Source organism: Mitsuaria chitosanitabida ATCC BAA-476 = NBRC 102408, from assembly GCF_001598255.1.
GTDB lineage: Bacteria > Pseudomonadota > Gammaproteobacteria > Burkholderiales > Burkholderiaceae_C > Roseateles > Roseateles chitosanitabidus.
Genome location: NZ_BCYP01000018.1, coordinates 56,143 through 112,781, shown reverse-complemented (window position 1 = coordinate 112,781; position 56,639 = coordinate 56,143). Strand labels below are relative to the sequence as shown.

The 56,639-nt window shown below is 69.8% G+C and carries 50 protein-coding genes (1 of these 50 running past the window's edge); 24 read left to right on the top strand and 26 right to left on the bottom strand.

The window, feature by feature from the left end:
• Positions 1–1,527: the 5' portion of an OFA family MFS transporter gene (locus MCHT01_RS11385; RefSeq protein ID WP_067065457.1), read on the bottom strand. It extends 144 nt beyond the left edge of the window; 1,527 of the gene's 1,671 nt are visible here — the first part of the coding sequence; the start codon lies at positions 1,525–1,527; its stop codon lies beyond the left edge, outside the window.
• A gap of 544 nt (positions 1,528–2,071) precedes the next feature.
• On the opposite strand from MCHT01_RS11385, the gene MCHT01_RS11380 reads away from it, so the two are divergent.
• From MCHT01_RS11380 to MCHT01_RS11360, 5 genes are all read left to right on the top strand, one after another.
• Entirely contained in the window at positions 2,072–2,431 is a 360-nt protein-coding gene (locus MCHT01_RS11380; protein WP_067065456.1) for a DUF4148 domain-containing protein, read from the top strand.
• Between the two features lie 328 nt (positions 2,432–2,759).
• Complete coding sequence (locus MCHT01_RS11375) at positions 2,760–3,134, top strand: hypothetical protein (protein WP_067065455.1); 375 nt, start codon at positions 2,760–2,762, stop codon at positions 3,132–3,134.
• A 95-nt stretch (positions 3,135–3,229) separates the two neighbouring features.
• Positions 3,230–4,081, top strand: a complete 852-nt coding sequence (locus tag MCHT01_RS27035; protein WP_067065454.1) for a hypothetical protein — start codon at positions 3,230–3,232, stop codon at positions 4,079–4,081.
• The gene (locus MCHT01_RS11365; protein WP_084452414.1) at positions 4,078–7,071 is read left to right on the top strand and encodes a TonB-dependent receptor; all 2,994 of its coding nucleotides are present in this window, start codon (positions 4,078–4,080) and stop codon (positions 7,069–7,071) included. The genes MCHT01_RS27035 and MCHT01_RS11365 overlap by 4 nt, the downstream gene beginning before the upstream one ends.
• 160 nt (positions 7,072–7,231) lie before the next feature.
• Entirely contained in the window at positions 7,232–7,777 is a 546-nt protein-coding gene (locus tag MCHT01_RS11360) for a cysteine hydrolase family protein (RefSeq protein ID WP_067065789.1), read from the top strand.
• A 96-nt stretch (positions 7,778–7,873) separates the two neighbouring features.
• Here MCHT01_RS11360 and MCHT01_RS11355 read toward each other — a convergent pair whose 3' ends face one another.
• The 4 genes from MCHT01_RS11355 to MCHT01_RS11340 all read right to left on the bottom strand — a co-directional run bounded on the left by MCHT01_RS11355 (position 7,874) and on the right by MCHT01_RS11340 (position 11,600).
• Complete coding sequence (locus MCHT01_RS11355) at positions 7,874–8,785, bottom strand: AraC family transcriptional regulator (RefSeq protein ID WP_067065452.1); 912 nt, start codon at positions 8,783–8,785, stop codon at positions 7,874–7,876.
• 14 nt (positions 8,786–8,799) lie between these two features.
• Complete coding sequence (gene yqhD / locus MCHT01_RS11350) at positions 8,800–9,960, bottom strand: alcohol dehydrogenase (RefSeq protein ID WP_067065788.1); 1,161 nt, start codon at positions 9,958–9,960, stop codon at positions 8,800–8,802.
• Positions 9,961–10,153: 193 nt separating this feature from the next.
• Positions 10,154–10,924 carry an MOSC domain-containing protein gene (locus MCHT01_RS11345; protein WP_067065451.1) on the bottom strand — a complete coding sequence of 257 codons (771 nt, stop codon included), beginning with the start codon at positions 10,922–10,924 and terminating at the stop codon, positions 10,154–10,156.
• A gap of 118 nt (positions 10,925–11,042) precedes the next feature.
• Positions 11,043–11,600, bottom strand: a complete 558-nt coding sequence (locus MCHT01_RS11340; protein WP_067065450.1) for a cytochrome P460 family protein — start codon at positions 11,598–11,600, stop codon at positions 11,043–11,045.
• 398 nt (positions 11,601–11,998) lie between these two features.
• Here MCHT01_RS11340 and MCHT01_RS11335 point away from each other — a divergent pair, with 398 nt between their 5' ends.
• Positions 11,999–12,649 (top strand): hypothetical protein, encoded by a 651-nt coding sequence (locus MCHT01_RS11335; protein WP_067065449.1) that lies wholly within the window; start codon positions 11,999–12,001, stop codon positions 12,647–12,649.
• Between the two features lie 94 nt (positions 12,650–12,743).
• Here the strand turns inward: MCHT01_RS11335 and MCHT01_RS11330 are convergent, their stop codons facing one another.
• Positions 12,744–13,040, bottom strand: coding sequence for a hypothetical protein (locus MCHT01_RS11330; RefSeq protein WP_148661497.1), 297 nt, complete (start codon positions 13,038–13,040; stop codon positions 12,744–12,746).
• A 126-nt stretch (positions 13,041–13,166) separates the two neighbouring features.
• On the opposite strand from MCHT01_RS11330, the gene MCHT01_RS11325 reads away from it, so the two are divergent.
• The 4 genes from MCHT01_RS11325 to MCHT01_RS27030 all read left to right on the top strand — a co-directional run bounded on the left by MCHT01_RS11325 (position 13,167) and on the right by MCHT01_RS27030 (position 19,668).
• Positions 13,167–13,409, top strand: coding sequence for a hypothetical protein (locus MCHT01_RS11325; protein ID WP_067065447.1), 243 nt, complete (start codon positions 13,167–13,169; stop codon positions 13,407–13,409).
• A gap of 153 nt (positions 13,410–13,562) precedes the next feature.
• Positions 13,563–16,784, top strand: coding sequence for a sensor histidine kinase (locus tag MCHT01_RS11320; protein ID WP_148661496.1), 3,222 nt, complete (start codon positions 13,563–13,565; stop codon positions 16,782–16,784).
• 133 nt (positions 16,785–16,917) lie between these two features.
• A complete protein-coding gene (locus MCHT01_RS11315) occupies positions 16,918–19,062 on the top strand; it encodes an acyl-CoA dehydrogenase (RefSeq protein WP_067065445.1) in 2,145 nt (714 codons plus the stop codon).
• A 3-nt stretch (positions 19,063–19,065) separates the two neighbouring features.
• Entirely contained in the window at positions 19,066–19,668 is a 603-nt protein-coding gene (locus MCHT01_RS27030) for a flavin reductase family protein (protein WP_067065444.1), read from the top strand.
• 6 nt (positions 19,669–19,674) lie between these two features.
• Here the strand turns inward: MCHT01_RS27030 and MCHT01_RS11305 are convergent, their stop codons facing one another.
• Positions 19,675–21,021 carry an MFS transporter gene (locus MCHT01_RS11305; RefSeq protein ID WP_169806125.1) on the bottom strand — a complete coding sequence of 449 codons (1,347 nt, stop codon included), beginning with the start codon at positions 21,019–21,021 and terminating at the stop codon, positions 19,675–19,677.
• Between the two features lie 168 nt (positions 21,022–21,189).
• Between MCHT01_RS11305 and MCHT01_RS11300 the strand changes: the two genes are divergently transcribed.
• From MCHT01_RS11300 to MCHT01_RS26215, 3 genes are all read left to right on the top strand, one after another.
• On the top strand, positions 21,190–22,611 hold the full coding sequence (locus MCHT01_RS11300) for an aminotransferase-like domain-containing protein (protein WP_067065787.1): 1,422 nt from the start codon (positions 21,190–21,192) through the stop codon (positions 22,609–22,611).
• 61 nt (positions 22,612–22,672) lie between these two features.
• A complete protein-coding gene (locus MCHT01_RS11295) occupies positions 22,673–23,251 on the top strand; it encodes a GNAT family N-acetyltransferase (protein ID WP_067065442.1) in 579 nt (192 codons plus the stop codon).
• A gap of 1,219 nt (positions 23,252–24,470) precedes the next feature.
• Entirely contained in the window at positions 24,471–24,758 is a 288-nt protein-coding gene (locus tag MCHT01_RS26215) for a hypothetical protein (RefSeq protein WP_148661494.1), read from the top strand.
• A gap of 612 nt (positions 24,759–25,370) precedes the next feature.
• Here MCHT01_RS26215 and MCHT01_RS11290 read toward each other — a convergent pair.
• Positions 25,371–26,267, bottom strand: a complete 897-nt coding sequence (locus MCHT01_RS11290) for a hypothetical protein (RefSeq protein WP_148661493.1) — start codon at positions 26,265–26,267, stop codon at positions 25,371–25,373.
• A 94-nt stretch (positions 26,268–26,361) separates the two neighbouring features.
• Here MCHT01_RS11290 and MCHT01_RS27380 point away from each other — a divergent pair, with 94 nt between their 5' ends.
• The 4 genes from MCHT01_RS27380 (at position 26,362) to MCHT01_RS11275 (ending at position 28,455) form a co-directional block, all read left to right on the top strand.
• Positions 26,362–26,637, top strand: coding sequence for a helix-turn-helix transcriptional regulator (locus MCHT01_RS27380; RefSeq protein ID WP_084452408.1), 276 nt, complete (start codon positions 26,362–26,364; stop codon positions 26,635–26,637).
• 135 nt (positions 26,638–26,772) lie between these two features.
• On the top strand, positions 26,773–27,285 hold the full coding sequence (locus tag MCHT01_RS11285) for a DUF2199 domain-containing protein (protein ID WP_067065440.1): 513 nt from the start codon (positions 26,773–26,775) through the stop codon (positions 27,283–27,285).
• A gap of 84 nt (positions 27,286–27,369) precedes the next feature.
• Positions 27,370–27,966, top strand: coding sequence for a DUF2939 domain-containing protein (locus MCHT01_RS11280; RefSeq protein ID WP_067065439.1), 597 nt, complete (start codon positions 27,370–27,372; stop codon positions 27,964–27,966).
• Between the two features lie 84 nt (positions 27,967–28,050).
• The gene (locus tag MCHT01_RS11275; protein WP_067065438.1) at positions 28,051–28,455 is read left to right on the top strand and encodes a response regulator; all 405 of its coding nucleotides are present in this window, start codon (positions 28,051–28,053) and stop codon (positions 28,453–28,455) included.
• 12 nt (positions 28,456–28,467) lie between these two features.
• Here MCHT01_RS11275 and MCHT01_RS11270 read toward each other — a convergent pair whose 3' ends face one another.
• On the bottom strand, positions 28,468–31,170 hold the full coding sequence (locus MCHT01_RS11270; RefSeq protein WP_067065437.1) for a GAF domain-containing protein: 2,703 nt from the start codon (positions 31,168–31,170) through the stop codon (positions 28,468–28,470).
• 136 nt (positions 31,171–31,306) lie between these two features.
• Between MCHT01_RS11270 and MCHT01_RS11265 the strand changes: the two genes are divergently transcribed.
• The 3 genes from MCHT01_RS11265 to MCHT01_RS11255 all read left to right on the top strand — a co-directional run bounded on the left by MCHT01_RS11265 (position 31,307) and on the right by MCHT01_RS11255 (position 32,751).
• A complete protein-coding gene (locus tag MCHT01_RS11265; protein ID WP_067065436.1) occupies positions 31,307–31,564 on the top strand; it encodes a hypothetical protein in 258 nt (85 codons plus the stop codon).
• A 4-nt stretch (positions 31,565–31,568) separates the two neighbouring features.
• Positions 31,569–32,078: a hypothetical protein gene (locus tag MCHT01_RS11260; protein ID WP_067065435.1), complete on the top strand. Its 510-nt coding sequence runs from the start codon at positions 31,569–31,571 to the stop codon at positions 32,076–32,078.
• Positions 32,079–32,178: 100 nt separating this feature from the next.
• Positions 32,179–32,751, top strand: coding sequence for a YceI family protein (locus tag MCHT01_RS11255; RefSeq protein WP_067065434.1), 573 nt, complete (start codon positions 32,179–32,181; stop codon positions 32,749–32,751).
• Between the two features lie 24 nt (positions 32,752–32,775).
• Here MCHT01_RS11255 and MCHT01_RS11250 read toward each other — a convergent pair whose 3' ends face one another.
• The 11 genes from MCHT01_RS11250 to MCHT01_RS26745 form a co-directional block, all read right to left on the bottom strand.
• Positions 32,776–33,633, bottom strand: a complete 858-nt coding sequence (locus MCHT01_RS11250) for an NmrA family NAD(P)-binding protein (protein ID WP_067065433.1) — start codon at positions 33,631–33,633, stop codon at positions 32,776–32,778.
• A gap of 59 nt (positions 33,634–33,692) precedes the next feature.
• Positions 33,693–34,370 carry a dihydrofolate reductase family protein gene (locus tag MCHT01_RS11245; protein ID WP_067065432.1) on the bottom strand — a complete coding sequence of 226 codons (678 nt, stop codon included), beginning with the start codon at positions 34,368–34,370 and terminating at the stop codon, positions 33,693–33,695.
• A gap of 227 nt (positions 34,371–34,597) precedes the next feature.
• Positions 34,598–35,023: a type II toxin-antitoxin system HicB family antitoxin gene (locus MCHT01_RS11240; protein WP_084452539.1), complete on the bottom strand. Its 426-nt coding sequence runs from the start codon at positions 35,021–35,023 to the stop codon at positions 34,598–34,600.
• A 4-nt stretch (positions 35,024–35,027) separates the two neighbouring features.
• Positions 35,028–35,330 carry a type II toxin-antitoxin system HicA family toxin gene (locus MCHT01_RS27940; RefSeq protein ID WP_369688619.1) on the bottom strand — a complete coding sequence of 101 codons (303 nt, stop codon included), beginning with the start codon at positions 35,328–35,330 and terminating at the stop codon, positions 35,028–35,030.
• Positions 35,331–35,384: 54 nt separating this feature from the next.
• Positions 35,385–36,122, bottom strand: coding sequence for a Crp/Fnr family transcriptional regulator (locus MCHT01_RS11230; RefSeq protein ID WP_067065430.1), 738 nt, complete (start codon positions 36,120–36,122; stop codon positions 35,385–35,387).
• 200 nt (positions 36,123–36,322) lie between these two features.
• The gene (locus MCHT01_RS11225) at positions 36,323–37,066 is read right to left on the bottom strand and encodes a flagellar basal body L-ring protein FlgH (protein ID WP_245643228.1); all 744 of its coding nucleotides are present in this window, start codon (positions 37,064–37,066) and stop codon (positions 36,323–36,325) included.
• A gap of 95 nt (positions 37,067–37,161) precedes the next feature.
• Positions 37,162–37,734, bottom strand: a complete 573-nt coding sequence (locus MCHT01_RS11220) for a hypothetical protein (protein WP_067065428.1) — start codon at positions 37,732–37,734, stop codon at positions 37,162–37,164.
• A 10-nt stretch (positions 37,735–37,744) separates the two neighbouring features.
• Positions 37,745–38,167, bottom strand: a complete 423-nt coding sequence (locus MCHT01_RS11215) for a hypothetical protein (RefSeq protein ID WP_067065427.1) — start codon at positions 38,165–38,167, stop codon at positions 37,745–37,747.
• Between the two features lie 17 nt (positions 38,168–38,184).
• Positions 38,185–38,436, bottom strand: coding sequence for a hypothetical protein (locus tag MCHT01_RS11210; protein WP_067065426.1), 252 nt, complete (start codon positions 38,434–38,436; stop codon positions 38,185–38,187).
• A gap of 310 nt (positions 38,437–38,746) precedes the next feature.
• On the bottom strand, positions 38,747–38,986 hold the full coding sequence (locus tag MCHT01_RS11205) for a hypothetical protein (protein WP_067065425.1): 240 nt from the start codon (positions 38,984–38,986) through the stop codon (positions 38,747–38,749).
• Positions 38,987–39,180: 194 nt separating this feature from the next.
• A complete protein-coding gene (locus MCHT01_RS26745) occupies positions 39,181–39,321 on the bottom strand; it encodes a hypothetical protein (RefSeq protein ID WP_169806124.1) in 141 nt (46 codons plus the stop codon).
• 112 nt (positions 39,322–39,433) lie between these two features.
• Here MCHT01_RS26745 and MCHT01_RS25630 point away from each other — a divergent pair, with 112 nt between their 5' ends.
• Positions 39,434–43,114 carry a CheR family methyltransferase gene (locus MCHT01_RS25630; protein WP_084452401.1) on the top strand — a complete coding sequence of 1,227 codons (3,681 nt, stop codon included), beginning with the start codon at positions 39,434–39,436 and terminating at the stop codon, positions 43,112–43,114.
• On the opposite strand, the gene MCHT01_RS11195 is transcribed toward MCHT01_RS25630, so the two are convergent.
• Positions 43,115–44,194: a sensor domain-containing diguanylate cyclase gene (locus MCHT01_RS11195; protein WP_067065784.1), complete on the bottom strand. Its 1,080-nt coding sequence runs from the start codon at positions 44,192–44,194 to the stop codon at positions 43,115–43,117.
• Positions 44,195–44,430: 236 nt separating this feature from the next.
• Between MCHT01_RS11195 and MCHT01_RS11190 the strand changes: the two genes are divergently transcribed.
• Positions 44,431–44,748, top strand: coding sequence for a hypothetical protein (locus tag MCHT01_RS11190; protein ID WP_067065424.1), 318 nt, complete (start codon positions 44,431–44,433; stop codon positions 44,746–44,748).
• Positions 44,749–44,993: 245 nt separating this feature from the next.
• Here MCHT01_RS11190 and MCHT01_RS11185 read toward each other — a convergent pair whose 3' ends face one another.
• The 5 genes from MCHT01_RS11185 to rtcR form a co-directional block, all read right to left on the bottom strand.
• On the bottom strand, positions 44,994–47,690 hold the full coding sequence (locus tag MCHT01_RS11185) for a 2-oxoglutarate dehydrogenase E1 component (protein WP_067065423.1): 2,697 nt from the start codon (positions 47,688–47,690) through the stop codon (positions 44,994–44,996).
• 34 nt (positions 47,691–47,724) lie between these two features.
• A complete protein-coding gene (locus tag MCHT01_RS27820) occupies positions 47,725–49,269 on the bottom strand; it encodes a methyl-accepting chemotaxis protein (protein WP_067065422.1) in 1,545 nt (514 codons plus the stop codon).
• A gap of 166 nt (positions 49,270–49,435) precedes the next feature.
• Entirely contained in the window at positions 49,436–49,666 is a 231-nt protein-coding gene (locus MCHT01_RS11175; RefSeq protein WP_148661492.1) for a hypothetical protein, read from the bottom strand.
• 241 nt (positions 49,667–49,907) lie between these two features.
• On the bottom strand, positions 49,908–52,973 hold the full coding sequence (locus MCHT01_RS11170) for a two-component regulator propeller domain-containing protein (RefSeq protein ID WP_067065420.1): 3,066 nt from the start codon (positions 52,971–52,973) through the stop codon (positions 49,908–49,910).
• A gap of 95 nt (positions 52,974–53,068) precedes the next feature.
• Complete coding sequence (gene rtcR, locus MCHT01_RS11165; protein ID WP_067065419.1) at positions 53,069–54,712, bottom strand: RNA repair transcriptional activator RtcR; 1,644 nt, start codon at positions 54,710–54,712, stop codon at positions 53,069–53,071.
• A 260-nt stretch (positions 54,713–54,972) separates the two neighbouring features.
• Between rtcR and MCHT01_RS27365 the strand changes: the two genes are divergently transcribed.
• Complete coding sequence (locus tag MCHT01_RS27365; RefSeq protein ID WP_245643227.1) at positions 54,973–55,161, top strand: hypothetical protein; 189 nt, start codon at positions 54,973–54,975, stop codon at positions 55,159–55,161.
• Positions 55,155–56,561, top strand: a complete 1,407-nt coding sequence (locus MCHT01_RS11160; protein ID WP_245643226.1) for a vWA domain-containing protein — start codon at positions 55,155–55,157, stop codon at positions 56,559–56,561. The genes MCHT01_RS27365 and MCHT01_RS11160 overlap by 7 nt, the downstream gene beginning before the upstream one ends.
• Positions 56,562–56,639: the final 78 nt, after the last annotated feature.

The window sequence follows — 56,639 nt, the reverse complement described above, 5'->3', positions numbered from 1 at the left end:
GGCCTTCTCGTGGGCCAGCTTCTTCTCGACGGCCAGTTCGGCGTCGGTCATGAAGTGCTTGTCGGCCACCGGACGCACCAGCAGGTTGGCGATGAAGCCGATCGCCAGGATGCCCACCAGGATGTACATGGTCTGGTTGTAGACCTGGTCGCGCGGGATGCCCTGGCTCAGCTGGTAGTCGCGCATGTAGTTCACGACGACCGGGCCCAGGATGCCGGCGGTGGCCCAGGCGGTCAGCAGGCGGCCGTGGATCGCGCCCACGAACTGCGTGCCGAAGAGGTCACCCAGATAGGCCGGCACGGTGGCGAAGCCGCCGCCGTACATCGACAGGATCAGGCACACCGCACCGACGAAAGCCAGCTTGTGGCCCGCGGCCGCGCTGCTCGGCAGGCTGGCGTACAGCAGGCCGCCCAGCACGAAGAACACGGTGTAGGTGAGCTTGCGACCCAGCTTGTCCGACAGCGAGGCCCACACGAAGCGGCCACCGATGTTGAACAGGCTCAGCAGGGCGGTGAAGCCGCCGGCGATCGCGGCGATCGCGGCCAGCTGCGTCTTGTCCAGCTCGGCGTACTTGGCCTGCACGCCGATCAGCGCGCCGCCGAAGATCTCCTGCAGCATCGGGCTGGCCATGCCGATCACGCCGATGCCGGCGGTCACGTTCATGCACAGGACGACCCACACCAGCCAGAACTGGGGGATGCCCCAGATCTTCTTCACGTGCACGTGGCGCTGCGTGATCATGGCGTTGTTGGCCTGGGCGGCCGGCGGGGTCCAGCCCTCGGGCTTCCAGCCGGTCGGGGGCACGCGGTAGCCCAGCGCGCCGGCGACCATGAACACGAAGTAGATCAGCGCCATCACGACGAAGGTCTGCATCACGCCCGGGTCGGTCGGGGTGGCGAAGCGCTTCATCAGTTCCACCGCCAGCGGGGAGCCGATCATCGCGCCGCCACCGAAGCCCATGATGGCCATGCCCGTCGCCATGCCGCGACGGTCCGGGAACCACTTGATCAGCGTGGAGACGGGCGAGATGTAGCCCAGCCCCAGGCCGATGCCACCGATCACGCCCGAGCCCAGGATCATCATCCAGAACTGGTGGGTGTGGATGCCGAACGCGGAGATCAGCATGCCGCCGCACCAGCACAGCGCCGACACCAGGCCCGCCTTGCGAGGACCGGCGCGTTCCAGCCAGCCGCCCCAGATCGCGGCGGCGCAGCCCAGGAACACGAAGAACAGCGTGTACATCCAGCCCAGCGTGGCGACGCTCCAGTCGCAGCTGGTGGTGGTCAGCTGCTCGAGGAAGCCCACGTCCTTGGCGCACGCGGCGCCGGCGCCCGCGGTCTGCAGCATCTTGGACAGCGGCAGCCAGAACACCGAGAAGCCGTAGGCCATGCCGATGCACAGGTGGATGGCGAGCGCGCTCGGCGGCACCAGCCAGCGGTTGAAGCCGGGAGCGGCGATGGTGCGCTCCTTGTCCAGCCAGCTCGAGCCGGCGGATCCGACGCTGGGGTCGGTCAGCACAGTAGACATTCAGTCCTCCAGAAGAATTTGAACGGGCCGCCCGCAGGCGGCCCGGTGTCCTTCGATCGCGGGACGGAACCCTCCTCCCGTCTCGCGATCGGCCGACGTCCCCCTGTCATGTCCCTCTGGTAGCGCAACCGTGAACAAGCCGTTAGGGCTCGCTTACGCGTGACGCTTTGCAATAGATGGTTCAGGAGGCTGTCAGCGGGCGCGATATTGACGCAAATCAAAGACGTTTCCTGACAAACCCGTTGGGAAAGCGGACGTCATTCGCACGAAACCGACAGCCGGTCGTCATGGCAAGCCGGGCGGCAGGCGACCCAACACCGAGGGTTTTGTGCGATTGACGGATCTCGACCCCTTGCGCGCGGGGGCCTGGGGCGAGGGTCGGAGATTGTTGCGAGGCCCACAACGATGCGTTGCCCGGACCGCCATTTATGCGATTCGGGTCAATGCCTATTGTTCAGCCATCGGCAAACGAAGCCGCTGAACGAAACCCCCGGACACCCCCGAACACCGAGCCGAACGCTCGACACCGCTGAAAGGAAACGCCATGAACACCGCCAAGACCCTGATCGCCACCGCCCTGGTTGCCCTGACCGCCGTCGCCGCCCCGGCCTTCGCCCAGAGCTACAGCCACCTGGACCCGATCACGGCCAGCCAGAAGACCCGAGCCGAAGTGCTGGCCGATCTGGAGATCTACCGTGAGTCCGGCCTGGCCGCGGTGGACCGCACCGAGGACTTCTCGCTGAACGCCGCCCAGCGCGCCAAGGCCGAGAGCCGCTACGCCGAGCTGAAGGCCTCGCCGAAGTACGCCGCCCTGATCCAGCGCTTCGCCGCGCAGGAAGCCGCCAAGACCGCCAAGGCCACGTCCGCCGGCGAGGGCGACGCGGCCGCCGTCTCGGCCCGCTGAGCACAGGCGCCCCGCGGGGCGCCAATCTCTCCGATCTCTCCTGTCTCCTGAAGTCTCCGAAGGCGTCCATCAGCGCCTTCGTTTCGCCGGACCACCCGCCAGGGTCGTCCGGCTTTTTGTTGCCCGCGGGATCGCCGTTTGCCCCGATGAACACGGCGTTTCCGGGCGTTTTATCGGCAACGGGAAGCGGTTTTGTATCGAGCTGCAAGCTGCCGGTTGTCCTACAAACGCATGCGACCTCAACCCACGGATGGGGTCCCGACTAGCGTCCACAGTAGGTCCTAACCGATCTCCACCGATCGGCCCTTCAAGCCCTAAGGAGAGACACATGAATGCGACCAAATCCCTCGTGACCGGTGCCGTTGCCCTGACCGCCTTCGCCAGCGTGCTGGGCCTGGCCTATGCGCAGGTCGAGAACACCGATCCCAACGCGCAGACCCAGCAGCAGCAATATCCGTCGACGCAGACGGACCCGACGCAGCAGGCCGTGCCGGCCGAGCAGAGCATGACCCCGGCCGACCAGCCGGCCAGCGGCGCGGAGCAATCCCAGTCGCAGCAGATGCAGACCGAATCGCAGTCGCAGCAGACTCAGCCGCAGTCCTCGGACCAGTGGCAGAACCAGCAGCAGCCCGCCACGCAGGACCCGCTGCCCAGCGAGCCGACCGCCGCCGGCACGCCGGCTCCCCGCGCTGACCGCAACTGATCGCGGTCCGACGTTCAAGGGCCCCCGCCAGATCCGATGACCGAGGCCCAGGCCTCGCGTCCGACGATCCTGTCCTGACCACCTGAAAGCCCATCATGCTGAGAGCCTCCAGCGGGTACTACTTCGGCGATCCGCCGCCGCCCTCCCCGGCGCCGCATCGGATCCCCGAGCACCTGAAAGAGCGCTTCGGCTGGGCCGCACAGGGGTTGGCGCTGGGCCTGGCCGCCGCGCTGCTCGCGTGGCCGGCGGCCACCTATCTCATGAAGCAGATGCGACCGGCGCACGCGCCGATGGCATCGGGTCATCTCTCGCCGCAACCGGTCCGGCAGGTGGCGCAAGCCGCGCCTGCGGTCCGGCAGAGCGGCACCCCCGACTTCGGCAAGGTGAAGGCCTCCAAGCAGGCGCACCTGCTGGCGCAATGGGTGATGGCGGGCTGGGACCACAACGGTCGCCCCTTCGCCATCCTCGACAAGCGCCAGGCGCAGGTCCTGGTGTTCCGTCCCGACGGCAAGCTGATCGCGTCGACGCCGGTGCTGCTGGGCTACGCCGCCGGCGACGACAGCGTCGCGGGCATCGGTCTGCGGCCCATCGCGCAGGTCCGGCCGTCCGAGCGCACCACGCCGGCCGGCCGCTTCGTCGCGCAGCCGGGCCGCAACGCGCTGCACGAGGACGTGCTCTGGGTCGACTACGACGCCGCCGTCTCCATGCACCGCGTGCGTCCGACCAACCCCGCGGAACGCCGCCTCGAGCGCCTGGCCACGCCGACGCCCAAGGACAACCGGATCAGCTACGGCTGCATCAACATGCCCGTGAAATTCTTCGAGCAGACCCTGTGGCCGACCTTCGGCAAGCAAGGCGGCATCGTCTACGTGCTGCCCGAGAAGAAGACGCTGGATCAGGTCTTCAATGAACAGATGAAGCGCGCCAAGGCGGGACTGCCGACATGACGGCGCCCGCACCCAGGACGCCCCGCCCTCGACTTCCCCTCACCGCTGTCGCCGCCGCGCTGGTCCTCGCGTTGACCGCGGGCGGCGCGCACGCGCAGGTCAGCCGCGCGACCGTGCGCGGACTGGTCTCGGTCGCGCCGGGCGCGGCCAACGGCGGGCTCGCCATCACCGCAGTCAACGCGGCCAACGGCACGAGCTATCGCACCTCGACGCGCGCCGACGGCCGCTACGCGCTGGTCGGCCTGGCGCCCGGGACCTATGTCGTGCGCGTGCTCGACGCCTCGGGCACGCCGCTCAAGACCGAGCAGATCACCCTGTCCGTCGGCGAGAGCGCCGCGCTGGACCTGCGGGCCGCCGCGCCGGCGACCACCGTCGAGGGCAAGGCCGAGCCCGTGCAGCTCGGCAAGGTCACGGTCGAGGGCAACGCGATCCGGCAGGGCGTGAAGGACTCGCAGGTCGGCACGACGGTCTCCCAGAAGATGATCGAGGCGCTGCCGCAGAACACCCGCAACTTCCTCAGCGCGGCGGACCTCGCGCCCGGGGTGGCCTTCTCCAGCGACGCCTCGGGGCTGAGCAAGCTGCAATCCGGCGCGCAGGACTACGACCATCTGAACGTCTTCATCGACGGCGTTGGCCAGAAGAACAACATCCTGCGCGGCGGGCTGAGCGGCCAGGACAACTCGCGCGGCAATCCCTTCCCGCAGTCGGCGATCGCCGAGTACAAGGTGCTGACGCAGAACTACAAGGCCGAGTTCGACCAGGTCAGCAGCGCCGCGATCACGGCGGTGACCAAGTCCGGCACCAACGAACTGCACGGCGAGCTCTACGCCGATCGCACCGGCACCAACTGGCGCTCGCTCAACGCGCTCGAGAAGGAGCGCGAGGCGCAAGGCGTGAAGCGGCCGTCCTCCGAGAAGTACGAGTACGGCGGCAGCATCGGCGGCCCGATCGTGAAGGACAAGCTGCACTACTTCGTCGCCTACGACGGCAAGCGCATCGAGGACTCGCGGCAGATCATCGGCCAGAACTTCGAGAAGCTGCCCGACGCCGGCATCGTGCCGGGCCTGCGGGCGCGGCAAGGCAACCAGGTCGATCCCTTCCATGAGGACCTGCTCTTCGGCAAGCTCGACGCGCAGCTCAACGAGGAGCACCGCCTCACCCTGAGCGCGCGGCTGCGGCGCGAGACCGACCGCATCGCCGAGGACCGCAACCTCTCGCTGCCCGGCAACGACAAGGCACGGCGCAACGACGAGACCCGCGTCGACCTCAAGCACGAATGGGCGCGCGACGACTGGCTCAGCGAGGCGCGCATCGGCTACGAGGACTACGTGTGGAATCCGCAGTCCTCGTCGGACACGCCGATGGTGCGCTACAAGGTGTCGACCTCGACGCCGCAGGCGCTGACGACCTCGCAGGACGTGATCATCGACGGCGGATCGCCGGATGCGCAGCGGCGCCAGCAGCGCGGGACGTTCGTCTCGGAGGAGCTGACCTACACCGGCCTCGACGGCCACGTGATCAAGGGTGGGCTCAAGTTCAAGGACATGCGCTACGACCTGAGCGGCACGGCCAACGCGGTGGACTCGGTCGACGTGCTCATCGACAACGTGACCGGTCAGCCCTATTGGGACGGCGCGAACTGCCTGGGGACGAATGTCTCCAACAACGGCCGCACCAGCGACCAGTGCAACATCCGGCGCGCCACCGATCCGACGGCGGTGTCCTTCAAGAACCGGCAATGGGGCCTCTACCTCCAGGACGACTGGAGCCTCACGCGCCAGCTGGAGCTCAACCTCGGCCTGCGCTGGGACTACGAGGACAACATGCTCAACAACGGCTATGCGACGCCGGCCGACCGCATCGCCGCGCTGTTGGCGCCTGACGTGACGCGCTTCGGCATCGTGCCGGGGACGGGCCAGACCTATGCGCAGTCCCTGGCCAAGGGCGGCATCGACATCGGGCAGTACGTCAGCACCGGCAGCTCGCGCAAGGCCTTCAAGAGTGCCTTCGCGCCGCGGGTGGGCTTCTCCTACGACGTGTTTGGCGATCGGGCGACGGTGGTCTACGGCGGCTACGGCCGCAGCTACGACCGCACGATGGCCAATCACGCGCTGGACGAGCTGCAGAAGAACCAGTCGCCGGGCGGCGAGATCTGGCTGATCCGCAACGACTTGAAGATGCCCTATGCGGACCAGGTCAGCATCGGCCTGCGACAGGCGCTGACGCCGACCTGGAACGGCGAGATCGCCCTCAGCCGCGTCGAGGCCAGGAACCAGTTCGTCTGGTTCAGCGGCAACCGCGATCCCGACGGCGGTTTCGCCAGACAGGCGAGCATCGACCCGCTGTGGGGCGGCCCCAACGGGTTCGGTCAGCTGGTGCTGGGAGACACGATCGGGCGGACGCGGACGGATTCGCTCTTCCTGAAGGCGGAGAAGCCGTACACCGAGACCTCGGGCTGGACGGCGACGCTGGCCTACACCTACAGCGACGCGAGGACGACCAACCTCCAGTGGAGCAACGACCTCTTCGACTGGACCTACGGTCGGCCGGGACGCGGCTGGAACCCGAGCACGCTGGTGGACAAGCACCGCCTGGTCGGTGCCTTCATGACGGACAAGTTGCTGCCCTGGGGCCTGACCTTCGCCGCCAAGGCTACCTACGCGAGCGGCTTCCCGCGGCGCCTGACGGACTGCACCGCGGGCGCCGACCAATGCGTGCTGGTCGAGGGCCAGTCCTCGAGCTACCGCCAGGTGGACGTGAGCGTGGGCAAGGAGTTCCGCTACGGCATCCACCGCTTCGCGCTGCGGCTGGACGTGCTGAACCTCTTCGGCGCGGACAACTACGGCGGCTACGACGACTGGATCGGCAACGCGCCGGCGCCCGGCGCGGCGGCGAACCGCCTGGGCGGCGACAACCTCAACCTCGACAAGCCCAACGGCATGCGCGGCGACAACCGCGCGCTGAGGGTGGTGATGAACTACAAGTTCTGATCACGCGGGCTGGCGGCCGGTGAAGCGAGGACCGAGGCCTTCGCGGCGAAGGACACTGCCCGGATCGCGCGTCGTCCCCACTTTCCGCGATCGATGACGAACGGCCCGGTCACGCGTGGGTCGTATGCTGGCGCGCTCCGATTCACCACCCACGACCGCCATGACGACTGCCCTGCTCATCATCGATCTGCAACGCGTGCTGTGCACCGGCGAGTACGCGTGCCATGAGGCCGAAGCGGTGATCGGCCGCGTCAACGGCCTGATCGCGCAGGCGCGCGAGACCGGGACGCCGGTGATCTTCGTGCAGCACGAGGAGGACGGCTGGGAGTCGATGCGCCGTGGCGGCGAGGGCTGGCAGCTCGACGACCGCCTCGCGGCGCTGCCGGAGGACCGGCGCATCTTCAAGACCTCGCCGGATGCCTTCCACAAGACCGACCTGGACGCGGCGCTCCGGGACCTGGGCATCGGGCACCTCGTCATCTGCGGCGCGCAGAGCGACTTCTGCGTCGACACCTCGACGCGGCGCGCGCTCTCGTCGGGCTACGACGTGACGCTGGTCGAGGACGGCCATACGACGCTGGCCAATGGCGCGCTGAGCGCGCCGCAGATCATCGACCACCACACGCTGATCCTGCGCAACCTCACCAGCTTCGGTCCCGCCATGTCGGCGAAGAAGGCCGCGGAGATCCGCCTGTCCGCGAGCTGATCGACGCACGACAGCCGCCGCGGGGCGATCACACGGATCGAACCGCGCGACCGCGACGCCACGCGTGACTGGCGTCGCGCCGAACCGGCCTGGCGCTCAGCCCACGAGCACGGGCTTGAGCCGGGCGACCTCGTCGACCGGCGTCGCGCCGAAATACCGTTTGAACTCGCGGCTGAACTGCGAGGCGCTTTCGTAGCCGACCCGCGAGGCGGCGACTCCCGCCTTGGCGCCCTCGTTCAGCATGATCAGGCGCGCGCGGTGCAGCTTGTAGGACTTCACATACTGCAGCGGCGAGGTATTCGTCACGGCCTTGAAGTTGTGATGGAAGGCCGACACGCTCATGTTCACCATCCGCGCCAATTGCTCGACGCTGAAGGTCTCGGCGTAATTCGCCTCGATGTGCTGGATGACCTTGGCGATCAGTCCGAAATGGGTATGCCGGTTCACCAGCGCGTGCAGCGCGGCGCCGCTCTCGCCGCAGAGCACGTGATAGAGGATTTCCTTGATGATCAGTTTCCCGAGGAACTGGGCATCGCGCGGATTCCGCATCGCGTCGAACAGCCGTTCGATCGCGCACAGCAGGTCGTTGGTGAATGGGGCGCCATTCACCCCCGAGGATTCCGCGGTGGCCAGCTCGTCGAGATGGTCCTGATCCAGATCCATCAGCACCGACTGCAGCAATGGCACGTCGACGCCGATGGAAATGCCGACGAAGGGTTCTTCCTTGCTGGCGATGGTCTGGCATTCGAAGGGCAGCGGGACCGTCAGCAGCAGATAGTTGTCCGCGTCGTAGCGGAAAGTCCGGTCGCCGAGAAACCCCACTTTCGCGCCCTGGACGACGATCACGATCGTCGGGTCGTAAAGCACCGGCGTGCGGGGGTGCCCCTTCTCCGTATGAAGAATCTTCACCCCCGCGACCGGGGACGGGCTCGCGAACGCGCCCGTCGAATACCCGATGGCCTGCTCGACGATGCGCCGCCGGACCTGGTCGTTCAATGCCGCTGTCATGGGGGTGATTCTCGTCAGCGCGCGGCTTCGAGAATCCGCTGGCTGTCTTCCAGGGTGATATCTCCGTGCTCGCCCAGCGCCACGCAGCCGTGCTCCTTCAACTTGGCGATCATCGCGGGAATCGCGCTGCCGTCCAGGCCGTGGCCCGACAGGCGGGTGGGCACGCCCATCTGCTCGAAGAAGGCACGGGTGGCGTTGATCGCGCCGTCGATGCGCTGGTCCTCGGTCCCGTCGCGCAGATGCCAGACGCGCTCGGCATATTGCAGCAGCTTGGCGCGCTTCTGCTCCTTCTTGTAGGCCAGCAGCGAGGGCAGCACGATGGCCAGGGTTTGCGCATGGTCCAGGCCATGCATGGCGGTCAGCTCGTGGCCCAGCATGTGGGTTGCCCAGTCCTGCGGCACGCCGGCGCCGATCAGGCCGTTGAGCGCGAGGGTGGCGCTCCACATCACGTTGGCGCGAACGTCGTAGTTCTCCGGCTCGGCCAGCGCGCGCGGGCCTTCCTCGATCAGCGTCAGCAGCAGACCTTCCGAGAAACGGTCCTGCACCTTGGCCTGCACGGGGTAGGTCAGGTATTGCTCGACGGTATGGACGAAGGCGTCAACGACGCCGTTGGCGACCTGGCGGGCCGGCAGCGAATACGTGACCGTCGGATCGAGCACCGCGAAGGTCGGATAGCTGTAAGGCGAGAAGAACGCGAGTTTGTCGCCGGTCGCCAGACGGCTGATGACGGCGCCGTTGTTGGATTCCGAGCCGGTGGCCGGCAGGGTCAGCACGCAGCCCATGGGTACGGCGCTGGTGACCTGGGCGCCGCGGTTCAGCAGAATGTCCCAGGGGTCGCCGGCGGTATACCGGGCGGCCGCGCCGATGAATTTGGTGCCGTCGGCCACGGAGCCGCCGCCGACCGCCAGCAGGTAATCGATCTTCTGCGCCTTGACGACCTCGACGGCCTTCATCAGCGTCTCGTAGGAGGGATTCGGCTCGATGCCGGCGAACTCGAAGACAGGTCGACCTTCCAGGGCCTTGAGCACCTGGTCCAGGACGCCGTTCTTCTTGATGCTGCCGCCGCCGTAGGTGATCAGGATGCGCGCGTCGGCGGGGATTTCCTTCCCCAGGTTCGCGATCTGACCCTTGCCGAACAGGATTTTGGTGGGGGTATTGAGCGAGAAGTTGTTCATGGCATTCATCCGTCTGTGTCGGGGGGATCCGGGGCGCCGGAATGGCGCGGATCCGATGTCGCCGATCGTCGCCGGGAGGCGGTCGAGGGTCGGTGTGACGGATGAAATTGTTGTTCCCGGGACCCGGACTTTCAATGCATGAAGCTGCCGGTGTTTTGCCTATTCGTTCCCCGGGTCGGAAAAATAGGCAAGCTCAGGGACCACCGAGCCGGCTCGTCCAGGACTCGACCTCGCCCGATTCCAGCCGGCGGCTGAACAGCCGGACCCAGGACGGCGGCAACGGCAAGCCCAGCACCTCCCGCAGCAGGGCCGGCTCGGTGTCGCGGTCCGCGATCAGGCCCAGCAGCCGGTCCAGCGGCCAGGCGGGATACGGACGATCGATGAGGAGAATCTCGTCGCCGGCCCGAACCGAGCCCGGCGTCAGCACCCGCAGATACCAGCCCGTGCGGCGGCTGTGCTGCAGCTGCGCGGCCATGTCGGATTGCCCGAACCTGTCGTTGAGCTTCCAGCAGGGCTGCCGTCCTTGGCTGACCTCGAAGCGGGTGCTCCCGATCAGCCACCGGTCGCCGAGGCACACGCCGGCTTCATCCAGGCGTGGGCTGTCGTCCAGGCTGAAGTTCTCGCCAAAGGCGCCGGGGCGCGCCAGCAGGGACAAGGCCTGGTCGTTGCCGTCCAGCCGTTCGCGCCAGATCGGGTAATGCGCCCAGGGATAGACGTGGACGGCCTTGTCCGGCCCGCCATGGATGCGTGGATCGCCTTGTTCGTCGCCCTCCAGACCCGTCGCGGACACGGCGACCGCATCGGCGACCGGGCTCTTGGCGATGCCGCTCAGGCAGCCGGGCCGGGTGAAGGGCACGGCCCGTCCGCGCAGGACCTCGCGGAGCCGGCCGATGACGCGCGGCAGCGTCGCGTCGGCCCGCTCGGCGGGGGCGATGGGCGTTTGATCGTCCAGGCGTTCGGTCATGGTGTCGGAGGGGAAACGGCGCTCGATGGTAGAGGGCGCGGTCGGGCCGGACCTGCCCGATCGACTCGAAGACCTGCCGATCCGTCCACCGTCCGCATGGCGCGGTGGTCGCGACGTGTCAGGGCGCGAACCGGGTGAACACGTCGTCGCGGTCCTTCACCAGCGACTCGTGGCAGGCAAAGCAGGTTTGGTGCTGGGCGGCGTCGACGGGCTGGCCGTTGATGAAGCGGCCATAGCCCCAACCGCCGCTCTGCGCGTAGCGCTTGGCGTCCTTGACCATGACCTGGACGGTGGTCGGATGGCCGGGCACCGTGGCCGCGGGGAACTCCTTGGAGCGCTCGCGCTTCCAGGCCAGCTTGACCAGCATGGCGCCGTCGGGGAACGGCAGCTTGCCGAGGCGATAGGCCTCGACGGCGATGCTGTTGCCGACCACGGCGCGCAGCTCGTCCAGCGGGGCGTCCTCGGTGGCGACGCCGATCATCTGCCACTGACGATAGCCGTCGGGCAGCGTCACGCCGTAGATGGGAGAGGCGGGCTTGTCCGCGGCCTTGGCGGCCTTGGGGACAGGTGTTGCGGGGGCAGCGGGCTTGGCCGGCCTGTCATCGGCCGATGCCGACAGCGCGGTGGCGGCGAGCATCGCCGGGACCAGCAGCGAGGCGATACGGAAGGCGTTCATGGGCGTCCTCGGACCATTCAGGGGAATGGTGGGGATCAGACCAAAATCGCGCCCGGCGGGGCATTGAACGAAGGTATGAGGGCTCCTCATTCGTCCGTGATCCGGAATCAAGACAGTTTGTCCCGGTGTGATTCCTTGGCTTTCCGAAGGCCCCTGCCAATCCTGTCCCGACGCATTCACCAAACCATGAAGGCGGTACTCCCCCGGAAATTCAAGCCCGGGGGGGGCGACGCGATGTGTGACCCGCGGTCGACGAATCCTGTCGCCGTCGCATGGCTTGAGCTTCGGCGAAGTCGTTTACGCTGTGACTTCACGATTTCCAGAAGAGAGAGGGCCTCCGTGCCCACAGACAACGCTCAGGCGCTTCATGGGAAGGACGCCTCCTTGGATCGGAAGCCATGACCCTGGACAACGACCTTTCGCCAGCCGCCGCGTCCCACCTCCACCTTGCGGTCAACCACTTCAAGCAGTGGGCGGAGGCAGTTCCTGTCGAGACCCGCTCGGGCGAGTGGGAATGCGACTACCCGGACTGGCAGCGCCTGTGGTCCGCCGCCGAGCAACTGATGGAGACGGTGCCCGTCGATGTCTGGGCCGAGTCTGCAATGGAGGATCTGCTCTACGCCCTTGCTCGGGACAACGAATGCGAGGTCATCGCGGACGCACTCGCGAAAAGGGATTCGGTGCTGATGGCGGTCGCTTCCCGAGCCGCGCATTCGGCCGAGTCAGAGGCGAAGTGGCAGATTGCCGTGAAGCTCGGCGAACGGTGCGGGCCATTGGCGGAAGCGGAGGAACTGCTGGTTCACTTCGCGCAAGACGCCAACGAATACGTCAGTCGCCGGGCCTTGTTGGCACTGGGCAGGGCGAGGTCCGGAAAGACGGAGACGTATGCAGAACGCGCGTGGGCGACGGGTCATGAGTACCAGCGCATCGCGGCGCTGTGGGCGTTGAAGGACGTTAGGTCAGCGAAGCTTGACGAGTACCTGCGATGGGCCGATGCGGATGCCCGGGAGTTCCTGGTCTCGAATGCGAGGGAGATTCGTGCGGAGTGACCACGAGTCGGCCCCTTGAACGTCGCGAGGTGTCCAGCACGACGGCATCGTGCCGATCAAGCGTCAAAGCGCCCCAAGGCCGGCACACGCGCCGTCAGGCACATGCCCAGAACAAGACAGAGAGCGCCCCAGACCCGACGCAGATCAGGGCAAGTACGCGCATCCGGGCAATGCGATGGTCACGTGGATCCGGGGAGGTGGTGCCGATGAGCGCCAACATTCGGACCGGCCCGCCCTGGCGTGTGATGACCCGATGGACGGGGCGGTAGATCTTCCCCGCATAGTCCGGATATCTCTCCTGCAGTGCGGCTTTGCTGGCCAGCGCTTCCAGCCACAGGAAGCAGCCGGCCATGACGGCGAACAGCGCGAGGATGATGGCAACCAATAACATCTGACTCCCGAAGCCAAGTCCGCGGGGCGGCATTGGGCCCCACTCGACCGGCGAATGAAGCGAGTCTTATACCGGTTCGGAGCGGCCAACCGCATCGCTCAATCACATTCCCAAGTTCCACCCTCCATGTCCTGGTTCGCGCTCTCGATGGCCGTCCCCTTCGCACTCCTGGTGCTGGTGACCGTATCCCTCGCCCTGTTGCGTTTCGCATGTCGCTCATTGCCGGAGAGCCATCCCCTCCGGAGCCGCGTACAGGCCGCGACCGATTGGATCCGGAGCAATCCGCGGCGCTTCGGCGTGAGCCTGGAATACGTCGCCACCGGACTTTTCCTTGGCTACTTCCTGGTGCTGCTCGTGCTCTACGGGTAAGGCGCGCAAGGCCTCGCGGGGTGCGCGTGGCGCGGCTCTCACATCAGGTGAACCCCCGGCAGGTACGGCGGGGGACCATGCTATGTTCCGCGCTCCGCAAATCCGGCCCTTGCCATGCGAGCACCCTGCGTCCGACGGTTCCGATCGATGGTCATGGCCGGTATCGCGCTGCTGCTGTCAGCCGCGGGCGCGGCACAGGGCGCCGCCCCTCCCCCGCCCTCGCCCGGGCGCACCTCGCTGGCCGAGTTGCTCCAGGAGCAACCGCTCGACCAGCTCTATCACACCGGATGGGCCGCCCGCGAGGGGATGTACGGCCCGGTGATGGGCCTGGCGCAGACCACCGACGGCTACCTCTGGGTGGGCACCGCGCAAGGGCTCTTCCGCTTCGACGGACTCCGGTTCGAACGCTTCGAGACCCTGGCCGGCGAGTCGCTCCAGAGCAAGGCCGTGCTCAGCCTCTTCGCCACGCCGGACAACGGCCTGTGGGTCGGCTTCCTGGCCGGCGGCGCCGCGCTCGTGCGCGATGGCCATGTGCTCGCCTCGGAGCCGGCCAAGGAAGGCTTCGGCGCCTCCACGCGCGCCTTCGCCCGCGAGAAGGACGGCACGGTCTGGGCGGCGAACAGCCGCGGCTTGTTCCGACGGGACGGCGACCGCTGGAAGCAGATGGGACAAGCCGAGGGCTATCCGCCCGTCGCGCCGGGCCACTACACCATGGACGTCCTGGCGGATGGCGACGGCAACCTCTGGGCCTTCACCACCCGGGGCGCGCTGGTCAGGCCCGCGGGGCAGACGCGCTTCGTCGAGGTGCCGAGCGAAGGACGCAACCCCATGTACGCCGCGGTGGACCCGCAAGGCCGGATCTGGGCCCGGATCGGCGAGCAGCGCTACCGCCGACTGCCGCGCCCGAACGTGCCGGGAGACGTCCTCGGTAGCGGCCGCCCGGTGCACAACAGCCTTTTCATGCCGGTCTTCGATCGCGAGGGCCATCTCTGGTACGGCGCGCTCGACGGCGTCATCCGCGAGCGCCTCTCGGACCAGGCCCCCGATTCCGACGAGCCGCTGTCCGCCTCCCTCGCCGCCGCGCCCCCGGTCCCCATCGTGCCGCTCGCGCCGGCCTCCGGCGCCCGAGGTCCCGGCGTGGGGCAGGCCTACGACTTCCGCTCGCCGGCGCTCCAGCGCCTGACGCCGAGCCAGGGGCTCACCGGCGACCGCGTGCTGAAGGTCTTCCAGGACCGCGAGGGATCGATCTGGATCGGCACCAACGCCGGTCTCGACCGACTGCGCCCCACGCGCGTGCCCACCTTCCAGTTCCCGGTCCGGACCTCGACGCTGTCGATGGCCGCGGGGCCCCGTGGCGACCTCTGGTTCACGTCGCGCATCGGCCTCCTGCACATGAATCCGGCGGGCGGCGGCCCGGACCTGGAGACCTTCCCCAGCGAGAGCGTCTCGATGAGCCGGGTGCTGGTCGACCATGCCGGGACGGTGTGGGTCGGGGACCAGGGCGGCCTGTGGCGGCTGACGCCGCAGGGTCGCTATGTCAACGAGCTCAAGTCCTCCTTCCCCGACTGGAACGGGGCCGTGACCGACCTCGCCGAGGACTCGGCCGGCACGATCTGGCTGATGTCGCAGTCCTTCGGCCCGATGCGCCGCTTCCGCGACGGACGGTGGGAGCGCCTGGCCGGTCAGAAGGGCTTTCCCAACGCGACCTTCCACTGCATGACGGCGGACGATCAGGGACGCGTCTGGATGGGCACCGTGGGGAACCGGCTGCTACGCGTCGAGCCCGGCGACCGCCTGACGCGCCTCAACGAGAAGAACGGCATCAACGTCGGCGACCTGCTGGCCCTCACCCCGGGCAAGGGCTACCTCTGGATCGGTGGCGAGCACGGCGTGCAGCGCATGGACGACAGCGGCCAGGTTCACGACCTGCGCGCCGTCTCGGAGGACGCGCTCAACGCCATCAGCGGCATCGTCGAGACCCCCGAGGGCGACCTCTGGCTCAACGGCGAGGCGGGCATCACCTGGATCAAGGCCGCCGACGTGCGCCGCGCGATGTCCGATCCGTCCTATCGGGTGCCGCTGCTGCAGCTGGGCACCCTCGACGGCCTGCCCGGCCGCGCGGAGACCTCGTTCCCGTTGAACACGGCGCTGCGCGCGCCGGACGGGCGGCTGTGGTTCTCCCTGACCAACGCCCTGGTCACGATCGACCCCGCCACCCTGGCGAGCGACAGCGCGCCGCCCCCCGTCGACATCCAGCGGGTGGTGGTGAACGGCGCCCCGCTGGCGCGCGCGCAACCGAGTCTGGTGCAGGCCGCCGCCGGCACGCGGGACCTGCGGATCGACTTCGCCTCGCTGTCGCTGGCCGAGCCCGAACGCGCCCGGTTCCGGTATCGCCTGCGCGGACAGGAGACCGACTGGCAGGACGCGGGCGCGCGGCGCCAGGCGTTCTATACCAACCTCGGCCCGGGCCGCTACACCTTCGAGGTCCAGGCCTCCAACGACGGTCGGATCTGGAGCCGCTCGCCCGCGAGCCTGGCGGTCGACATCCCGCCCACCTTCTTCCAGTCCGCGACCTTCCGGATCCTGTGCGTGCTGCTCGCGATCGGACTGATCGCGCTGCTGGTGCAGATGCGTCTGCGACAGGTCGAGGCGCGCGCGCTGGAGCGCTACCGCGCCCGTCTGGACGAGCGCACCCGCATCGCCCAGGACCTGCACGACACCCTGCTCCAGGGCTTCCAGGGCCTGATGCTGCGCTTCCAGCGGGTCGCCTGGGGCATCCCGGACGAGCTGCCCGCCCGCGCCGAGATGGAGCGCGTGCTCGATCGCGCGGACGAGGTCGTGATCGAGGGCCGCCACCGCATCACGGACCTGCGTCAGGCGCCCTCGGACTCGGCACCGCTGGAGCGGACGCTCGAATCGCTGGGCCACGACCTGGCCGGCTATCACGACGTCGCGTTCAAGGTCAGCGTCGACGGCACGTCGCGGCCGCTCGAGGCAGGCGCGCGGGCGGAGCTGGCGCTGGTGGCGAGGGAAGGCCTGTTCAACGCCTTCCAGCATGCGCGTGCGCGCCACATCGAGGTTCACCTGAGCTACGCCGAGACGGGCTTCACGCTGAGGATCTCGGACGACGGCGTCGGTGTCCCGCTGCAGACGCAGATCGACGGGCAGCGCCCGGGGCACTGGGGCTTGAGCGGCATGCGGGAACGCGCCGTCCGCATCGGCGGCAGCTTCGAGCTGCGAAGCGCGCCGGGCGAAGGCACGACCCTCTCGGTCCACGTCCCGGCGGAGCGGGCCTATCCCGGCGCCCAGGACCGACCGGTGCTGTCCAAGCTCCAGCGCGGCGCGCGGGTGGTGCTCGGCGGGTCGACGCCCTGATCCGGGGCGCTCCACAGCGTTCGCCACGCCCGCGGACGCCCCGTCCGCGCGCCGCCGCGTCGGCCTGACGTCCTACGCCCGCACGCGCCCCTCGCCGACGGCCTCGCCCGCCGCCGGCTCGTAGGCTGCTGCCATGGGAGTGCATCGACTCATCGGGCGCCTGGCCATGGCGCCGTTCTCCAAGGCCCTGCCCGCGATGGGCGACACCGAACGGGCCGCCCTCGAGGCCGGCACCGTCGGCTTCGAAGGCCAGCTCTTCGCCGGGCGACCGGACTTCGACGCGCTGATCGCGCAAGGCCCGAACCGCCTCACCGACGAGGAACGCCGCTTCCTCGACGAGGAAGTGACGACGCTGGTGGGCATGCTCGACGACCACGCCATCGACAAGGCCGGCGACCTGCCGCCCGAGGTCTGGGGCTATCTGCGCGAGCACCGCTTCTTCGGGATGATCATCCCCAAGGAATTCGGCGGGCTGGGCTTCGGTCACTACGCGCATGCCGAGGTCGTGACCCGCATCGCCACCGTCAACACCGCCTGCGCGGTGACGGTGATGGTCCCCAACTCGCTGGGCCCGGCCGAGCTGCTGCTCCACTACGGCACGCCGGCCCAGCAGCAGCACTACCTGCCCCGCCTGGCCGACGGACGGGAGCTGCCCTGCTTCGGACTCACCTCGCCCCACGCGGGATCGGATGCCGCCTCCATTCCCGATCGCGGCGTCCTCACCGAGCGCACCATCGACGGACGCACGGTGCGCGGCTTCAGCGTCCGCTTCGACAAGCGCTACATCACGCTCGCGCCGGTCGCGACCGTGGTGGGGCTGGCCTTCCAGGCCATCGATCCCTCGCGCCCCGAGGGCCGGCAGGAACTCGGCATCACCTGCGCCCTGCTGCCCGTGCCGACGGCGGGCATGACCATCGGCCATCGCCACCGGCCGATGGACTCGGCCTTCATGAACGGCCCCATCCGGGGCGAGGACGTCTTCGTTCCCATGGACTGGGTGATCGGCGGCGAGGAACGCGTCGGCCAGGGCTGGCGCATGCTGATGGAATGCCTGGCCGCCGGCCGCGCGATCTCGTTGCCCGCGCTGGGCGCGGCGATGCAGCAGACGGCGCTGTTCGTGGTCAACGGCTACGGCCAGGTGCGCGAGCAGTTCGGCCTGCCCATCGGGCGCTTCCACGCGATCGCGGGCATCACCGCGAAGATGGCCGCCCGCCTGTATGCGACCGATGCCGCGCGCCGCTACACCGCCGCCGCGCTCGATGCCGGCGAGCGCCCCAGCGTGGCCAGCGCCATCCTGAAGGTGCAGCTCACCGAGGCCGGCCGCCATGCGGTCAACGAAGGCATGGACGTGCTGGGCGGCAAGGGCATCATCGCGGGTCCGCGCAACCTGCTCGGCGTGGCCTATCGGCACGCCCCCATCGCCATCACGGTGGAAGGCGCCAACCTGCTGTCGCGGGCGCTGATCATCTTCGGCCAGGGCGCCACCCGCTGCCATCCCTTCGTGCTCGAGGAGATGGCCGCCGTGCAGGCGCAGGATCCGGAGCGGCTCGGCCGCGCCTTGACGGGCCACGTCGGCCACGTGATGCGCAACCTCTGGCGCAGCGTCGCGCACGCGCCGCTGCGCGGTCGACCGCCCGACGACCTGCGGCCCGAGGCGAAGCTCATCGCCTCGCTGTCCGCCCGCTATGCGCTGACCGCCGATCTCGCGATGGGTCTGCTGGGCGGCAAGCTCAAGCGGATGGAGCTGCTGTCGGCGCGGCTGGGCGACGTGCTCGCCTGCCTGTACCTGGCCGCGGCCAGCGTGTGGCGCTACCAGGTCGAGGCCGACCCGGCGATGCGGCCGGTGGCGCGCGCGGCGATCCGGTTGCAGCTCGACGAGGCCGCCACGCTGCTGCGCGAGCTCTACGCCAACCTGCCTTCGGGCTTCCTGCGCGCGATCGCGCCGATGCTGCTCCACGGCACCGGCCATCTCGCCCCCTTGCGCGACCGCGAGTCCCTCGCGCTGGCCGAGGCGCTGCGCACGCAGCCGGCGCTGGTGCGGCGGCTCTGCCCCGATGTCTCCAAGCCCGGGAGCGGTGGACTGCTCGACCTGATGCGCGCGCTGGAAGCCGCCCGCGCGCTGGGCGACGAGGTGCCCGAGCTCAACAAGGCGCTGCGCCGCTCGGGCTCGCTGGAGGCCGTGGCGCGCGGATCGCGGCATCCCGAAGCGGCCCTCGCCTACCTGCGCGCCGCCGAGCAGGTGATCGCGGTGGACGAGGACGATCCCCGTCAAAATTGACGCATGCATCTCTACGACCCCAGCGCGCCCAACCTCCCGCACAACCCCTTCAACGCGATCGTCGGGCCCCGCCCCATCGGCTGGATGTCGACGATGAGCGGCGCCGGCATCGTCAACCTCGCCCCGTACAGCTTCTTCACCGCGCTCAACTACACGCCGCCGATCATTGGCTTCTCCAGCATCGGCCGGAAGGACTCGCTGAGGAACATCGAGGAGACCGGCGAGTTCGTGTGGAACCTCGCCACCCGCGAGCTGGCCGAGGCGATGAACGCGACCTGCGCGCCTGTTCCCCACGGCGTGAACGAGTTCGGACTCGGCGGCCTGACCGAGGTGCCGTCCGTCAAGGTGGCGCCGCCCCGCGTCGGCGAGAGCCCGGTCGCCTTCGAGTGCAAGGTCTCGCAGATCCTCCGGCTGACGACGATGGACGACGCGCCGGTCGACACCTGGATGATCCTGGGCCAGGTCGTGCTCATGCACATCTCGCCGGCGCTGCTGAAGGCCGACGGGACCTTCGACACCGCCGCGGCGGGGCTGATCCTGCGCGGAGGTGGCCCCGGCGACTACTTCGAGCTGGGAGAGCAGTTCTTCATGAAGCGGCCCGAGTAGCTCGGATCAGGCGCGCGACTCGGCGCCCGGGCGCTCGCCACGCCGGAAGGCCTCCGGGTACCGCCGTTCATACCAGCCGGTCGCCTCGACCGGCGAGGCGGCCAGGAAGACCCGGAGATCCGGCACCACGAGCAGCGCCAGGCCGCTGAGCAGGAAGCCCGCGCTCATGAGGCCATAGACCCATTCGATCGGCCACCACCCCAGGCACAGGCCGGCGAGCAAGGGCGACAGCGCCGCGGCCAGGTGGGACAGGGTCAGTTGCGCCGACGCCATGCGCGCGCGGAAGTCCTCCGGCACGGCCAGGGACCGATGGGTCTGGCCCATCAGCTGCGTGACGGACAGGCACACGCCGATGACGCCGAAGCAGAGCATCACGGCAGCCGGCCGATCGACCCCACCGACGGCGCCCAGGCTCAGCCCGCACACCGCGATCGCCACGACCATCGCGCGCATCCGCCCCAGTCGCGCCATGCATCGATCGGCGATCCCCAGCACGCCCACCAGCACACCCAGCGACAACGCGCTGCCGCACAAGCCCAGCCAGGCCGGCGAGGCACCGAGCTTCTGCAGGCGCAGCGGCAGCAGCATGCCGGTGGCGGGCAGGAAGAAGACCATCATCAAGGCGCCCGTCAGACTCCACCAGCGGTCGACACGCACCCGCCATTTCGCCCGCAGGCCGGCGGCCAGGCTGGCGCGCCACGACTCGGTCGATCGCGCCGAGGTGGGCGGCGCGAGGGGTCGGGTCTTGCGCGCGAGCACCAACGCCGCGATGGCCAGCGCCAGCTGAAGCACGAAGGCCAGGCCGACGTCGCCCAGCGCGAGCGCCACGCCGCCGAGCGCCGGCCCACCCAAGGTCCCGAGGGCCTGGGCACCTCGTCGGACACGGATCGCGGCGCCGAGCCGCGAGGTCGCGACGACGTCCAGCAGCAGGCCGGATCTCGCGGGCTGAATCACCGCGTTGGCCCAGGTCGCCATCGCGCCGCAGGCGCACAGCACGGGCACGCTCAACGCCTCCATCCACGCGAGGACCATGAGCGCTGCCGCCTCCCCGACAAGCAAGGCCTGACCCCAGACGATCAACCGACGCCGGCACAGACGATCCCCCAGTGGCGACAGCAGCGGCAAGCTGATCAGCGCGAGCGCGGCCATCAAGGCGCTGTAGACCGTCAGCCCCTGCACACCGGCATGGCGAGCGAGCCACCACAACGCGGCGCCGTGGCCGACGGTGCTGGCGAAGAGCGTCGTCATCTCGCCCAGAAGCAGCGCCCCGACGGGGCCGTGCATCCGCATTCGACGCCAGCGGGGCCGGAGTCGAAGCGAGGGCGCGAGTCGGAGCAGGAGCGTGCGATGCATGCGGCGGCACTCTAGGCAGCGGCGCCCGCGAGCGGCAGACCCAGACACCCCCGCGATGCATCGATACAGCCGATCCGCCGTCTGTATCCATCCGGGAGCCGTCGCGCTGGATCGATACAGCGCGCCCTCGCCGAGGTATCGTTGCGCGCCCCGCATCCGACACAGACCGTGAGCGCCCGCCCCGAGGAATCCCCCTTCCGCTATCAGCAGCTCGCCGACCGCCTGGCCGAGGAGCTGCTCGACGGCCGCCATGCCGCCGGCGCTCGCCTGCCCTCGGTCCGCAGCCTGTGCGAGCTCCACGCCGCCAGCCTCGCGACGGTGACGCATGCCTTGCATCGCCTGGAGGACGCGGGGCTGATCGAGTCCCGTCCGCGGCGGGGTTTCTTCGTGCGAGCCAACCGGCCCATCCCCCCGGCGTCAGCGCCGACCGGTCACGCCGATGCGCTGGATCTCCGCCGTGAGCGGCTGATGGCCTTGGCGGCGTCGCAGAGTGATCTGCTCTCCCTGGGTCACCTGGCCCTGTCAGCCGACCTGCTGCCGCTCGCGACGCTCCGGCGCCTGGCCCAGGCACGTCTTCGTGATGCGACGGCCTCGTGGGCGGAAGGCTCGGTGGCTGGATCACCGGCCTTGCGGGAGGTCCTCGCGCGGCGCCTGGTCCAGCGCGGTTGTCGGCTCCACGGCGAGGACCTGGTCCTCACCCACGGCGAGGGCGAGGCGCTCCAGCTCTGCCTTCGCCAGCTGACGCGTGCCGGAGACCGCGTGGCCGTGACGCGGCCTGTCCCCCTGCGGACGCTGGAGATCCTGCACAGCATGGACCTGACGGTCGTGGAGCTGCCCGCCGCACGCGACGGCCACCAGGTCGCGGCGGCGTTGGACGAGCTGCTGCGCACGAGCGCGATCGCGGTGTGCGTCGCGGGCACCGAGCTGTCCGCCGCGATGGGCACGGCGTGGCCGGACGCCGCGCGCGCCGCGCTGGTCGCCGCCTGTGGTCGGCATGACCTGCCCCTCATCGACAGCGACCTGTTCGGCGAGCTGCCGATCGGCATCGACCATCCGAAACCCCTCAAGGCCTTCGACGAGCACGACCGCGTGCTCCATTGCGGGAGCCTGGCTTGCGTGACCGGCACCGGCATGAGCGTCGGCTGGATCGCGAGCGGCCGCCACCGCCTCCAGATGCGCGCGGCGCGCGCGGTGCACGGCGACCTGCTGCCCGCGCTGACGGATCAGGTGCTCACCGACTTCCTGAGCGGTGACGCCGTCGACCGGCATCTGCGTCGGCTCCGCCAGCACCTGGGACGACGGGTCCGCGGCTGGCGCGAGGCCGCGCTCGCCTGCCTGCCACCGGGGACCTCGGTACATCACGGTCCGCTGGGGCATCAGCTCTGGGTGACGCTGCCGGCGGGCATCAGCGCGCTGGAGCTCCTGGCGCGCGTCCGGCTGAAGGGCATCACCTTCGTGCCGGGCGCCGTGTTCACCACCGGCAAGGACTTCGACGGTTGCCTGCGGCTCTCCGCGGCGCACGCGCTGGACGAGCGGCGGTCCGCCGCGCTGCGCCTGCTCGGCGAGCTGGCACGCGAGGCCGCCCGATGACAGGTCGCTAGACTGGGCCGCTCCATCGCCCCTCCTGCGCTGCCTACCGCCAGAACCCGCCATGCCGCTCGATCCCATCCTGCGCGAGATCGCCGCCGAGTTGCACACCGACCGCTTGCTGCTTCGCCCGCCCCGTCCGGGTGATGGCGTGCGCGTGCATGAGGCCGTCGTCGAGACGCTCGACGCGCTGCGGGCTTGGCCCGCGTCGCTGCCCTGGGCCATGGCGCCGCCGTCGGTGGCGGCGTCCGAGACCTTCTGCAGGGAAAGCGCCGCGGCCTTCCTCAAGCGATCGGAGCTGGTCTATCTGGTCTTCGATTCACGGGACTCGCTGGTGGCGGCGTGCAGCCTGCACGGCATCCACTGGTCGATCCCGAAGTTCGAGCTCGGCTTCTGGTGCCGATCCGGGCGACAGCGACAAGGACTGGCGAGCGAGGCGGCCTCGGCGCTGGTCCGCCACGCCTTCGAGTCGCTCGGCGCCAAGCGCGTCGAAGCCTTTCCGGACGAAGCCAACGCGGGCAGCCGGAGCGTCTGCGAGGCCGCCGGCCTCGAGCTGGAAGGCGTGCTGCGCAACGAGCGCGTCACGCCGAGCGGCGAGCCGCGCAACACCTGCGTCTATGCGGCGATCGGGTTGAGGGGGTAGTCAGGCAGCCGAAAGTGCCCCCCGGCCTCCACGGCGTCGTGGTGGATGCGCTGGCCCCAGCGCTGGGCGAGTTGCTCATTCGAGTGTGTCGATCAGAAATCTGAGGTCGCCGAATGGAATGCCGTCGAAGAAGCATGCGCGCGTTTCGCACGGCGCCACCAGAGCGCCAGAAGCGCCGGGGCTACGTGCATCTACCAACGACCGGCCGGCAGATCTGATGTCGGGGTGGGTGCTTCGCAGCGGAAGCGGACGTCGCTTACCGACTAGGCCTTTGGCGGAAGCATGCCAAACTCCGCGGCCAGCTCACCAAGTAAATCTTCAACGGCTGGCGGCAGTTCCACGCTTGCCGGTATACCTGCCAAGCACGCAGACAGCGCAAGCTCCCACTCACCATGTGTAGCTAGCGCACGGCAGTTGATGGCGGTGGCGGCGGGAAGGAACTGCACGACTTGCTCAAACCCGAGGTTGAAACGCTCTTGTGGGAAGTAGTCTGGTCCTTCGGCGAACCTTGCTACGACACGCAGTGGTGCAAGAGCGCGAATGAGCTGTCGGGCGGATGCCGCAGACTCAACGTCGACAGTTGGATACTTGCTCTCAAGCAGCGCGTCGGTTACGGCCTTGGCGACCGACAAGGGCAACCCACAATAGTGTTGAAGCGCTCGCGTGCAAGAAACCTTCTGCATGCCGGGAAGCCACCGGACGAGTTCAACTGTCTGCATCTCTGAAAACAATCGCGCGGCACGCGATTCCTTGCAAGCCCATCGAGCATTGGAGCATGCGCAATCTGGCTTGAGCTGGTGAAATTCCCTTGCCTGGCGACGACCGCTCAAGGCAATGAATGACGAGATTTTGCTTCGGAGTAGCAAGCAGTACAAACCACAGCCATGCGGTTGAAATCTCGGAACGCGTCCGTCATCTCGCCTTCGCGCAACCAGAGCTCTTCGCACGCGGAACACCAAGCCTGAAGGTCGTTAGGGTCGCTGGAGTTTTCGACGAATCCGGCTGGTGCCGGCTCGCCACGCAGCATGTGACCGCAAACCACGGCGGCTACTCGTTCCTCGTGCTCGCCACAGCGGATCGTCATTGGCGCAGAAGCGGTCATAGAGGTTGAAGAGTCCTTCCAAGTGGGAACTCGGAGGATAGCTTGCATATCCGCCTCCGCTGGCGGAAGCGGACCTTCGCAGGTCAGAATGCGTCGACCTGCCAACACCCAAGTCTCATGCTGGAACTCACCCTAGGTGCTGAATTCGACGTCAACCTTCGTCGTCGATTGTTTGATTCGGTCCGGGTGCTTGGTGGCTCAATCGGAGCAAGCAGTTGGTCCGTGGCAGGTTCCCAGGAGTTGGAAGTCTTTGAGCTCCGTTTCCCGAGCGGGACAGTTGCAGCCACAGAAGAGACTTTCATGGGCCTCGTGTTGAAGGGCAATGACGAGTTGGTAACGGCCATTGCCATGATGCGCGAGAGATGGCCTAAGCCATGGCGGCAACGCAGCGGAAGCGTTCGTTGACCTTGCCCGCCACTATCGAACGCACGGCCTTACGTGACGGTCTCTTGGAATGGCTCGGCTGCCACCTGGAACTCGTCCTCGTACACGATGTAGCCTGGACGGTTTCGCGTCCGCGCTCAGCTTGGACCCGCGGCCGCGGCGATTGCAGTCCTTCGTCCGAGCCGGGGGAACGCCGGTTAGAGTCTGCATTGCCGTCCCTCACCGTCTACCGGTCACCATGACGCTTCGTAGCAGCAAGTTTCAAGTTCACAGCAGCAAGACGGTCCCACACGTTATTGCTGTCGAGCCCTGGGGCGCGGACTACACGTTGCTCCCGGGCGAATCCTTGGAGGTAACTGCGTTCGGCGACGAAATCGCTCCGTCGTTTGAACTTGTGGCGTGGGACGACTCTTCACAGGTGTACTGCAACGACGCATCGACTTTCGAGGTCACGCAAAACGGAGTCGCCATTCCGTGCGGTCATAACAGGCAGTCCGAGGGCGCATCGAACGCCTGATCGTTCCACCATCTCACCACGCTCAAAGCATCCAGCTCGCACGCGGACGGAAGCCGTGTTCCTCAAGTCAGCCGGCGCGCCGGCCGCAGCCCGGCCGTGTGCTGCGCCCATACCTATCAAGGACGCCGAAGCTCCTCACGCATCAATGCGGCGAAGCGATCGAGCTGGCCCCGCTCCGCAACTGACAGGCTCGAGCGCGCCTGCGCGCGCAGGTCAAAGGAGTCGCAGCCTTGTTGAACGCAGGTTCGAAGAGCCCAAAGGCTGCTCTCGCAGAAGCCGCCGACTTCGCACGCCACGCCCACCGCAGCCATGTGCGCGGTTCGCGGAGGAATGGCATCCACGACCTCCGGATGGCGGAGGGCGACCAACAGCGCACCGTGGGATTCGATGGCCGTGGACAGGAGGAGTGGATCACCGGTCTCGGATGCCAACCTCAGCGCACGTGCCGGATCCTTCTCCCTCGTCAGCCGCCGCTCGGCGTCCTGCAGCGGATCGCCAGGTTGTGGCGAGGCGCCTCCACTGATCAAACGGCTCAAGTTGGACCGGCCGCCAAACTGATCCTCCAGTCCATCGCAGGCATTCAGCACCGAACTGACTCGTTCCAGCGCACGCGCACGGAGCCCGTCAAGCTGCAATCCACCCACCATGGCGACCAGGTCGCGTGCTTGACTGCACCTGGTGACCGCGGCGAGTGCATAGAAGCGACCACCGGATTCAGGATGCGCCAAGGCGAAGGACACGAACTCCCGGTAGTTTCTTGACTCGTTGAATCGTCGGAACATCTCGCTCTCGACCGGAGGGCTTCCCGAAGCCGACGTCTGAGCCGACGCCGGCTGGGTTGCTTGCGTGGTCGAGACCAGCGACGGATCGTCGTGCTTCGACTCGAGAACGTGGGAGTCTGCCGGCGCCTCGCTCATCCGCCAGCCAATGGCGATGACGCCGAGCAATGCAATCAGAGCAAGGGCAAGCCACTTGCCCTTTCGAGATTTCAAGAATCCAGACATCAGTGACATGCAGACAATGCCTCGCCGCTGCCTTCAATAAGGGTCCTCAGCCAGGTGACAGTGCCGTTCGCTTGATCTCGCTTTTCACCCATCCGCACTCGGAATCGAGTGCATAGGGATTACATACGATTGTCTGCGAGGGCAGCTCACCGAACTGGCGTCGGTAGGCGGCCGGGGCCGATCCAGCCGGCGGACCGTGCGTCCCTTGGCCATCGTGTACGTGGACCATGCCCTGGTCCTGATGGCCTGGTGCTGCCTGAGGGAGGGGTTCCGCAAGTTCCGCGTGGATCGCATCGCCACGGCCGAGACGACAGGCGACAGCTTTCGCCCTCGTCGGGCATCGCTGCTGCGGGCTTGCCTGGCGGAGATGTCGAAGTAGCAGGTTGCCTCCTGGAGCAATGCCCTCCGCACCCTCGTCGCGACGACCGCGCCTCGCGCATGCCGACCTATGCTCAAATTTTGGACAGGGATCGTCGACGATCCCCATCAATCCAGTTGAGCCACACCCGCCACCATGTTCGCCTTCAAGTGCACTTGCTGCGGTGAGATCCATGAAGGGTCTCCGAGCATCGGCTATCGAATGCCGGATCAGTACGCCTGCCTGTCAGACGAGCAGCGCGAGGCCATGGGCACGATTGACAGCGATCTCTGCACCATCACCCACGCAGAAGGCACCGACTACTTCATTCGCGCGGTTCTGGAGGTGCCGATTCACGGCGTCGATGATCCCTTCCTGTGGGGGGTCTGGGTGTCGCTGAGCGAGAAGAGTTTCAAGCGCTACGTCGAGACCTGCCAGGCGCCAGTCGACGGTGACGGGTTCTTTGGCTGGGTCTGCAACGCCATTCCGATCTATCCCTACGAGGGCTCACGTCCAGCCGACGTTCTCGTCCAGCTTGGCGGCCACCGGCCGAAGGTGGTGCTGCACCGGGGAACGCCAGAGGACGACCCGTTGGTGATCGATCAGGTCCATGGCATTTCCGTGTCGCGTGCGCAGCAGATCGCGGAGCGTGCATTGCATGCGGCTTAGTTCCTCGCGCCTCGGGCCCGTACGAACGGTGTCTCCCGCCACCCAGTGCTACCCTGCCGCCTCTCCCCACCTCAAGGGCACGACATGGCAGCCAGGACCTGGAAGATCGGCGCGATCGCTGTCGTGCTGGGCGTCGCGGCCTACTGGTACTGGTCGCCGTTCCTGGCGATCCACCAGCTGCGCGCCGCGGCCAAGGCCGGCGACGCGGACGCGTTCAGTGAACACGTCGACTATCCCCGGCTGAGGGACAGCCTCAAGGGGCAGCTCTCGGCCGCCATCGGCGGCCGGATGGCCGAGCGCATGCCGCGGAGCGACGTCGGCAAAGCCGGCGCGGCACTCGGTGCCCTGTTCGCGTCCGCCATGACGGACCGACTGGTCGACGCGATCGTCCGGCCCGAAGCGGTCATGCGGATCCTGCAGGAGGGCCGCCTGATGCCCCGAAGCGCCGCCCGCGGCGGCGAGTCCGACGACAGCCCGCCGCCCGAGACCCCGGACGCGTCCGGCTCCGCGCCGGCGCCCTCCCGCGCGCCGATCTGGTCGACCGAGCGCCAGGGCGTCGACACCTTCATCCTCTACGCGCGCCAGGCCGGTCAGCCCGAAGACCGCCGCACCGGCCTGGTCCTCGAACGGCGCGGCTTCGCCTCCTGGCAGCTCACCGAAATCCGGATGCCCTCGCTCTGAGCACACGCACGGCGGCCGATGCAGAATGTCCGGCCACGGCGCCCACCGGGGGGCGCGTGCCAGGTGTTGCCAGAGAGGGTTGAGATGAAGATCGTGGTTGTCGAGGACTCGCTGACCGTGCGCGAGGCCATCCTGGAACGATTGGGCGAGGAGCCCTTCCTCACCGTCGTGGGCCAGGCGAGCAGCCCCGCCGAGGCCCTGTCCACCATCGCGCTCAGCCGGCCCGACGCCGTGCTGCTGGACCTCGGTCTGCGTGACGGGACCCACGGCATCGATGTGCTGCAGCAACTGCGCACCCAGGGCTTCGCCGGCTACATCTTCGTGCTGAGCGCCAGTCCCTACGAGTCCGCCGCCTTCGACTGCAAGGCCCGCGGCGCCAACGGCTTCTACGACAAGGGCGACGGCGTGGAGCGCCTGATCGCCGACCTGCGGGAGATCGCGCTCGGCAAGCACGTCGAGCAGCTCCGCACCGGACGATCGATCACCTGAGCGCCCACGGTCTCAGGACAGCCCCATCTCCTGGATCGCGCGCACCAGCGCCGAGAAATCCACGGGCTTCCTGAAGTGGGCCTCGAAGCCCGCGTCCATGGCCCGGCGCCGATCGCTCTCGCCGGCGAAGGCCGTCAGCGCGATGGCCCTCAGCGCCCGTCTCGCGGGCAGGACGCGCGTCCGCGCAATCAGCTCGTAGCCGGTCATCTCCGGCATGCCCAGGTCGGAGATCAACAGGTTCACGTCCGCATCGGCCAGCAGCGCCAGCGCCTGCGCGCCGCTGCGGGCCTCGACGACCCGCGCGCCCTGCAGCTCCAGCGCCCGCGCGACCATCTCGCGCACCGACTCGTCGTCGTCGACGACCAGGATGCGCGCGCCGGCCAGCGAGATCCGATCCGTCGCCCCCGCCTCCGGCGAGGCGCTCGCGAAATCCCGCGCGCCGATCACCGGCAGCGTCACCGTGAAGCGGGCGCCGCGGCCCTCGCCGTCGCTCTCGGCGCGTACTTCGCCGCCGTGCAGCTCGACCAGGTTGCGCACGATGGACAACCCCAGCCCCAGGCCGCCATGCCGTCGCGCCATCGAGCCGTCGGCCTGGCGGAAGCGCTCGAACACGAAGGGCAGGAAGTCCCGCGGAATGCCGATGCCGGTGTCCTCGACGATGAGGTCCGCATGCTGGTCGTCGCCCCGCAGCAGCACCCGCACCTCGCCGCCGCGCGGTGTGAACTTGATGGCGTTGGAGATCAGGTTCGCCACCACCTGCTGCAGTCGCGCGGCGTCGCCCATCACGGTCGTGCCCGCGTCCACCGTGACCTCGGTGTCCAGACGCACGCCCGCACGCTCCGCCGCCGGCGCCAGCAGCTCGACCGCCGCCAGCGTGAAGCTCGCCGCCGCGACCGGGGCCACTTCCAGGCTGAGCTTGCCGGTGGTGATCCGGCTCATGTCGAGCAGGTCCTCGATCAGCTGCGCCTGCGCCTTCGCACTGCGCTCGATGACGTCGATGCCGCGCCGCAGCTCGGGCTGCTCGTCGCCCAGCTTGCGCCGCAGGATGTGGACCCAGCCGGTGATCGCGCTCAGCGGCGTGCGCAGCTCGTGGGACAGGGTCGCAAGAAACTCGTCCTTGACCAGGCCCGCCTGCTCGGCGGCCAGCCGCGCGGTGCGCTCGCTCTCCAGCAGCCGCGTGCGCTCCACCATCGCCTCGCGCGACGCGGTGTAGAGCCGCGCGTTGTCGATGGCGATCGCCGCCTGACCCGCGATGCCCTCGGCCAGGCGCTCGCTGCGCTCGGTGAAGACGCCCACCTCCTCGTGCCCGAAGAACAGCCCGCCCAGCACCTCGCCCGAGCGGCTGATCACCGGCACCGCCAGATAGCTCCGCACCGGCAGGTGACCGGCGGGCTTTCCGTGGTGCGGCGCCCACTGCCCGTAGCGCGGATCGGCGCTCACGTCGTCCAGCCGGATGGTGGGCTCGCCGCGGAAGGTCGGACCGAACAGCGGCGTCGGGCGCGGATGGCCCAGGCGCTCGAAATGCTTGCGCTCGGCACCGGACAGCGCGTACAGCAGATAGGCCTCGCCCTGCTCGTCGACGCCGTTGTAGAAGAAGGCGCCGAAGCGCGCGCCCGTCAGCTCGGTGGCCGCGTCGGTGACGCGCTGCACCAGCGCGCCGATGTCCAGTTCGGCGGCCAGCGTCGCCCCGGTCCCGTTCAGGATCTCGAGCGTGCGGGCCTCCTCGCGCAGCGCGGACTCGGCCCGCGTGCGCTCCAGCGCTTCCCAGCAGCGGGCCACGACGACCTTGACCAGCGCGACCTCGTCGTCGGTCCAGTGGCGCGCCTCGCGCTGATGCACCGCCATCGCCGCGACGAAGCGGCCGCCCTTGTGCAGCGGCACGCAGATGACCGACTGGATGCGGGTGCGCTGGTAGGCCGAGCGATCGGTGCCGGCCGTGACGGGGTCGCGATCGATGTCGTGGTTGACGTAGGCCTGGTCGGCGCGCATCAGCCGCAGCACCTCCTGGCCGAAGTCGCCGAAGCGGTAGGTGCCGACGATGCTGGACACGCCCTCGTTGTAGTCGCCGATCAGGTCGAAGGTGTCCTCATCGGCGCGCACGGTCGCATAGGCGCAGCGGCTGGCGCCGAGGTAGCGGCCGAGGTGCTCGGCGGTGAAGCGCATCACCTCCGCGGGATCGGTCAGCTTGCGCGTGCCCTGCGCCAACGCGTCGAGAAAGGCCAGACGCCGCGACATCAGCACCTTCTCGGTGGTCTCGGCGAAGGTCACCAGCACGCCTGCCGCGCGGCCCTCGTCGTCGCGCACCGCGCTGTAGGAGAAGTTGAAATAGACGTCCTCGGGATAGCCGAAGCGGTCGATGGTCAGCTTGAAGTCGTCGAAGCCCACCGGCGCGCCGCTCAGCACCTGCTGCCACATCGGGCCGATGGTGGGCCAGATCTCGGCCCAGGTGTCGGGCGCGCGGCCGCCCAGCGCCGGTTCGGCCTTGGAGCCGAGGATGGGCAGGTAGGCGTCGTTGAAGATCTGGACGAAGTCCCCGCCCCAGGCCAGGTACATCGGCAGCTGGCATTCGAGCATCGTGGCCACCACCGCGCGCAGCGAGGCGGGCCAGCGGTCCAGGGGGCCCAGCGAGGTGGCGCTCCAGTCGAAGGTCCGGACGCGCGCGGCCATCGCGCCGCGAATCGGGGCCATCGCGGCGGTGGCGGGAAGGTGATCCATGGCGCTCCAGGGGCTGGCGCGACCCGCCGGTGCGACGCCGCACCGGGCCGTCGGCCGGGACCGGGCGAGTGTAGGTCGTCACGGCATGGCCGGCCTGCCGCCCTGTTAACCTCTGCGCCCTGTCGAAGGCCTCCTCATGCAGATCTCCCCCATCAAAATCGCCGCGGGCATCGCGGCCGTCGTCCTGGCCGTGGCCGGGCTGTTCATCGCGACCCAGATGCGTCAGGGCGCCGTGGACATGCTCTCCTCCCCGGGCGTCGGCGCATGGATCAAGCGCGCGCCGCCGGCCCGTCCGGCGGAGCCCTCGGCCACGGCCTCGGGCGTGCGCGTCATCCCTTTCGGCGTGACCGAACAGCCGGGCGCGTCCAAGCCCGGAAAGCCGGCCGGCGGCTGAGCCCATGCGGCTGCCTCGCCGTTTCGACGACGCGCTGATGGCGCCGCCCGAGGCGGCGGGCGAGATCGATCCCGCGCTGACGGCCATGCTCACCGCCTGGTGCGCGGCCGGCGCCTTCCCCCGGATGACCGAGCCGCTGCGCGCGGCCAGCATCGCGCCGCGCGACGGCCTCGACGGCGCGGCTGGCGCGCTCGACGGCAGCCATGAACTGACGCGCCTGGGCCGCTGGCCCGGGCTGGCGTGGCGCCTGCGCCTCCTGGCGCGCGAATGCTTCTCCACCGGTGCCGCGCGACCCCACGATCCCTGGGACTGCGGCTGGTGGCGGGCAGGTCCGCCGAGTGCCGCGGCAGCCTTCCGTCCCCGGCGGCCGACCTTGCTGATGGTCCGCGCGCCGGATGCCGATGCGGCCGACGCGCTGCTGTCCACCCTGCGGGCGGCCAGTCCGGCCTACACCCGGCCCGTGCGGGTATTGGTGGTGGCGGCTGCTGCCAGGACCGGGATCGAGCGCCTCTAAGCTCCTGGCCTCGTCGCCCGCGTGTCGAAAGACGCCGACCTCGCTCGTCGTCAGGGAGGCGCCCTCCGCCTGGATGTCTCACCCACTCACAAGGACTGCCATGAAAACGCTGCTGCTCGTTCCCGCCCTGCTCGCCGCCGCCGTCGCTGCACAGGCCGCGCCCGTGACCTACGAGATCGACCCGTCGCACACCTACCCCAGCTTCGAGGCCGATCACATGGGCCTGTCCTACTGGCGCGGCAAGCTGAACAAGAGCGCCGGCACCATCGTCTACGACAAGGCCACCGGCGCCGGCAGCGTCGACGTGCGGATGGACCTGGCGAGCATCGACTTCGGCCTGGACGCGATGAACGCCTGGGCCACGGGCAAGGACTTCTTCAACGTCGAGAAGAACCCCGGCGCGAGCTTCAAGGGCCGCTTCGACGGCGCGAAGGATGGGGTCCCGACCCAGGTCGTCGGCGAGCTGACGCTCAACGGCAAGACCCGCCCGATGACGCTGACCGTCCGTCAGCTCAAGTGCATGCCGCACCCGATGCTCAAGCGCGACTACTGCGGCGCGGACGCCACGGGCAGCTTCGACCGCGAGGCCTTCGGACTCGCCGCGGGCAAGGACTGGGGCTTCAAGATGAACGTCGACCTGCGGATCCAGGTGGAGGCGGTCGCGAAGGAGTGAGGACGCCCGGCCCGCGAGGGCCGCTCAGCCTCGCCCGACGAGGCCCCGGAAGTAGGCCTCGAGGGTGACCTGGCCGCGAATCGACTCGTCGGGGAGATCCAACGCGTCCATCGCGACACCCGTCATGCGGGCGTAGGACGCCGCCGCCGCGGGCGAGAAGCCCTGTCGGCGGTAGGCCGCCTCCCACTGTTCCCGAGGCGTGACGACGACCCGCACCGGGCGATCCAGCACCTTCTCGAGCGCGACGGCCACGTCATCCGCGCTGTAGCGCGTCGGTCCCTCCACGTACTGGATGCCGGTGTCGTCCAGGCCCGACAACAGCCGCCGGGCGGCCGCCTCGCCCAGATCGCGCGGCGCAACCATCGGCAGGCGCAGATCGGCCGGGAACATGGACATCAGCTGCCCCGTCCGCCGCACGTCATCGAGCTGTGCCGCCCAGTTGCTCATGTAGAAGCCCGCCCGGTTGATCGCCGACGGAATCGGCTGGCGCTCGAGGCCCTGCTCCAGTTCCCAGAGCACGTTGAGGTCGCCCAGGCGCTCGCCCTGTCGCGCGCCACCGGTGGATTCGGCGACGACCTTCTCGAGACCGCTGCCCCGCACGGCCTCGAGGAGGTTGGCGACGGTCTGGCGCTCGATGCGGTCGGTATCGCCGGTGACGGCGGCCGGCGGGTTGAGGAGGAAGGCGCGACGGCCGCGCCGGAGAACGATCCGCAAGGCGGCCGGGTCGTTCAGGTCGGCGATCGCCACCTCGACGCCGGGGGACCGCCAAGGCGTGGGGTGGTGAGGATCATGCGTGACCGCGATCACGGGCTGACCCGCGCCCGCCAGTGCGTTCACGACCTCGGATCCGACATGGCCGGTCGCGCCCAGGATGATGAACATGAGGTGCTCCTTCCTTGGAACAGGGAGGCAAACGGGGCGCCCGTCCGACCGCGACCGGCTCACCTCATCCCGACGCCTTCCCGCGCCCAGGCCGCCCGGCGCGCGATCTCGCGCTCGCTGGGCGAGTCATCGGCGAACGAGCCGACCTGCACTTCCCCATCCGGGACGTAGCGGCTCATCAGCACGCCGGATGCCGAGGTCCGGCTCGACGCCAGCCTCAGCGCCTGCGGCTTGGCGCCCGACTCGAACAACCGCTTGCCGCTCCCGAGCACGACCGGGTAGGTCCACACGTTGTACTCGTCGATCAGGTGGCCGCGCCGCAGCGACTGGATCAGATCGCCGCTGCCGATGATCTGCAGATCGGGGCCGTCCTGCCGCTTGAGGGCGGCGACCGCGGTCAGCACATCGCCCTCGAGCAAGGTCGAGTTCGCCCAGTCGAGGCGCCGCGCCTGCCGCGAGGCGACGTACTTGCGCGTCGCGTTGAAGGTCTTGGCGATCGGATGGTCGTCCGGCTGATACGGCCAGTAGGCCTCGAAGATCTCGTAGGTCCGGCGGCCGAGCAGCAGCTCGCGGTCCTTGCCGTTGAAGGCGTCCATCTCCTCGCCCATGCCGTCCTCCCAGAACGGGAAGGTCCAGCCGCCGAAGCTGAACCCGCCGGCCGGATCCTCGGCGGGGCCGCCTGGCGCCTGCATGACGCCGTCCAGCGAGACGAAGGTGGATGCGATGAGCTTTCTCATGGGGAACTCCCGGGTCGGTGCATGACAAGGGCGAGCGGAATGCCCACCTCATCTCGACGACGCACGAGGTCGGGCGAATTCGACATCCCGGGGATTCGACACGCATGCGCTCAATCGCAGGATCAGGGCGCAGGGCTCAGGGCTCATGGCTCAGGGCTCATGGCCCGCCTCGCGCGCCCGAGGCCCCTCCGATGAGGGGCGGCCTCTGCCCTGCCGATGTCATTCCTTCAACGGGCATCCGCCAAGCGGAGTTCAAGACGCTTTCCCAGCGCCTTCAAGGCGATGGCGATCGTGTCGATCTTGGTCGGATGCTTGAGGTCGGTCAGGCGATTGATCTCTTGCGGACGCACGTTCATCAACCTTGCCAGATCCGCGTTGCGCGTCCCCTGCGCCAGCATCTCGTTGAGCAGCAGGACCTTCGCTCCGATGCTCGGCGGCAGATCGACCAGCACTTGCCCGCGCTTGAGCCTCGAAGGTTCGGGCACGGGACGCTTGTCCTCGAAGTAGAAGTCCATCGCCGTCGCCAGCGCATCCGCCGCCATGTCCAGGGCCTCCTCGTAAGTGGCGCCGCAGGTGATGGCTTCCGGAACGTCCGGGAAGGTGACCATGAAGCCGGTCCCGTCCGGCGTGACGCGCGCAGGGAAGCTCAACAGCATTTCAGTCCTCACTTGCCTTCAGTCCGAGCTGCTTGCAGATCGCGCGCCGCGTCCCCTCCGGCAATTCATGGGAGGGATGGCGCGGCATGACGCTCTGTCGTCCGCCCAGATAGACCTTGGTATGTCGACCACCTTCCACGAAGGTGGCGCCTCGCATCTGAAGCCATCGCCGGAACTCGCTGACCTTCATCGCCCGCCTCATTTCGAGAGGCGTCGAGTCTGCGGATTCGGACACCGCTTGCGGCGTTTTTTCCCCCATCAGAACGACAAACGCCCCCTTGGTGGGGGCGCCTGTCGACTTCATGGATTCTCCGGTGCCGGTCGATTCATGACGCTCGGCAAGAGTAAACAAAAATGTTTATCTCCGCAAGGGTCTCGCGGCCGCCAGCGCCGACAGCACCATGTCGCACTGGTCCACGGTCGCGATGCAGTCCAGCCCGCGGCTCTCGACCTCGGCCATCAGGCTGAGCCAGGCGTTGATGCCCTCCAGCGTCACCTTGGTCCGCGAGGTCCGGCTCCAGCCCTTCTCCGCGAGCTGCCCCAGGTAGATCCAGGTCTGCCGGCGCGACAGCCCCGACAGCTGCCCGATGCAGGCCTGCGACACCGGCAGCGACAGGCTGTTCCCGATCGCGATCGCGCGCGGCGTGCTGCTCAGCGCCGCGGCCAGCGTCGCCAGCACGCTCACCAGACGCTGCAGGCCGTTGCCCGCCAGGCGCATCGTGATCTGGTCCTGCAGCCGTGACGCGGTCGCCGCGTACAGCTCGCCCGTCGCGGCGTCGCGCTGCGGCGCGTGCGGATCCTTCACCCGCGTGAGCGGGATGTGGATGGTCGTGACGTCCACCAGCGCGGTGACGTCGTAGCGCGCCGCCAGCTTGCCCAGCGGCGAGTCCGCCCCGATCACGTCCCCCAGCCACAGCGCGGCCACGGCCACGCGCGTGTCCGCCGCGACCCGCGCCGCCAGGAAGGCCGCGCCGCCGCTGATCGCGATCCACTCGGCCAGCGGCGTGCCGGCCTCGATGATCTTCTGCCCGCGACGGTACGTCCGGACCTGGCCATCGGCCAGCCAGTCGTCGCTCGTCGTCGGATCGCCGTCCATGCGCGGCGCTCGCGTCCCTCTCGTGCTCATGCTTGTCGTGCGATGAAGTCCGCCGGACAAGGCTCCGCCCTCCGCTCCCTGTCGCGGAAATTCACGGACGCCTCGGTGGCGAATCGTTGGTTATAGAAGCGGAGCCCTGACGCCGATCGGTCGATAAGGCCCGTGGCGCCGGCCCCTTTGCGCTTTGACGCGCCCCGCGGTCACCAGATCGAGAGGCTCCTCGCCAGCACGCGCTGCAGCCAGCTGCGCGACGAGGCCTCCGACACGTCCCCCTGCGCCACGCTCTCCAGGCTCGCATTCACCACGTCTCGCGACGCGACGATGTTCCCCGGGCGGATGTCGCGCGGATTGACGATCCCCGAGAAGCGCAGCGTGTTCACGCCCTTGTTCAGGCCCACGTTGCGCTCCCCCGCCACCAGCAGGTTGCCGTTGGGCAGCACGTTGATGACGCTCACCGCCACTTGCGTGACGAAGCTGTTGTCGGTCTCGGTCGTGCCCGAGCCCTTGAACGAATCGCTGCCCGAGGCGTTGGCGTTCACGTTCAGCAGCCGCTCGATCGCGCCGACGTTGCTCTGCCCGCCCGGCCCCTTCACCGCGACCTTGTTGTCGCGCGTGGTGTCGGTCGTCTGCTTCTGGCTGGCCTTCAAGGTCTCCTGGATGTCGACCTTCAGCGTGTCGCCGATGGCGCTGGGGCGCTTCTCGCCCGAGAACAGCGAGGTCGGCGACATGCCCGGCTGATAGATCGCGCCGTTGGCGGGCCGCTCGATGTACATCGCGGCCTGCGGCGGCTGCACCAGCATCGGTCCCGGCACCGTGGGCGGCGTCGGGCTCGAGCAGGCCGCCAGCAGGGCCGCCGTGATCAGCGCCGCGGCGGCGCGCATCGCGCGTCCGTCCGGCAGGCACCGGCCTCCCCGGCCGACAGGAAGTGCGTCTTTCGTCGACATGGTGTTCCTCTCTGCGTGTTCTCGTCACGCCGCGTCCGGCCTGGTGAGGCGGCCGGTGCGCGGCGGGCTCATGCCCGCGCCAGGCGGGCGTCGGATCAGCTCTCGAAGCCGGTGATCAGCGCCTTCACGACCGGCGCGATCTTGTTGCGCGTGCCCGCCCAGCGCGCGATGCCGTAGTTCTCCTCGGCCTGGTAGCTGCTGGTGGACATCAGCGTGCCGTCGGACCGGTGCAGGCTCAGCGACGCGGCGCTCAGGTTGGCGCGGTAGGCGCTGGCCATCGGGGGCACGCCCCATTCGATGGTGGCGACGTAGCGCAGCCACACGCCGCATTGCTGCAGCCCCGTGCCCGGCTCGAAGACGCGGCTCTCGACGCCCTGCTTGCGCAGTTCCGCCTGCAGCGACGGGACCAGATCCTCGAGCGGCGCGTTGCGGTTGAACTCGATGCACACGTCGCGCACCGGTGCGTCGCCGTGGTGGACGGTATTGCTGGCCTTGGCCGGCGCGGCCGTGGCCAGCGCCGTCGACGTGGCCGTGCCGGTCGCCTTGACCAGCTCCCAGGCCGGCAACGGGCTCAGGATGCCGCAGCCGCCCAGCCCCGCCGCGGCGGTCAGGGCCAGCAGCAGCGCCAGCGGTCGCCGGAGCGCGGATCGGATCACGGGGACACGCATGACCTGACCCTCAGACCAGCTCGTCGAGCACGGCGCCGCCGGCCAGCGCCGCCATGACGCCGTAGCCGATGACATTGCCGGCGACGCTCGCCACCTGCGATCCGGCCTCGCCCGCCGCGTCCAGCACCGCGCCGGCGCCGTCGCCGACCGCGCTCATGACCCGCGTCGCGGCCTGGCTCGCGCCCTTGACGACGTTCGCGCCGGCCTCGCCCAGGTCATGGGCCGCGCCGGTGACCACGTCGGCCGCCGATCCGGCCAGGGCCTGCAGGCTCTCGGCGCTGAAGGTCGCGGTCACGCCGAGCACCGGCAGGCCGATGGTCAGACCGAGCTCGGGCGAGCCGCCGGACGCCGCCGGTGCCGACACCGAGGCCGCCACGGAGGCGCGGCCGCCGCCGTCGGCGAGCGTGCCGGAGAAGGAAGGAACGCTGGTCACGTGCGGGCCTCCGGCGTTCAGGCGCGGGCGGCCAGCGAGGCCGTGTCCACCGCCAGCGTCGCCGGTGCCGGCGTCGCCGCCGTGGGCGCGGCGGGCGGCGTGGCGTGCGCCGCCGCGGCCGGGCCGTCGGCCTGGGCGCTCTTCAGCATCTTGGAGAAATCCGCGTTGCCGGCCGCGGCGGGCTTGGCGCCCTTGGCGGGACCGGAGGCGGCGTGGGTGGCACCGGCGCCATGGGCGGCCGATGCGGGAGAAGCGGTCTTGACGTTCATGGCGAAGCGCTCTCGTTCATTGGGGTGAGCGGATTCTTCGCCGCGGGGCTCCGCAGGCATGCCGTGATGAGGGTCCGGATCCGGCGGATGGACACAGCCTGGGTGATGCACATCACCGAGCGATCGAGATGCGCCGGCATCGCGCCGCTTTGCCGGCTCAAGTTCCGGGCGCGGACGCTCCGGAGCGGGCGATCAACGCCCGAGGCACCATGAAAATCGCCCGGCGCGGGGCCGGGCGTTCGGTCGGTATCGGTACCGGTGCTGGAACCGGTGCCTGGACCGGCGCGCGTGCCGGTCCGGGGGGTGATGTTCAGCGGGACTGGCGCGCCATCGCGTCGGTCCATTCGTCCCAGGTGGACTCGGTCACCTCCAGGCCTTCCAGCGCGGGGGTATCGGTCTCGACGGGCCAGCCCGAGGGGCTGAAGGGGATGCGACGCTGCAGCAGCACCTCGGTCTGCCGCAGGATGTGCTGCATGACCGACGTGAACTGGTGGCTGGCGTGGGGCGAACGGCCGGTCGACCCGGCCGGGCGAGCGATGCGGTGTCGCATGGGGTCCTCTCCTGACGAACCGTCACTATCGGTGCCCACCGGGGAAGTGGGCCATCCCACCATAGGGTGGTCGATGGGGGATGTCGGGGGGAGAAGGATGAAAGGCGGAGCCGGCCGGGCGAACGGCTCCGCGGCGTCCGGAGGCCGGCGGCGGGCGACATCCGCCCATCAGGGCATCGTCGCGCCGGGCCCGCTCAGATCACCTGGCGCAGCAGGGCATAGAGCGCGATGCCGCCGGATGCCAGGGCGAAGATGGTTTTCATCGACTTGTCGGCGACGAAGGCGCCGATGGCGCTGCAGGCCAGGATGGCGGCCAGGAGGTAGTTGGTTTTCATGGGGCGCGATTGTGCAAGCCCTGGCAAGCCGATTGCCCCGCGCGCAGCACCGGCCGTCGCGAACCCGCACGGTTAGACTGCGCCGCACGTTCGCGGCAGAAGAGGACACCGGGTGGAGACAGAAGAGCGACAGGCCTTGCGCGTCGTCGTGCTGGGCGGATCGGCCGGCAGCATCGACGCGCTGAGCACGGTGCTCGGCGCCCTGCCCCCGCAACCGGGCTTCGCGGTCCTGGTGATCACGCACCTGGATCCGACCGAGGAGACCCAGCTCCCCGAGGTCCTGCAGACCCGCACCGCGCTGCCCGTCGAACGCCTGGAGCACCTGCGCCGCATCGAGCACGACCGCGTCTACGTGATGCCGGAGAACGCCGGCGTGATCGCGCTGGACGGTCACTTCCGGCTGGTGCGCCGCCTGCCCGGCCTGCACCTGCCGATCGACGCCTGCCTGGCCTCAATGGCCCAGGATCCCGACGTGGACGCCGCCGTGGCCATCCTGTCCGGCACCGGCCAGGACGGCGCGGCCGGCATCGTCGACCTGAAGGCCGCCGGCGGCATCGCCCTGGCGCAGGCGCCGCAGACCGCCGACCACGAGGGCATGCCCACCGCCGCCATCAACACCGGCCTGGTGGACGAGGTGCTGCCGCCGGTCGAGATCGCGGCCGCGCTGGTACGCCGCTTCGGGGATCCGGCCCATGCGCTGACCGACGCGGCGCTGGGCGCGCCCCACGGCGCCGATGCGCTCGAGTCCGCGCTGGCCATCGTCCAGCAGAAGGCGGGCGTGAACCTGGGCTACGTGAAGGACGTCAACCTGCGCCGCCGCTTCCTGCGTCGCGTGCTGCTGCAGAAGGACCGCGACGTCGGCGCCTACCTGCAGTTCCTGCGCACCGACCCGCACGAGGCCGCCGCGCTGCGCGACGACGTGCTGATCGGCGTCACCGCCTTTTTCCGCGACGCGGAGTTCGTCAACGTGCTGCGCCAGGTGGTGCTGCCCAAGCTGCTGGAGCTGCGCCACGACCCGATCCGCATCTGGGTCCCGGCCTGCTCCACCGGCGAGGAGGTCTACACCATCGCCATGCTGCTCAAGGAGGCGATGAACGCGGAGGGCATCGCGCGGCGCGTGCAGATCTTCGGCACCGACATCAACGAGGCCTCGATCGAGACCGCGCGCGCCGGCCGCTACGCCGCGGCGGCGCTGGAGAACGTGCCCCAGCCCTTCCGCGACACGGCCTTCGTGCCCAGCGCCGGCGGCTACCTGGTGGCCAAGGACCTGCGCGAGATGTGCGTCTTCGCGCGGCACAACCTGCTCACGCACGCGCCCTTCTCGGGGATGGGCCTGATCAGCTGCCGCAACATGCTGATCTACCTGCGCAAGGAAGCGCAGCAGCATGTCTTCGAGGTGCTGCATTACGCGACCCGCGCCGACGGCTTCATGCTGCTGGGCCGCGCGGAAGCAGCCTCGGCGGCCGACGGCTTCGAACACGCCGGCGCGCCGCACCTGTATCGCAAGCTGGCCAACGCGCGCCGGCAGCGGCCGCTGTTCCCGATCGACGCGCTGCGCCCCTGGGCCAGCGAGGGCACGACGCCGCGCGTGACGCAACCGCCCCCGCCCGACCTGGTCAGCGAGGCGGCCAATCGCGTGGCGCTGGCGCGCTACGCGCCGCCCGGCTTCGTGGTCAACGAGGAAGGCGACGTCGTGCAGTTCCGCGGCGAGATCGCGCCCTTCATCGCGCCGGCCAGCGGCGAGGCGACGCTGGCCCTGCCGCGGCTGCTGCACGCGGAGCTCAACGTCCCCGTGCGCACCGCGCTGATCGAGGCCAAGCGCACCGCGCAGCCCGTGCGGCGCGAGCGCGTCGCCTTCAACGAGCGCCGCTACGCGCTGGAGGTCCTGCCGCTGGAGACCGGCGAGGCGCTGCAGCACTTCCTGGTCACGCTGGCGCCGCAGGTCGAGGACGTGTCCGATCCGGCCGGCACGCCGCCGGGTCCGCCGCGCGCGCGGGTGGACGAGCTCGAGCGCACCGTGACCACGCTGTCCGACGAGCTCGAAGGCACGCAGGCGCAACTGCGCACGCTGGTGGTCGAGTTCGAATCGGCCAACGAGGAGCTGCGCACCGCCAATGAGGAGATGCTCAGCACCAACGAGGAGCTGCAGAGCGCCAACGAGGAACTGCAGAGCGCCAAGCAGGAGCTGGAGTCGGCCAACCAGGAGCTGATCTCGCTGAACGAGGAGCTCAAGTCCCGCAACGACCAGTTGGACCAGGTCAACGACGACCTGAGCAACCTGGTCGAGGGCATCCCGCTGCCGGTGGTGCTGCTGGACCGCCAGCTCAAGCTGCGGCACGCGTCGCCGCAGGCGGCGCAGCTCTTCGGGCTCACGCCCGACGCGGTCGGCCAACCGATCGGCAGCGTCAGCACGCGCTTCGCGATCGGACACCTGGAGCACCTGGTGCAGGCGGCCGTGCAAGGCCTGACCCCGGTGGAGCACGAGCTGCAGGACAGCGGCGAGCGCTGGTGGCTGATCAATGTCCGCGCCTACCGGACGGCGGACGACCGCATCGACGGCGCGGTGATCGCCTTCCAGGACATCCACGAGCTCAAGCGGGCGCTGGGCCAGGCCCAGCACGCGCGCGGCGACGCGGAGCGCGCCAACACGGCCAAGGACGACTTCCTGGGCATGGTGTCGCACGAGCTGCGCGCGCCGCTGAACGTGATCGCGGGCTGGGCCTCGGTGCTCAAGCAGGCGCAGGAGCGCGGGACCTTGGCCGACGCCACGGCCACGCGGGCGATCACGACCATCCTCAAGCATTGCCAGACACAGGCGCAGCTGATCGACGACCTGCTGGACGTGTCGCGCATCTCGTCGGGACATCTGGCGCTCGACATGCGGCCGCTGGATCTCGGCGGCGCCTTGCGCGCGGTGACGGACGGCCTGATGCCGGCCGCCGAGGCCAAGGGCCTGACGCTGCGCGGCACCGGGCTGCAGCAGGCGCATCGGGTCCAGGGCGACGCGCGCCGGATGCAGCAGATCGTCGCCAACCTGGTGGGCAACGCGATCAAGTTCACGCCCAGCGGCGGGCGCATCTCGGTGACGCTCAACCGCGTCGGACCGATGGTGGAGCTGGCCGTGTCGGACACCGGCATCGGCGTCCCGCCCGAGCTGCTCCCCCGGCTCTTCGACCGCTTCACGCAGGCGGACATCAGCCGCACGCGCGAGTACGGCGGCCTGGGCCTGGGCCTGTCCATCGTCCGGCACCTGGTGCAGGCGCACGGCGGCACGGTCGCCGCGCACAGCGAGGGCGAGGGTCGCGGGACGCGATTGACGGTCCGCTTCCCCGCGATCGACCTGGTCAGCGAAACACCGGAGTCGCAGCCGCCGCTGTCCGGGGACGCCAACCTCGAGGGACTGCGCGTGCTGGTGGTCGACGACGATCCGAACGCGCTGGAGGCGCTCTCCCACCTGCTGGCGGCCACGGGCGCCGAGGTCGCCTCGGCCGGCTCCGTCGACGAGGCCTGGCGGGTGATCGAAGCCACCGGCGACGACGCCAGGAACGCCGGCTTCCACGCGCTGGTCAGCGACGTGGCGATGCCGGGCGCCGATGGCTACGCGCTGATCCGGCGCCTGCGGCAGCGGGAGCTGGGCATCGGCGCGATGCCGATCTACGCGGTGGCGCTCACCGGACTGGCGACGCTGCAGGACCGCGACGCGGCGATCGCGGCGGGCTTCGACGACCATGTCGCCAAGCCGGTCGACACCGACGGCCTGATCGAGAAGCTGCAGCTGGCGCGGCCGCGCTGATCAGTCCGCCGCCTGCAGCGCCGCGATGGACGGCGCGGGGGCGGCGCGGCGGCGGGCGCGCTTGATCTCGTACATGCGTTCGTCGGCCTGGTGCAGCGCGTCCTCCGCGGTGGCGCCCACCGGGTTGATGGCGACCACGCCGACGCTGGCGCCCGCGTACTGCAGGGTCCGGCCGTCGAGCTCGAAGCGGCCCACCGTGGCCAGCGTGGCGCGCTGCTCCAGGGTGCGGGCGGCGATCAGGGCCTCGCCCTGGTCGATGACCAGGCCGGTGGCGGGCCACTGCCCCAGGGCCAGGCCCGGACCGACGACGACGAACTCGTCTCCGCCGATGCGCCCCAGCATGTCGGAGCCGCGCAGCTCCAGCGACAGGCGCTGCGCGATCTGGCGCAGGAACTCGTCGCCGCGCTGATGGCCCAGTTCGTCGTTGATGGCCTTGAACCCGTCCAGGTCGATGCCGCCGACCAGCACGCAGCTGCCGTCGCGAGCGGCGCGCTGCAGCTGGCGCTGCACCTCGTCGAAGAGCGCGCGGCGGTTTGGGAGGCCGGTCAGGGCGTCGGTGAGGGCGTAGGTGGTCAGTTGCTCGTTGGCGGCGCGCAGGTCGGCGACCAGGCGCTCGCGCTGCAGGTTCTGGCCGATCAGCGAGGAGAACAGCCGCAGCAGGGATTCGGTCTCCGGCGCGATGGGGCGGGTCGTGCCGCTGGCCGCGCACAGCGTGCCCAGCAGCTCGCCGTCGTCGCCGCGCACCGGCGCGCTGACATAGGTCTGGATGCCCAGCTGGCGCGCGGCGTCGGAATCGCCCCAGCAGGCGCCGACGTCGGTCGTGGCCATCCGGCCCTCGTCCAGGGCGCGCTTGCACAGCGTGTCGGACCAGTCGACGGTCAGGCCCTCCGGGATCGTCATCGATCCGACGTTGCGGGCCAGCAGCACGGTCTGGCGGCCGGCGGTCAGGTCGATGGTCGTGAAGTAGGTGGATTCCAGGCCGGTGACGGTCCCCAGCATCTCGAGCAGCGGGCGGGTGAGGTCTTCGACATTGCGCGCGGCCGGAACGGTCGCGGAGAGCTGGGCGAGCAGAGCATCCAAGATCGGCATCGGGGTCGGGTCGGAACGGGCTCGATGTTGGCACAAGTCCGGAGGGCTATCGGACACCGTCCGCCCCGGGCGTGACGCCGCCCATCGGATCCCCGTTCGATGCGGAATATTGCCGAATCGCGCCGGTGCAGGGAGGTGGCGGATGTCGGGTCGGGCGGCAGGCACAGGCCGCCAGCGCGGGCGCGGGGATTGCCGCGAGCGCGCTCATGGAAGTAAGGGAGACCCCCATGCAACGCGACGGACAGTACCGAGGCATCAGTTACCGCGTGGAATCGGAGCTCCAGCCGGGCGGCTCGTTCCTGGGACGCTATCAGCTGCTCGACAGCGGGCGGCGCCGCAGCGACGCCGATGAGGCGCTCATCGACGGGCTCGTCGATGTCGTCCATCCGCCGGTCGACTCGGTCTGGGCCACCGAGAACGAAGCCCTTACCTACGCGACCGAAGCGGCCTGCCACGCGATCGAGATCCTCCAGCTCGGCCGGCCGCAGGCCCAGGGCCGCGGCAGCGGCTCCAGCGCCAGGCGGCTGGATTCGCTGGGGCAGTAAGAGGCTCAGGGACTGCCACCGCCCTCACCCCAGCCCTCTCCCGCGCAGCGGGAGAGGGGGCGCCATGGCTACGGGCTCGCGGTCCTCGTGACTCGTGACTCGTGACTCGTGACTCGTGACTCGTGACTCGTGACTCGTGACTCGTGACTCGTGACTCGTGGGTCGTGACTCGTGGGTCGTGGGTCGTGGGTCGTGGGTCGTGGCTCGTGGGTCGTGAAGTCGGGCGTGGCGGACGGTGAGGCGCGTCACGCTTCGCCCAGGGCGCGGGCGACCAGGTCCACTTGCTCCAGCTGGTGGATCGCGTGGGAGGAGGTGGCGCCGGAGGCGTTCGGGCGTCGCGCGACGCAGCGCAGCTTGCAGTGCGCCGGAAGAATCTCGTCGAGTTGCTCGCGGATGAAGGTCCAGGCCCCCTGCTGCCGGTGTTCCTCCTGCACCCAGGTGATCTCGACCAGCGCCGGATAGCGCGCGAACAGCGCGATCAGCTCGTCTGCCGGGAAGGGATAGAACTGCTCGATCCGCGCCAGCGCCAGGTCGGCTCGCGCCACCGAGCGCCGGCCGCGCTCCAGGTCGTAGAAGACCTTGCCGCTGCACAGCAGCAGGCGCTCGATCTGCCGCGGCCGCTCCACCCCAGGGTCGTCGATGACGGTCCGGAAGTGCCCGCGGGTCAGGTCCTCGACGGCGCCGTGCGAGGCCTTCTCGAAGTACAGCGTCCCCTTGGGCGACATCACGATCAGCGGCTTGCGCAAGGTGTCGAAGGCCTGCCGGCGCAGCAGGTGGAACCACTGCGCCGAGGTCGACGGGCAGCACACCCGCAGGTTGTCCTCGCCGCACAGCTGCAGGAAGCGGCTCAGGTAGCCACTCGAATGGTCCGGCCCGATGCCCTCGTTGCCATGCGGCAGCAGCACGGTCAGCCCGCTCGCGTCGCCCCACTTCTCCTCGCCGGAGCTGATGTACTGGTCGACGAAGACCTGCGCGCCGTTGACGAAGTCGCCGAACTGCGCCTCCCACACCGTCAGCGTGCGCGTCGCGCCGACGCTGAAGCCGTACTCGAAGCCCAGCACGGCCTCCTCCGACAGCGGAGAGTTGTAGATGTCGAAGCGGCCACCGCCCGCGGGGATCTGCCGCAGCGGCACGAACTCGCGCGGCGCGGCGGCGGCACCGTCCGAGGGCCGAGCCGTCGCCGACGAGGACGAGGACGAGGACGAGGACGAGGTCGAGGTCGAGGTCGAGGACGGTGACGACGGCAACGGCGCCTGGGAGGTCCACACCGCCTGCCGGTGCAGGAAGGTGCCCCGCCGAACGTCCATCCCGGAGATGCGCACGTTCATCCCGCCCCGCAGGATGGTCGCGTAGGCCAGGTTCTCGGCGAAGCACCAGTCCAGCGGCAGCGGCGGCTCGGCGATCCCGGCCATGCGCCGCCAGTGCTCCGTCAGCGTGCGCACCATCGCGTGCGGCTCGAAATCCTCGGGCAGGCGGGTCATCGGATCGATCAGCGCGCGCACGCCGTCGGCGTCCAGCGGCGGCACCTCGCCCGGCCGCCGCAGCGCCTGGGGCGCCTCGTCCTCGACCGGCCGGACCGGATCGGCGAAGGCCTGGTGCGCCCGCACCCGCGCGCCAGTCACGTGCGAGGCCATGTCCCCGTCCGGCGCCGCGACGCCGTCCGCTTTCAGCGCGGCGGCATAGCGATCCACCACCGTGGGATGCGCCTGCGTGATGGCATGGATGCGGGGGCGCGTCAGCGCGGGCACGTCGCTCTCCGAATGGCCCAGCCGCCGGTAGCCGATCAGGTCGATGACGACATCCGACCCGAAGCGCGCCCGCCATGCGATCGCGATGGCCGCCGCGCGCAGGGCCTGCTCGGGCTCGTCGGCGTTCACGCGCAGGACCGGGGCGTCGACCATGCGCGTGACGTCGGTGCAGTACTGCGCCGGCCAGGCGCTCATCGGATTGGGCTCGGTGAAGCCGACCTGGTTGTTGATGACCACGTGCACCGTGCCGCCGACGCTGTAGCCCGGCTTGCCGCCCAGCATCAGCGTCTCCATCACCACGCCCTGCCCCGCGAAGGCCGCGTCGCCGTGCAGCATCAGGGCCAGCACCTCGCGCCGGCCGGTGTGCGGGGCCGCGCCGGGCGCGCGGTCCAGCGCGTCCTGGCAGGCGCGCGCCAGGCCGGTCAGCACCGGCTGCACGCTCTGCAGGTGAGAGGGGTTGTGCGCCAGCGTCAGCGAGACCGGCCCGTGCGCGGTGGGCAGCTCGCGCTCGCCGCCGAGGTGGTAGACGAGGTCGGTGTGCAGCTCGGGCGTGGGCGACTTCGGGTCGAAGTAGTCCAGCACCCGTGCCGGCGCCATGCCCATCAGGTTGACCAGCACGTTGACGCGGCCGCGGTGCGGCATGCCCAGGAAGATGCGGCGCACGCCCGCGTCGGCGGCCTGCTCGCAGAGCGCGTGAAGCAGCGGGATCAGTGTCTCGTTGCCTTCCAGCGAGAAGCGCTTCGCGTGCGGAAAGGCCTGCGCCACATGCGCCTCCCAGGCCTGGGCGCGCACCAGCAGCTCGAGCAGGGCCAGCCGTTGCGCCGCGCCGCCCGGCGTCGGGGGCGCGGCCTCCATCTCGCGGAACAGCCACTCGCGGCGGGCGTCGTCGCGCACCGCGCTGGCGTCCAGCGCGAGGCCACCGCAATAGACCGCCTTGAGCGTGCGGTCGAGGTCGCCGACGGTGCGGGCGCTCCACAGCGGCGTGCCGGTCGGCGACAGCCAGTCGCCCGGCTGCAGGCCGAAGCGATGCGGGTCCAGCAGCGCGAGATCGGCGGGCCGCGACAGGCCCAGCGGATCCAGCCTCGCGCAGCGATGGCCGTCGCGGCGGTGCGCGTCGATGAAGGCGATCACCTCGGGTCGCCATCGGGTGGCGGGGCCGCCCGGGGGCGCGTCCTCGTGGATTCGATCGTTCATGGGTCGCTCCCTGGTGAGTCGACGGCGGTTCCGTTCACAGCACGAAGGCTCGCACCGCGTTGTTCAGCTGGGTGGCCTCGTCCTGCAGGGCCTTGGCCGAGGCGGTGCTCTGCTCGACCATGGCGGCGTTCTTCTGCGTGGTGTCGTCCATCTGCATGATGGCCGCATTGACCTGCTCGATGCCCATGCTCTGCTCGCGGCTGGAGGCGCTGATCTCGGCCACCACGCCGCTGACCTGCTGGATGCCGGTGACGACCTGCGTCATCGTCGCGCCGGCCTGCTCCACCAGCCGGCTGCCGGTGCCGACCTGCGCGCTCGAGTCGTCGATCAGCGACTTGATCTCCTTGGCCGCGCCCGCCGAGCGCTGCGCCAGCGCGCGCACCTCGGAGGCCACCACCGCGAAGCCGCGGCCGTGCTCGCCCGCGCGGGCGGCTTCCACCGCCGCGTTCAAGGCCAGGATGTTGGTCTGGAAAGCGATGCCGTCGATCGTGCCGATGATCTCGCCGATGCGCTGCGAGGAGGCGGAGATGGAGCTCATCGTCGCCACCACCTCGCCCACCGCCTTGCCGCCGGCGCTGGCCACCTGCGAGGCCGAGGCGGCCGTGGCGTTGGCCTGATCGGCGTTGTCCGCGCTCATCCGCACCGCCGCGGTCAGCTGCTCCATCGCCGACGCGGTCTGCTGCAGCGCGCTGGCCTGCGCCTCGGTGCGCGCCGACAGGTCGGCGTTGCCCTGGGCGACCTCGCGCGCGGCCGCGGCGATGGTGTCGGCGCCGTTGCGCACGCGGGACACGATCTGGTGCAGGCTGCTCAGCATGTGCTGCAGGGCGGTGATCAGCCGGCCGATCTCGTCCCGGCTCTCGGGCAGGGAATGCGGCGTCAGGTCGCCCTTGGCCACGTCCTCCGCCAGCGCGATCACCCCGTGGATGCGCTGCGTCAGCGAGCGGGTGATGCTGATCGCCGTCACCACGCCCAGCACCACCGCGATGACCGCCACCACGCCCATCCAGAGCTTGGAGCGGCGCGCATCGTCCTTGGCGTGGGCGACGTCCTGGGTCATGGCCTGGTCCTGGTAGTCGACCATCTTGTCGATCAGCGCGTAGTAGCGGACCTGCTCGCGCGCCATGTCGCCCTGGTAGACGGCCATGGCGGCCTCGCGCTGGCCGGCCGCGACCAGGTCGAAGACCTTGCGCACGGCGGCCCCGTAGGTCTTCCGCGCCTCGGCCTGCTCCGCGAAGATCGCCTTGCCCTGCTCGGTGTTGAGCATCTTCTCGAACTTGGCGAAGTTCTCGGTGTTGGCCGCGCGGACCTTGGCGTAATCGTCCATGTAGCCCTTGGCCTGCGCCGCGTCGGTGGACAGCAGCAGCCGGCCGATCACGATCACGCCCTGGTCGCCGACATTCTTGATGTCGTCGCTGATCGAGATCTGGGCGTAACGGTCGTCGACGATGCGATCCATCGTGTCGCTCGTCCGGTTGAGCACCGAGACGGCGACGGCGAGCACGATCAGCAACAGCGCGATGACGATGGCGAACGCGGCGGCGAGCCGCGTGCCGATGTTGAAGTTGGACAGCGACGGCATGTTGTTCTCCCTGGATGCACACGGATCACGACAGCGGAGTCGGGCAAGGCGCGGTCCGGCCCCGGCACGTCAGCCTCGACGCGGGCGGATCGGCGCGGGCAAGCCCCGTGCCCATGCGGGTGCGCGGGGCGCGGTCGCCGCTCGGAAAGCGGTCGCCGCGCGTGTCTCACGCTTGTTCCGCGAAGGTCGCGATGTATTGCCGGGCCACGGCGTCGGCATGCGCCGCCGCCTCGTCCTCCGAGGCGAAATCGTCGCTCAGATCGTGCCAGGCGGTGGCACCGGGACGGTGGCCGTCCTCCTCTCCCTTGACGACGAAGCGGCCGTGCCAGGGACCCGTGTTCGGGCCGGTGGCGTCGATGACGTAGGTGCGGCCCAGGTGGTGTCGGACGGTCTGCATGATCGGCATCGGGGCGATGGACAGGCGACGTGGCGGTGCTCGCGGTTGTACACCGCCGACGGCGTCGCGGGAATGAATTCCCTGCGACCGACTGTGGCGCCGACCCCGATTCGATCAGGCCGGACGGCCGGCACCGCGCCGGTAGCGCTCCCAATCGGCCCTGAGGGCGCCTGCGGCCGCAAGCGCCCGTGTCATCGGCCTCTCCGGCGCGTGAAGCTGGAGTGAAGGGCCGGCGGCGGTCTCAGCGGACGCGGTTGCGGCCTTCGCGCTTGGCGGTGTACAGCGCGTCGTCGGCCTCGGCGATGAGGCTCTCCAGCGTGCGTTCGTCCGACGGCACGCAGGCGGCGACGCCCAGGCTGATCGTCAGCACCGTTGCGGCCGGCGAGGACGGATGCGGCAGGCCCAGCGCCTCGATGCCAGCGCGGATGTGCTCGGCGACGTCCGCGGCGGCCGCCCGGTCGGCGCCGGGCAGCAGGACGACGAACTCCTCGCCGCCATAGCGCGCGGCCAGATCGCCCGCCCGGCCGACCGAGGCGGCGAAGACCGCGCCCACGGCGGCCAGGGCCTCGTCGCCCTTGAGGTGGCCCATCTGGTCGTTGTAGCGCTTGAAGGCGTCGACGTCGGCCAGCACCAGCCCCAGCGATCCGCCGCTGCGCCGCGCGCGCCGCCATTCCTCGGCCGCGGCCTCGTTGAAGCGGCGGCGGTTGGCCAGCCCGGTCACGGCGTCCAGGAAGGACAGCCGGCGCAGGTGCTCGTTGGCCAGGCGCAGTTCCTCGGTGCGCTGCGCCACGAGCTGCTCCATCTCGGCCTGGCGGCGGCGGGTCAGGCGGGTGCGCCAGCTCACCAGGCCGGCGAACAGGCCGATGGCCAGCAGCGCCACCAGCGCCTGGAACCAGCCGGTCTGGTGGAAGCGCGGCCGCACGGTGACGTCCAGCGGCGTGTCCGACTCGCGCCAGCGCGCGCCGTCCAGCGAGGAGGACAGCCGCAGCCGGTAGCGGCCGTGCTGCAGCGCGGGGAAGGTCAGCTCGCGATCGGCGCCGACATCGGTCCAGTCCCGAGTCAGGCCTTCCATCAGGAAGCGGAAGCGCACCCGGTCCGCCTCGCGCAGCGTGGACGCGGCCAGCGTCAGCCGCAGCGCGACCGGTCCGGGCGGCAGCGCCAGCGCGTGGCCGTCCAGGGCGTGGGTCTCGCCGTCGACCTTGAGCAGCTCGATGCGGGGCGCGGGCGGCTCGCCGCCGCCGGGCAGGCGCGCCGGATCGACGATGACCAGGCCGCCCGAGGACGGCAGCCACACGCGCCCTTGCGCGTCCACGCCGCCGGCCGATTGCAGGCCGCCGGCGAAGCTCGTGGCGCGCAGCGCGTCGCCGGGACCGAACCCGACCGAGCGCACCCGCTCCAGCTTGCCGTCGAGGAAGGCCTCCAGGTCGGCGCGCGAGACGCGGTAGAAGCCCCGGTTGCAGGTGATCCAGAACTGCCCGGCGCGGTCCTCGAGGAAGGTCTGGGACAGGCCGTCCCACAGGCCGTCGTCGGTGCGGATGGCGCCGATGCGGCCGTCCTTGATGCGGTTGATGCCCTCGCCGTTGGTGCCGACCCAGAGCGCGCCGCGCGCGTCCTCCTTGAGGGCGATGATCCAGTTGGACACCAGCCCGTCGGCGACGGTGAAGGTCTTGGCCACGCCGTCCTGCCAGCGGGCCAGGCCCTGGCCGGTGGTCCCGAACCACAGCGCGCCTGAGCGGTCCTGCAGGATGGCGGCCACGCCCTCGGCCGGCAGGCCGGGCGCCTTCACCGCCTCGAAGCGGTGTCCGTCGAAGCGCGCCAGGCCCGAGCGGGTGCCGACCCACAGCGTGCCGGCGCGGTCCTCGAGGATGGCGCGGACCTCGTTGCCCGGCAGCCCGGCGTCGATGCCGAAGGACTCGAAGCGGCCGTCGCGGCCCAGGCGGGCCACGCCCGCCGTGTAGGTACCGATCCAGAGCGTGCCGTCGCGCGTCTCGTGGAGCGTGGAGATCTCGTCGGTGGGCAGGCCGTCGGCCTTGCGCATCACGGTGATGCGGCCGTCCTTGAGCCGGTTCAGGCCGCCGCCCGAGGTCGCGACCCAGGTCGAGCCATCGCGCGCGAACAGCACCGAGCGGACGTTGTCGTGGCTCAGGCCCTCGGGCGTGCCCAGCACGGTGAAGGAACGGTTGCGCAGCCGGTTCAGGCCGTCGACCCAGGTGCCGATCCAGAGGCTGCCCTCGCGGTCGGCGGCCATGGACCAGATCTGGCTGCCGGCCAGGCCGTTGGCGGTGGACAGCGTGTCGAAGCGGCCGTCACGCATCCGGCTGACGCCGCCGCCCCAGCTGCCCACCCACAGGTCGCCGCGGGCGTCGCGCGCCAGCGCGGTGAGATGGTCGGACGGCAGGCCGTCGGCCGTCGTGTAGACACGGGGCGCGGGGTGGTCGACGCCTTGCATGCGCACGAGGCCGCCGCCGGCGGTGACGGCCCACACCCCGCCGGCCGGATCGGCCATGACCTGGCGCACGACCAGGTGCGGGAAGCCGTTGCGGGTGTCGAAGACCTTGAAGCCGCCGTCGGGCGGCATGGCGACCAGGCCCGCGTTGCTGGTCGCGATCCAGAGCGTGCCGGCCGTGTCCAGCGCCAGCGCGCGCAGCTTGAGCGTGGGCAGCCCATCGGCCAGCCCGTAGTTCCTGACCTCGCCGTCGCGCACGCGGAACAGGCCCGCCTCGCCCGCGGCCCAGACGGTGCCGGACTTGTCCTGGACGAAGGACCAGATGCGGCGCGCGCCGGTCTGCGCCTTGGTGATCGCCGGCGTGAAGCGGCCGTGCTCGTAGACCAGGGCACCCGAGGGATGCCCGATCCACAGGCGGCCGCGCGTGTCCTCCATCAGGCCGAAGATGGGCTGGGAAGCGACTTCGGGCGACTGCGTGGTGTCGAAGGTGACGAAGCGCTTGCCGTCGAAGCGCGCCAATCCGCCCGCCGTGCCGATCCACAGGCCGCCATCCCGCGATTGCAGCAAGGCCTGCACGGTGTTGAGCGGCAGGCCCTGGTCGGTCTGCCAGAGGTCGATCTTGTACTGGCTGACCGCGCGGACGGGGTCGCGCAGGTCGACGTAGGCCTCGGACGCCGCGCTGGCGGGCGACGCCGGGACCACGGGGCCGGACGCCGGCCCCTTGTCGGGCACCACCGCGGCGGCCGTCAGCGGGCTGGTCACCGCCCGGGCGGCGCCCATCGACGACGCGGTCGCCGCCAGCGCGAGCGCCAGGGCGACGGGACGGACAGCGGACGGGATCGGGGACCGGACGGATTTCATGGATGGCGCGGGCAGTCCGGGATTGTGGCCCGGCGCACGCACGGCGCGCGCCTGCCGTACGGGGCACGGGGGCGAGCGGTGTGAAGGGATGCGCGTCACGGCGCGATGCGATCCCAGGTCAGGCCGTGCTTGATCAGGTATTTGCGCAGGCGGTCGGCGTCGTTGACGACGCTGCGCGCGTGGCGGCTGACGTGGAAGAGCCGCCGGCCGGCCTCGGACAGCGAGGGCGAGGCCCGGCACACCCGCAACACGGTCGCGAGCTGGAGCCGGTCGAACAGGTCCAGCGCGTCGACGCTCGCCCGATCCAGCACGCTCAGCAGGAGCTGCTCGGCCTCGTCCCCCTCGTCGTCGACGTCCCGGCCCGTGGCGAGGCCCGCCGCGCCGGCCTCGCCCCCGCGCGACCACAGCCAGGTCAGGCGCGCGATCTCGGCCTCCACCAGCGGCAGGCCGATGCGGCCGCCCTCCGCCAGCGTCGCCAATCGCGTCACCGACGCCGACAGGTCGCGGAAGTTGCCTCGCCACGGTGCCTTCGGCGATTGCGCGAAGCCCAGGTAGCGCGCCTTGGCCTCGGCGTTGAAGCGCACCGCGCGGCCGGCCTCGCGGGCCGAGAGCTGGAGCAGGTGGTCGACGTTGGGCTCGATGTCCTCGGGCCGCTCGGCCAGACCGGGCAGGCTGTAGGTCCAGAGGTTGATCCGCGCGAACAGGTCGTCGCGGAAACGGCCCGCCGCGACCTCCGCGCGCAGGTCGCGGTTGGTGCCGGCGATCAGCTGGAAGTCGCTGCCGACCTCGCGGTCCGCGCCCACGGGCAGGAAGCGCTTCTCCTCGATGGCCTTGAGCAGCATGGCCTGCTCGTCCAGGCCCAGCTCGCCGATCTCGTCCAGGAACAGCAGCCCCTGGTCGGCACTGCGCAGCAGGCCGGCGCGGTCCGCCATCGCGCCGGTGAACGAGCCCTTCTTGTGCCCGAACAGCGTCGACGCCGCACCGTCCCCGCGCAGGGTCGCGCAGTTGACCTCGACGAACTCGCCATCGAGCTGATGGCGGGACTTCTTGAGCTCGAACATGCGCCGGGCCAGGAAGGACTTGCCCGCGCCGGTCGGTCCGGCCAGCAGCATGGGCGCGCGCGAACGCACCGCCACGCGCTCGATCTCGTCGATCAGCGCGTTGAAGCGGCCGTTGCGGGTGGCGATGCCGCTCTTGAGGAAGGTGACGGCGTCATGACGCTCGGCCTGGAAGCGCTGCGCGATGCGGTCGTAGCGCGACAGGTCCAGGTCGATCAGCGTCATGGAGCCCGGCTCGCCCTCCTTCCACTTGCGCGGCGGCGAGGTCTGCAGCAGCACGCCGGGGATGAAGCGCGCCTCCACCATCAGGAACATGCAGATCTGCGCGACGTGGGTGCCGGTGGTGATGTGGGCCCAGTACTGCTCGCGCGAGGGATCGAAGCGGTAGCTGCGCACCCAGTCGTAGAGCGAGGCGTAGACCTCGCCGAAGTCCCAGGGGTCCTCGACCGCCATCTCGATCAGCCTGACCTCGGTCTCGGGCGAGAGCTTGGCCATGTCGTCCCGCAACAGCCGGCCGAGTGCCAGGTGTTGCGGGGCATGGAAGAGCTCCAGCCGATGGACGACCACATCCGGCTGCGACACCAGCGAGATCGTCGGCCGCCACTTTTCCCAACGTCCCGGGCCCATCCCGCCATCCAGCTGGGACCCCAGGTATCCGATCGCGACGTTCTTCTTGGCCATGGGGCCGGAGTCTAGCTGGCCACCGCGCGTCGACTAGCCAATCAGCTAGTTTTCTAGCCCATCAGCCAATTCGTTCAGGAGGCGCGGATGAATGGAGGCCCGCACCTGGCATGGTCGAATCGGAGTTTCACCCTTATGAATCAATGGTTTGAGCATCCGACGGGCAAGACCTGGCACGACCTGGCACGGGCGTTGCAATGAAGAAGGCAGGACGGTCGCGGCCCAGCGGCCGACAAGACAGCCCCGACAGGGAGGACAAGATGGTCAACACGCAACTCTTCAAGACGACGTCCGGTGCGCTGGCGCCCGCCGCGAACGCGGTGAACCAGTCCGGCGCCCGTGCCTACGGCCACGACGCCCGCCATCGCCTGGCGCAACTGGCGGCGACGGGCTGCATGACGCAGACCTTTCACGCCGACGCCCACACACCCAGCTCGACGACGTGCTGAGCCTGGCGCATGAGGTGGACCCCGTGTTCCTGGCCAAGACCGCGGTCTACGCCCGTCAGGCCGGCCACATGAAGGACATGCCCGCCCTGCTGGCCGCCGTGCTGGCGCAGCGCGACATCGCCTTGCTGCGCCCGGTGTTCGGCCGCGTGATCGACAACGGCAAGATGCTGCGCAACTTCGTCCAGATCCTGCGGTCCGGCCAGACCGGTCGCAAGTCGCTGGGCACGCGTCCGAAGAAGCTGGTCCAGGACTGGCTGCTGACGGCATCGGAGCAGCGTCTGCTGCAGGCCTCGATCGGCACGGCGCCGACCTTGGCGGACGTGGTCCGCATGGTTCACCCCAAGCCGGCCGAGGCCTGGCGCGCCGCCTGGTTCGCGTGGCTGATCGGCCGCCCCTTCGACGAAGCGGCGCTGCCGCCGGCGACGCTGGCCTTCGAGCGCTTCAAGCGCGCGCTGCTGTCCGGCCGGACGGAAGGCGCGACGGCGGACGACCTGCCACCCGTGCCCTTCCAGATGCTGACGGCGCTGCCGCTGAACGGGGACCACTGGGCGCGCATCGCGGCACAGGGCTCCTGGCAGATGGTCCGGCAGAACCTGAACGCCTTCGCGCGTCATGGGGTGTTCGACCGTCCCGGCATGACCGACCGACTGGCCGCGCTGCTGCGCGATCCGAAGGCGGTGGCGTCGGCCCGCGTGCTGCCGTATCAGCTGATGACGGCGTTCAACGCGGCGACCGACGTGCCGGCGGCGATCCGCGAGGCGCTGCAGGACGCGATGGAAGCCGCGCTGTCCAACGTGCCGGCCATCGACGGCCAGGTCGTGGTCTGTCCGGACGTGTCGGGCTCGATGTCCTCGTCGGTGACCGGCTGGCGCGGCACGGCGACCTCGACGGTGCGCTGCATCGACGTGGCCGCCCTGGTGGCCGCCGCCCTGGTCCGCAAGAATCCGGGTTGCCGCGTGATGCCTTTCGAGCACTCGGTCGTGAAGGTCGCGCTGAATCCGCGGGATTCGGTGATGACCAACGCGGCCAAGCTGGCGGCGGTGGGCGGAGGCGGGACCTCGGTCAGCGCGCCGCTCAAGCAGCTCAACCAGGAACACGCGCCGGTGGATCTGGTGGTGATCGTGTCGGACAACGAATCGTGGGTCGATGCGCGCCGCCACGGCGCGACGGAGACCATGGTGCAGTGGTCCGCGATCAAGGCGCGCTGCCCGAAGGCCAAGCTGGTGTGCATCGACATCCAGCCCGGCGCGACGACGCAGGCCCTGGAGCGCGACGACGTGCTGAACGTCGGCGGCTTCTCGGACGCGGTGTTCCGCATCGTCGGCGACTTCGCCGCGGGCGACACTCGTGCCGGCCACTGGGTCCGCGAGATCGAAGGCGTGACGCTCGATCCGCAGTGAGCGTGAAATGAATGCTGTCGCGTGGCGAATGCCGGCGAGGACTACATCTCCAAAATCGATGTCCTCGTCACCCGTTGG

Bases quoted from the DNA above. Each gene is read 5' to 3' on its own strand.
- MCHT01_RS11265 (WP_067065436.1), top strand. From the start codon at position 31,307: ATGCAGATCTCCCCCATCAAAATCGCCGCGGGCATCGCGGCCGTCGTC.
- MCHT01_RS11325 (WP_067065447.1), top strand. From the start codon at position 13,167: ATGTCCTGGTTCGCGCTCTCGATGGCCGTCCCCTTCGCACTCCTGGTG.
- MCHT01_RS11285 (WP_067065440.1), top strand. From the start codon at position 26,773: ATGTTCGCCTTCAAGTGCACTTGCTGCGGTGAGATCCATGAAGGGTCT.
- MCHT01_RS11355 (WP_067065452.1), bottom strand. From the start codon at position 8,785: ATGACAGCGGCATTGAACGACCAGGTCCGGCGGCGCATCGTCGAGCAG.
- MCHT01_RS26215 (WP_148661494.1), top strand. From the start codon at position 24,471: ATGCTGGAACTCACCCTAGGTGCTGAATTCGACGTCAACCTTCGTCGT.
- MCHT01_RS11380 (WP_067065456.1), top strand. From the start codon at position 2,072: ATGAACACCGCCAAGACCCTGATCGCCACCGCCCTGGTTGCCCTGACC.
- MCHT01_RS11335 (WP_067065449.1), top strand. From the start codon at position 11,999: ATGACCCTGGACAACGACCTTTCGCCAGCCGCCGCGTCCCACCTCCAC.
- MCHT01_RS11185 (WP_067065423.1), bottom strand. From the start codon at position 47,690: ATGAACGATCGAATCCACGAGGACGCGCCCCCGGGCGGCCCCGCCACC.
- MCHT01_RS11190 (WP_067065424.1), top strand. From the start codon at position 44,431: ATGCAACGCGACGGACAGTACCGAGGCATCAGTTACCGCGTGGAATCG.
- rtcR (WP_067065419.1), bottom strand. From the start codon at position 54,712: ATGGCCAAGAAGAACGTCGCGATCGGATACCTGGGGTCCCAGCTGGAT.
- MCHT01_RS11295 (WP_067065442.1), top strand. From the start codon at position 22,673: ATGCCGCTCGATCCCATCCTGCGCGAGATCGCCGCCGAGTTGCACACC.
- MCHT01_RS27365 (WP_245643227.1), top strand. From the start codon at position 54,973: ATGGTCAACACGCAACTCTTCAAGACGACGTCCGGTGCGCTGGCGCCC.
- MCHT01_RS11225 (WP_245643228.1), bottom strand. From the start codon at position 37,066: ATGTCGACGAAAGACGCACTTCCTGTCGGCCGGGGAGGCCGGTGCCTG.
- yqhD (WP_067065788.1), bottom strand. From the start codon at position 9,960: ATGAACAACTTCTCGCTCAATACCCCCACCAAAATCCTGTTCGGCAAG.
- MCHT01_RS11170 (WP_067065420.1), bottom strand. From the start codon at position 52,973: ATGAAATCCGTCCGGTCCCCGATCCCGTCCGCTGTCCGTCCCGTCGCC.
- MCHT01_RS26745 (WP_169806124.1), bottom strand. From the start codon at position 39,321: ATGAAAACCAACTACCTCCTGGCCGCCATCCTGGCCTGCAGCGCCATC.
- MCHT01_RS11255 (WP_067065434.1), top strand. From the start codon at position 32,179: ATGAAAACGCTGCTGCTCGTTCCCGCCCTGCTCGCCGCCGCCGTCGCT.
- MCHT01_RS27030 (WP_067065444.1), top strand. From the start codon at position 19,066: ATGCATCTCTACGACCCCAGCGCGCCCAACCTCCCGCACAACCCCTTC.
- MCHT01_RS11270 (WP_067065437.1), bottom strand. From the start codon at position 31,170: ATGGATCACCTTCCCGCCACCGCCGCGATGGCCCCGATTCGCGGCGCG.
- MCHT01_RS11210 (WP_067065426.1), bottom strand. From the start codon at position 38,436: ATGAACGTCAAGACCGCTTCTCCCGCATCGGCCGCCCATGGCGCCGGT.
- MCHT01_RS11250 (WP_067065433.1), bottom strand. From the start codon at position 33,633: ATGTTCATCATCCTGGGCGCGACCGGCCATGTCGGATCCGAGGTCGTG.
- MCHT01_RS11375 (WP_067065455.1), top strand. From the start codon at position 2,760: ATGAATGCGACCAAATCCCTCGTGACCGGTGCCGTTGCCCTGACCGCC.
- MCHT01_RS11305 (WP_169806125.1), bottom strand. From the start codon at position 21,021: ATGCATCGCACGCTCCTGCTCCGACTCGCGCCCTCGCTTCGACTCCGG.
- MCHT01_RS11315 (WP_067065445.1), top strand. From the start codon at position 16,918: ATGGGAGTGCATCGACTCATCGGGCGCCTGGCCATGGCGCCGTTCTCC.
- MCHT01_RS11320 (WP_148661496.1), top strand. From the start codon at position 13,563: ATGGCCGGTATCGCGCTGCTGCTGTCAGCCGCGGGCGCGGCACAGGGC.
- MCHT01_RS11340 (WP_067065450.1), bottom strand. From the start codon at position 11,600: ATGAACGCCTTCCGTATCGCCTCGCTGCTGGTCCCGGCGATGCTCGCC.
- MCHT01_RS27820 (WP_067065422.1), bottom strand. From the start codon at position 49,269: ATGCCGTCGCTGTCCAACTTCAACATCGGCACGCGGCTCGCCGCCGCG.
- MCHT01_RS11330 (WP_148661497.1), bottom strand. From the start codon at position 13,040: ATGTTATTGGTTGCCATCATCCTCGCGCTGTTCGCCGTCATGGCCGGC.
- MCHT01_RS27940 (WP_369688619.1), bottom strand. From the start codon at position 35,330: ATGAAGTCGACAGGCGCCCCCACCAAGGGGGCGTTTGTCGTTCTGATG.
- MCHT01_RS11230 (WP_067065430.1), bottom strand. From the start codon at position 36,122: ATGGACGGCGATCCGACGACGAGCGACGACTGGCTGGCCGATGGCCAG.
- MCHT01_RS11280 (WP_067065439.1), top strand. From the start codon at position 27,370: ATGGCAGCCAGGACCTGGAAGATCGGCGCGATCGCTGTCGTGCTGGGC.
- MCHT01_RS11360 (WP_067065789.1), top strand. From the start codon at position 7,232: ATGACGACTGCCCTGCTCATCATCGATCTGCAACGCGTGCTGTGCACC.
- MCHT01_RS11365 (WP_084452414.1), top strand. From the start codon at position 4,078: ATGACGGCGCCCGCACCCAGGACGCCCCGCCCTCGACTTCCCCTCACC.
- MCHT01_RS11245 (WP_067065432.1), bottom strand. From the start codon at position 34,370: ATGAGAAAGCTCATCGCATCCACCTTCGTCTCGCTGGACGGCGTCATG.
- MCHT01_RS27035 (WP_067065454.1), top strand. From the start codon at position 3,230: ATGCTGAGAGCCTCCAGCGGGTACTACTTCGGCGATCCGCCGCCGCCC.
- MCHT01_RS11275 (WP_067065438.1), top strand. From the start codon at position 28,051: ATGAAGATCGTGGTTGTCGAGGACTCGCTGACCGTGCGCGAGGCCATC.
- MCHT01_RS11290 (WP_148661493.1), bottom strand. From the start codon at position 26,267: ATGTCACTGATGTCTGGATTCTTGAAATCTCGAAAGGGCAAGTGGCTT.
- MCHT01_RS11345 (WP_067065451.1), bottom strand. From the start codon at position 10,924: ATGACCGAACGCCTGGACGATCAAACGCCCATCGCCCCCGCCGAGCGG.
- MCHT01_RS11175 (WP_148661492.1), bottom strand. From the start codon at position 49,666: ATGCAGACCGTCCGACACCACCTGGGCCGCACCTACGTCATCGACGCC.
- MCHT01_RS11220 (WP_067065428.1), bottom strand. From the start codon at position 37,734: ATGCGTGTCCCCGTGATCCGATCCGCGCTCCGGCGACCGCTGGCGCTG.
- MCHT01_RS11260 (WP_067065435.1), top strand. From the start codon at position 31,569: ATGCGGCTGCCTCGCCGTTTCGACGACGCGCTGATGGCGCCGCCCGAG.
- MCHT01_RS11205 (WP_067065425.1), bottom strand. From the start codon at position 38,986: ATGCGACACCGCATCGCTCGCCCGGCCGGGTCGACCGGCCGTTCGCCC.